The organism is Pseudoalteromonas sp. SR41-1, assembly GCF_014164015.1.
GTDB classification, from domain to species: Bacteria; Pseudomonadota; Gammaproteobacteria; order Enterobacterales; family Alteromonadaceae; genus Pseudoalteromonas; species Pseudoalteromonas distincta.
Genome location: NZ_JACJEK010000010.1, coordinates 115,343 through 173,013, shown reverse-complemented (window position 1 = coordinate 173,013; position 57,671 = coordinate 115,343). Strand labels below are relative to the sequence as shown.

Below are 57,671 nucleotides of genomic sequence, written 5' to 3'. Positions count from 1 at the left end.
CGGCGTACGCAGTACATCAAGCACATTCATTGGGCTGATTTCTGGCGTGTTTGAGTATACGTACTGAGTTTCACCTGGGCTTGATAAAATACCGCCGCCGTAAATACGCAGGCCGTCTTCGGTTTGCATTAAACCAAATTCAACTGTAAACCAGTATATACGCGCAAGGTATACACGGTCCTTTTTCTGCGCTGCGTAACCTAATTGTCCGTACTTGTGCGTAAACTCGGCAAAGTCAGGGTTAGTTAGCATGGCGCAATGGCCAAATATTTCATGAAAAATATCTGGCTCTTGTAGGTAGTCAAATTCTTCGCGGCTACGAATAAATGTAGCTACCGGAAACTGCTTGTTTGCCAATAATCTAAAAAACTCATCAAAGTCGATAAGCGCAGGTACTGGTGCAACTTGCCAACCGGTAGTGGCCAGTAACACTTCGTTTAGTTCGCTTAACTGCGGAATACGGTCGTGCGGCAGGTTAATCTTTTTTAACCCTTGCATGTACTCGTTGCAGGCTTTGCCTTCAATGCATGCAAGTTGGCGCGCTACAAGCTCAGACCAAATTTTATTTTCTTCATCACTCCAGTGTATAACACTATTTTCGTCTGGTGTTTTGGATGTGTATTTACTTGCTTTAGCCATAAGTACCTTCTTGGGTGTGAGCCCTAAATCGGTGTCAGTGTGATACTCAAACCTAATGAATATCGAATGACCCCATACTATGCAAAAGTGAAGAAAAGTTTAATAGATAGGCTAATATCAGTATTTAGCGCGATCACTTACATTGTAAAGTTAAAATTACAGCTATGGCACATTAAAAATACAGCCTTTTAAATAAAGGTCTGTAGCTTGTTTTTATGTGTATACAATTAAATACACCTAACCAATTTTAGTAAAAGCTTGGTCTAAATCACTAATAATGTCGTTAACATCTTCAAGCCCAACCGAGAGCCTGATCAGCCCATCACTTATTCCAGCGGCGGCTCGCTCCTCTGGCGTATAAGGCGAGTGAGTCATAGATGCAGGATGCTGAATTAGTGTTTCAGCGTCGCCGAGGCTTACTGCAAGTGTACAAAGTTTCATACTATCAATAAATTGAGCGCCATCTTGTAGCGTGCCTTTTATTTCAAACGCAATAACACCACCAGCGGCTTTCATTTGATTACCAATAAACTTATAACCTGGGTGCGATTTAAGCCCCGGGTAATATACGGTGCTTACTTGTGGGTGAGCCTCTAGATATTGCGCTATTGTTTGTGCGCTTTGACAATGGCGCTCTATTCTAATAGCGAGTGTTTTTAGGCCTCGATTAATTAGCCATGCATCGTGTGGGCTTATGGTTGCACCAATATCTTTTAGTACGGTCATTTTAATGTGTGTTATGTGCTCAAACGATCCACATACAATACCGGCAACTACATCTCCGTGGCCGTTTAAGTACTTGGTCGCACTGTGCATTATAATGTCGATACCGTATTTTTTAGGCGATTGCAGTAGCGGCGTTAAAAAGGTGTTGTCGACCACACTAATTAAGTTGTGCTCTTTAGCAACTGCGCCAATAAGTGCCAAATCAATAACCGCCATAGTGGGATTAATTGGCGTTTCTACAAATATCATTTTTGAATTAGGTTTGATGGCAGCGCGTAGTTCGTCCTCGTTGGTCATATCAACAAAAGTGACTTCGATTCCCCAGCGCGGCAACATATGCGAGAAAAACGCAAAGGTACAACCATACAAAGCACTTGAGGCAACAAGGTGATCTCCTTGCGACAAAAAGCTCAGTACTGAGGCAGATACAGCCCCCATACCTGTTGCGGTTGCAGCTGCTGCTTCACAACTCTCTAGTTGAGCAACTTTTTGTTCAAGCTCTGTGGTTGTGGGGTTTCCTAAACGCGTATAAATATAGCCAGGTTCGTCGCCTGCAAAACGCGCAGCACCTTGTGCGGCATTTTCAAAATGAAAGGTCGAGGTTTGATACAAAGGAGAAGTAAGTGCGCCGTGCGGGTCATTTGCTTTTTGTGGTCCGTGAATACACTGGGTGTTTATATGATGCTTGCTCATTGTAGGCTCATTTTTTTGATTATTATGTTTTTGCGATTCAACAATCAAAACGTATGCGCTTACAAACAGCAAGCATGCCGGATGCTCAGATGGCTATTTGTGTAAAAACCGTGCAGCGCACGTTTGTACACAAATATTGCCACTGCTAATCTAGTGTGTTGGTTCCGCCTTTTTACGGCTCATAATTTTACCTGCGATGCTTTGCACAGTGCCTTTTAACAAGCTGCGCTTGTTTTCAAGCCGTGGTAATGGGCGACTAAGCTCCATTGCTTTGTAACCAATACGCGCTGTAAAAATACCGGCGCTGACCCCTTGCGCTGCCCGCCCCGAAAGCTTACCTAAAAGCTCAGCACTTAGTGCAGTTGCAGCAAGGTCAGATACAAGCTCAGCACTGCCTACAAACATAACTTGTTTTATCAACATACGGTAAAGCTTAATGCGGCTCGCGTAGCCAAAACCAATGCCGTAAATTTTACCAATTTGTTCTATTAACTTAGTACCGCGCCAAAGCACAGCCATCATATCCACCAGCGCAAGTGGGCTTAGGGCAACTAGCAGTGCAGATTCAGTCGCAAAACGATTTATAAGCTTTTTAGCTTTGGTGTCTTGGGTTATTAATAAACTGTTGGCGTACAGCGTCATTATTTCTTTGTCGCTGTGATGCATCGCTACTTGGTTTTTAAAGGTTTCAAAGTTATCAAGCTCTTGGTGTTTGTTAAGCTTTTCGAGCCAAGGTAATGCACCGCCTACTTGCTCGCTGTTTAAAAGCCTATCGGCTTCAACTCGGTGCAGTTGGTTACGCTTTAAACTGCGCAGCATTCGGTACTCTCGCCACAATAAGCGCCCTATTAGCAGCACGCCACTTATAACCGCAGTTAAATAAACGCTGCCTAAAATAATTGACTGCTCGAAAGCAAATACTAACGAGTACGCAAATTCTAAAAGCACCAGCACTATAAAACTAATAGCAAAAACACCTTTAAGTGTTTGCCACTTTGACTTTTTGTATACAGGTTCTAGAGCTATTTCTGGCTCTAGTGCTTCATCTTCAAGTTCTTCGTAATCACTTTGTCCGTGCTGAATAATTTTTGCAGGTTCTAAAACGGGTTCGTTTTGCTCAATGCTTTGCGTATCTATACGACGCCCTGCTTGAAATGGTTGGTTTGACTCACTCATGTTAATTTGTCTCCTAGCAGGTACTGCATGACATGATCTAATCGAATATGTTTTAGTTGTTTATCGGGGCTCGGCATTGGAGAGAACGATAAAAACTCAAATCCCTGTGCTGGCCACTCATTTTTATTAAGCATCCGCGAGGGTGGTTGCGGCGGTAGATACGTAAGCCAATCAGGCTCGTGTAATGGTTTACCGTAAATGCAGTCAAGCGTTTGGCCTTTGTCGGTAATTTGGCGCGGTTGCGTTGCTGTAATTGACGACATGGCCATGGTTTCTATTTTTACACCATCAAACTTTAAATGATTGCTTTGCTCATGCACGAGCGAATCAAGTAGCAGTGCTAAATCTTTATGGTGCTTAGCACTTATGTGATCTGATTTATTAGCTGCAAATAATATTTTGTCTATGTTGGGCTTAAATAAACGTTTAAAAAAGCCCGACTCGCCATAGTTAAAATGTGCGAGTAATTGGTTTATTACACTGCTTTGCTCTTGGAGTGTTTCGTGCCCTTCGTTTAACGCACTAAGTACATCTACAAGTACGATTTGGCGATCAAAGTGCCTAAAATGCTCATTATAAAATGGTTTTACGACTTCTTTTATATAGGCGTTAAAACGCTTAATTAAATGCGCTAAATTAGAACCCGCAACGACATCGTCACTATTTACTTCGCCCGATACCGGAAAAAACAATAACAATGGCGCGCCTTGTAGGTCGCCAGGCATAAGCATGCGCCCAGGTTGCAACATGGCAAGTTTGGTGTCTTTTTTAAGCCCGACTAACATGCTTTGATAAAGCTGAGCAATATGAGCAAGTGCGTTTTCATCAACGGGAGCGTTTAAGTCAAGTTGCTCAACGGCCATTAAAAAATCACTTGATGTGTTTACGCGCGAAGGCTGAGTTAATAACGGATATTGCTGCTCGCACCATTGAGAATAGCTTTGCTCAAGCATAGGTAAATCAAGGAGCCATTCACCCGGGTAGTCAATAATATCTAAATAAAGCGTTGATTGCGGCGAAAAGTGGCCGCGCAGCCCTGCGTTGCTTTGATACTTTATTGCCAAGCGCAGCGTATTAATCCGCTCAGTTGATGCAGGCCATGTAGGCACCCCATCGCTGGGTAATAAAGCATTGAGTGCTCGAGGGTAATTAAACGTAGGGACTTTTAACGCCTCTTGCGGCACAACTTTAGTGGCCACATGGCGGTGCTCGCGCATTACATCAAAAAAAGGTAAGCTTTTATCGTCCGCTTGGGTTGTTAAGTGTTTAACAAGCGCGGTAATAAAGGCAGTTTTACCACTACCACTTAGGCCAGTTACGGCAAGTTTTACGTGTTGGTCTAAACTGCGATGAAGGGCTTTTTGTGCTTTGCCTTTAATACTTTTAAAGGTCTTTTTTGCAAATGATTGGCTCATAAAGTGTCTTGCACCTAATTTGCCGTAATTTATCACGTTGCAAATAAGGTGCTATTAAATCCTTTAAAGTTTGTTAATTTCACGGCTCACCGTAAACTCGCTTGAAGTTACATGGCGCTCCATATCTTGAAGGCGAGTATCTACACGCGTTAAACGCTCTTTTAAATCTTGCAATGCGCGGCGCGGCGGCTCGCCTTTTTGCCATACTTTAAATTTTACTTCTAGCGGATCATCAGTTTTAGTTGAGCTTTTTGTTTGCGCTGTTGCGGGCTCTTTTTTATCTAAAATGAACCAGGCTGCAATATACGCTACCACAAATAATGGGCCACCCGTTAGCAGTACCGCACTAACAAATATAATGCGAACTAACCATAACTCCATATTAAAGTAGTCACTTAATCCCGCACACACACCGGCTATTTTACCGCGTTGTGGGTCTCTTAATAATTCGCGTTTGGCACTCATACTTTGCGTCTCCATTGTGGTGACTCTTGATCAAGCAATGCTTCAAGTGTTTCTAATCGATCAGCCATTTTTTCAGCTTTGTGTGCAAGCTCAAGTAATTGGCGATGTTCGTGCTCACTTAAACCTTGGCTTACTTGTTTCTTGCTACGGTAGTGCAAAATTAGCCACAGCGGAGCAACAAAAATCATAAACAAGATAAATGGTGCAACTAATATCTCTGGATCAAACATAATCCTCTCCTGACAATCCGTTTTGATGTTTTTAAGCTGGGGCACATGGGCCCCATATATTTTTATATGTAATTATTTATCAGCTAACTTCTTTTTAAGTTCGGCTAGCTCATCATCTATCTTTTCATTTTTTTGTAGATTAGCAATTTCATCCGCTAACGTCTTTTTACCTAAATCGTACGACTCAATTTGAGATTCTAGTCCATCAATTTTGGTTTCGTAACGTTCAAAGCGGTTAAGTGCTTCTTCTACTTTTGAGCTATCAAATGTCTTTTTCACTTCAAGGCGCGACTCAGCCGAACGTTGGCGAAGTATAATCGCTTTTTGACGAGATTTAGCATCTGCTAGCTTTTCTTGTAGCGTCGTTACTTCTTGCTGTAATTTCTCAATATGAGACTCTACATGTTCAAGCTCACTCGCTACTGAAGCAACTGCATCTGCCGACTTTTGCTTTTCAAGTAAGGCTGAACGCGCTAAATCGTCGCGGTCTTTACTTAAAGCCAGTTCGGCTTTATCTTGCCAATCACTTACCTGCGCTTTAAGTGTATCTAAGCGGCGTACAATTTCTTTTTTCTCAGCCAATGTTTTAGCTGATGTAGAACGTACTTCAACAAGCGTATCTTCCATTTCTTGAATAATCAGACGAACCATTTTTTCTGGGTCTTCTGCTTTATCTAAAATGGCGTTGATATTAGAATTAACAATATCTGCAAAACGTGAAAAAATTCCCATAACATTTACCTCTGTAATTAAAACTTAGTTAGTCTGCTATAACTAGTATCAATATGCTTGCCAACTTTTTAAAAGTTAAAATACACTTTATTTTCATTACGTTAAACTAAATATACAAATTTCTTTAGTTATCCCTAATTATGAAATACACTAACTGTTAGTAAAAATGACCAAGAGTTAGGAAATATGAGCCAATATCGCCAACAGGATAATTTACTCGGCCAATCAGATAGCTTTCTGTCTGTATTAGATCAGGTATCGCAACTGGCTAATTTAGATAAACCGGTACTTATTATTGGTGAACGCGGCACAGGTAAAGAGCTAATAGCAGCACGCTTACACTTTTTATCAAAACGCTGGGATCAAAACTACGTAAAGCTTAACTGTGCAGCGCTTAACGAAAACCTACTCGAAAGTGAGTTATTTGGCCACGAAAGCGGTGCTTTTACGGGGGCAAGTAAACGTCACGAAGGTCGTTTTGAACGCGCTAACAGCGGCACACTGTTTTTAGATGAATTAGCTAATACCTCAGCTATGGTACAAGAAAAACTGCTGCGCGTTATAGAATACGGTGAGTTTGAACGTGTTGGCGGCAAACAAACTGTAAAAGTAGATACCCGCTTAGTGTGTGCGACAAACGAAGATCTTCCTTATTTGGCCGAGCAAGGTGAATTTAGAAGTGATTTACTCGATCGCCTTGCCTTTGATGTAATTACCCTACCACCACTGCGCGAACGCCAAGACGACATTATGCTTCTTGCTGAGCAGTTTGCGATGAATATGGCGCGCGATTTAGAGTGGGAACTGTTCAGCGGCTTTACCCGAAGCGCAACAGAAACACTGCTTAGTTATGACTGGCCTGGTAATATTCGTGAACTTAAAAATGTGGTTGAACGCAGTTTGTATCGCCACGGTAGTGAACATATTCCCGTTCACCAGATTATTTTAGACCCATTCGATAGCCCATTTAGACCAAAAGCGCGTATTAAAGCACCTATAGCAGCTCAAACGGTTAATGCAGAGCCTATTGTTGTTGCGCCGCCGATTACTCAAACAAGCAATGATTCAGCCGTTAATATTCAATTTCCGTGCAGCTTAAAAGAGCGTTCAAACGACTTTGAAATAAACATGATTAATAAAGCACTCGAACATAGCCAATTTAATCAAAAGAAAACTGCAGAAGTACTTGGTTTAACGTATCATCAATTACGTGGTTATCTTAAAAAATACAACTTATTGGATCAACAATAGTCAGAGGTTATGCGGGTGCATAAATTATTACTTGTTTTGCTTACCACCACTTTAGTTGGTTGCCTTGATAGCAAAGAAGAAATCATAGAAGAAAAAAACCAAGGCTTAGTTTATTGCGCTGAAGCTAACCCTGTGTCGTTTAATCCGCAAGTCACGACCACCGGTTCAACTATTGATATAATTGCTAACCAATTATACGACCGCTTAATTAGCATTGACCCTGTTACGGCAGAGTTTCAAAGTGAGCTGGCGACCGATTGGAAAATTAGCAAAGATGGTAAATCGATTACCTTTACCTTGCGTAAAGATGTAAAATTTCATACAACTTCTTATTTTACCCCATCGCGAGACTTTAACGCCGACGACGTTATATTCACCTTTAGCCGATTATTCGATGTCTATAATCCATATCACTTTGTGGGCGATGCTGATTACCCGTATTTTCAAAGTGTAGGAATTGATCAACTTATTCGCAAAATTGTGCGCGTGTCTGACTACCAAGTCCGTTTTGAATTGTTTAATCCTGAAAGTAGTTTTTTAGCTAATATGGCTACCGACTTTGCCGTAGTGCTTTCAGAAGAATACTCCATGAAACTTAAGAAAAATAATCAAAAAAACTTATTTGATCAGTACCCTATTGGCACCGGCCCGTATATTTATAAAGAATACCGCCGAGATCATCTTGTGCGCTTTTACCGTAACCCACTTTATTGGAAGCATGACGTTGCACTTGAGCAATTGGTTTACGATATAACCCCTAACGGCACTACGCGCATAGCAAAAATGCTGACTAAAGAGTGCGATGTAACGGCTCATCCAAGTAGTGCACAATTGAGCATTTTAGCGCAACGTGATGATATAAACGTCGAAAAAGAAACAAACTTAAACATAGGTTATTGGGCATTTAATACAGAGCGTGCTCCGTTTGACGACTTACGCGTACGCCAAGCGCTTGCGCACGCAATAGATGTAGATAAAATAATGCAGGCGGTTTATTACGGTAACGGTACTCGCGCACAATCTATTTTGCCGCCAACCTCTTGGGCATTTGAGCCACAAGAAGATATACCTACGTTTGATCCAGAACTTGCTAAAAAATTACTTATTGAAGCAGGGTTGCCTAATGGCTTTGATATGACGATATGGGCTATGCCTGTGAGTCGTATTTATAATCCCAACGCACGTAAAATGGCTGAGCTTATGCAAAGTGATTTACGCAAAGTAGGCGTTAACGTCAGTATTGTAGAATATGAGTGGAATACGTTTATTCAACGTATTGGCGAGCATAGGCACGACAGTGTATTACTTGGTTGGGCCGCAGATACACCCGACCCTGATAACTTTTTTAGCCCGCTGCTGAGTTGCACCGCTACTTTTAGTGGCAAAAACCCTGCAAACTGGTGTAATCCCCAATTTGATTTATTGCTTACTAAAGCACTAGACACCACTGATTTAAACAAACGTAAAAAATACTACGAAGATGCACAAAGCTTAATTATTAAAGAGTTGCCGTTATTACCAATTGCTCATGGCTTGCGCTTTCAAGCAAGTAGCGCTGATGTGGAAGGCATAACACTTGGCCCGTTTGGTGCTATTTCGCTTGCTAATGCGAGGAAAAAATAATGATCTTAGATTATATTTTACGTCGCCTTGGTTTGTTCTTTTTTATGATACTAATGCTCAGCGTATTTACGTTTTCACTGGCGTATTTATTTCCCGGTGATCCGCTAAGTAATTTAAGTGGCATACCAAGTGGTAACTTTGCACAGCATAGTGAGCTTGAGGATAAATATTTATACAACAGCAATTACTTTATGCAATACATTGCCTTTTTAGGGAGAATATTTCAAGGCGATTGGGGGCTTTCATTTGCCTCTGGTAACAGCGTGTTTAGCCATATTATTGACTTACTACCGGCTACTTTAGAGCTAAGCGTATATGCATTAATTGTATCGGTTGTTATTGGTGTACCTACTGGCATTTTAGGCTCTGGCTATCATAAACGCTGGCCCGACAAACTTATAAACTCTGTCACTATGGTAGGTTATTCAATGCCTGTGTTTTGGCTCGCATTGTTGTTAATAATGGTTTTTTCATTAAAGCTTGGCTGGTTTCCTATGTCGGGCAGAATGGGCCTCCTTTACGAAATACCCGCCAGTACAGGGTTTATATTAATTGATATTGCTCTAGCTGGATTTCCATATAAAGGGATGGCCTTTGTTGATGCGCTGCGTCATTTAACACTCCCTACTATTGTATTGGCCATGTATCCAACCACGGTATTAGTGCGCTTTACTCGCGAGTCTATGCTTAAGGTAATGGATCAAAACTTTATTAAAACAGCTAGGGCAAAAGGCCTTAACCGCCGTCAACTTATCATGCACCATGCACTGCGTAATGCTCTACTACCGGTAATTAAGCAAATTGGTTTGCAATTTAGTACGCTAATAACACTTGCGATGATTACTGAAGTTATTTTTTCTTGGCCGGGTATTGGCCGATGGTTAATCGATAGTATTTATCAGCGCGACTTTCCTGCAATTCAAGGCGGATTAATGGCGGTGTCTTTATTTGTTATTTTAGCCTCTATTACAGCTGAGCTTACTTACACTTTATTCGATCCACTCTCGCGGAATCAGGCCCATGGCAAAGTTTAATTTATTTTCTGAAGAGTCGAATAAATCGCCACTTGCGCGATTTTGGCGCAAATTTAAAAACAATCACCCAGCTTTGGTTGGTTTATGGATATTTATGGCGTTTGCATTATTGGCCGCCACTGCTCCTTTTTTAGCGCCCTATGGCGTAAACCAACAGCATAGTGATGCATTACTCATACCGCCCTCATGGCGAGAAATGGGCGATGTACGCTTTATTTTAGGCACCGATGATTTAGGCCGTGATGTACTCTCGCGCTTAATGAATGGTGCAACATATACGTTTGGACTTTCTGTTGTAGCTGCCCTAATCACGACCCTGTTTGGTGTATTAGTGGGGACTTTTGCAGGGATTAGTAAAGGGTTGCGTTCAAGCTTTTTAAATCATTTACTTGATATAACACTTTCTATTCCTTCTTTGTTATTGGCCATAATAATAATCGCCATACTCGGTCCTGGTTTAATGAATACCGTATGGGCAATTATTTTAGCGTTACTACCGCAATTTATTCACTCGGTGCGCAACCTAATTGTTGATGAATTAAGTAAAGATTACATTACTGCGTTTAGACTCGATGGCGCATCTAATTGGCATATAATATCGCGCGGTATTTTCCCTAATATTTATGAGCATATTGTGGTTATATTCACGATGGCGCTTTCTACTGCGATATTAGATATTTCAGCACTGGGATTTTTAAAATTAGGGGCTCAGCCACCAACGACCGAATGGGGCGCAATATTAGCCGAAAATCTAGGCCTTATTTATTTAGCGCCGTGGACTGTAGCGCTACCTGGTGTACTGTTATTTTTAGCCGTGTTATCTACTAATTTAGTAGGCGATGGCCTGCGACAAGTGCTAAAAGCACGTAAGGCTGATTAAATGCAATTACTCGATGTTCGTAACTTAACAATTGAACTACGTACCTCTGAAACTGTAATTAGAGCTGTAGACAGAGTGAGCTTTAGCTTAAAAGAAGGTGAAGTACATGCGCTTGTGGGCGAGTCTGGCTCTGGCAAAAGCTTAATAGCAAAAGCGATTATTGGTGTATTAAACGAGCGCTGGGATATTACTGCCGACCGTATTCATTGGCGCGGCGTAGACTTAATGCGTTTAAGCCCAGAGAAACGCCGTAAAATAGTAAGCCAAGATATAGCGATGATCTATCAAGACCCAAGTCGCTGCCTTGACCCAACCGCTAAAATATTTGACCAAATTGCCGAAACACTCCCAGAGGTCGCAACTAAAGGTTTCTTTTTAAAACGCAACCGAGAGAGAAAAGACAGAGTAAAAGCGCTTATTCATAAGGTGGGTATTAAAAACCACGAAGCGGTACTAAGTAGTTACCCTCATGAGCTCTCTGAAGGCGTATGTCAAAAAGTAATGATTGCGATGGCCATTGCTCGCACGCCTAAACTTTTAATCGCTGATGAGCCCACTACAGCGCTTGAGAGCACAACTCGCGCACAAGTATTTAGGTTACTAAAAAGCTTAAATCAACTTAAAAACATGTCTATTTTGATGATCTCTCATGAACTGGAAGAGATTGCACATTGGTCACATGGCATTCATGTTTTATATTGCGGGCAAATGGTTGAAGCAGGCCCAACCCATGAAATATTTAAACAGCCTCGCCATCCATACACGCAAGCATTACTAAAAAGCTTGCCAGACTACGAGCAAGGCTTAGCACATAAAGAACCTTTTTATGCGCTTAAAGGGACTATCCCTACCCTGCAACATTTGCCCATTGGCTGTCGCCTTGGACCGCGTTGCCCACAAGCACAAAAAGCCTGTGTGGTTACACCAGCCCTAACTAAGCATCATGGTCATAGTTATGCGTGTCACTTCCCGTTAATTAAGGACATGAAGTAATGCAACCACTGTTAAAAGTACAAGCACTTTGTAAAACCTTTAATGTGCGAGCTGGGCTTTTTTCACGTAAAAAGTTTGAAGTCCTTAAAAACATTTCATTTTGCGTAGGTAAAGGTGAAAGCATTGCCATAATAGGCGAAACAGGCGCAGGTAAAAGTACGTTGGCAAAACTACTTTCAGGAGCTGATAGCGCTGATAGCGGGCAAATTTTGCTCGAGAATAATATTATCGAAGATAATGGCGTACGCGATAATCAATGTCGCCATATTCGTATGATTTTTCAAGATTCAGCTGCATCGCTCAACCCGGGCTTAACCATTGGCGAAATGCTTGATGATTGCCTGCAATATAATACTGAACTTGATGCTAGTGAACGCACTGAAAAGATTGATGCAACGCTTTCTAAGGTGGGTTTGTTAATTGATCATAAACACTACTACCCGCATATGTTTAGTGTGGGGCAGCTACAGCGTGTAGCGTTTTCTCGTGCATTAATTTTAGATCCTAAGGTGATTGTACTTGATGAAGCTGTTTCATCTTTAGATCCCTCCATACGGGCGCAAATAGTAAACTTGTTACTTAAGCTGCAGCGCGATACAGGCCTTACGTATGTGATGATCACTCATCATTTAAGTTTAGTACGTCACATTAGTGATTTTGTAGTTGTACTTGATAAAGGCGAAGTGGTTGAATACGGTCCTACTGAAGATGTTTTTCAAAACCCTCAATCAAAAGTAACGCAGCGTTTATTAAGCTGCTAAAGCAGATTATAAATACCTAACTTTTTTGTAAGGTAACCGTATTTAACTAGGTCTTCTTGTTAATTGTATTTAATTAACAAGAGATCTCATGCTTAAACAAAAGTTACTACTTAGCCTTTCCCCATTACTCCTTCTATCAGCCTCAGCTATTGCTGATACAAATTGGGTTGGTGGCGTTGATCATTTAGGTTTAACCGTATCAAACTTAGATGCATCCAAAGCATTTTTTTACTGATGTACTTGGCTTTAAAACGCTAGGGAATGACCCAGCCTATCCTGCTTATTTTTTATCAAACAATAAAATAACCATTACATTATGGCGCGTGAAAAACGATGCAAAACGTGTGGAGTTTAATCGAGCAGAAAATGTGGGCTTACACCATTTAGCACTCAGTGTTGAAAGTATCAAAAAGTTAAGCGAGCTACATGAACACTTAAAAATGCAAAATAATATTATTATAGAGTTTGCACCCGAAAACTTAGGTAGCGGCCCAACCCAACATATGATGATAAGAGAGCCTAGCGGCAATCGGATTGAGTTTATTGCCAGAGGTAATTAAAAGACAATAAAAAAGGCGCTTTAAAAGCGCCATTCTTTATGAGCTAAAATTAATTACTCAACAGTTTGTGTAGCCGTTGGTAAGTTAAGCTCAGCATTGGCTTTAAGCGCTTCAATAAATACCATGTAGTTTTTATTAGCTTGCGCCATAGTAATGCTTTGTTTTGCTTGAGGGTCAATATTAGCTGCAACTTGTGCATCTGTTACCGACTTAAGCGCAACAATTGCTGCATCACCATTATTTAAATTAACAAGCTCAACTATCGCAGAGTCTGCTGGGTGAGCCATTTTGAATGCTTGAGTCACAATAGCAGGTGAAACAGTATAGCTTTGACGTGTTAACTGCGCTTCTTGACGAACAGTTAAGCTTTGCTCACTCGCTACATCATTTAAGCTCTTACCTGCTTGTACTTCTGCAAATAAGCTACGTGCCTTTTCTTTAGCAAGCTCTGATGATTTTTCATTAACTAAACGCGCTTTAATTTGCTCGCTTACTTCATCCAGCGGTTTAGTAGCAGCAGCTTTATGCTCGTTAATACGAACAATGATTGCATGCTCATCGCCAAGCTCAATAACTTCAGAATTTACTTTATCTTCAAGTAAATCAACTGATGTTAATGCTGTAACAACTGCAGGGCTGTTTAACGGCTCTGGTAGAGCATTAAGTGCTAAAAGAGGTGTAGATTTAACTTCCACTTCAGCAACTTCTGCAGCATCATCTAAGCGGTCTGAAATTTCAAATGCAAGTGCACCCATTTCAGTTTGCTTTTCGTAAAATGCATCTATTTTTTCAGCTTGTTCTAATTCAGCACGTAAGTCAGCTTTAACATCGTCATACGCTTTAACTTGTTGTGGTTGAATGTCAGTAAGTTTAATTATGTGATAACCAAACTCAGAAGTAACAACGTCAGAAATATCACCTTTATTTTCAAGCGCGAAAGCCGCGTCTTCAAATGCAGGGTCCATTACATCACGCTCAATCCACTCAAGATCGCCGCCCATTTCGCCACTAACGATATCGTCAGACGATGATTGTGCTAACTCAGCAAAGTCTGCACCTTGCTCTAGCTGTGCATGAAGAGCATTGGCTTTTTCTTTTGCTGCATCATCGTCTTCACTGTTATCAATTAAGATATGTGATACGCGACGCTTTTCTGGCTCAACGTATTGTGCTTTGTTTTGCTCATAATACGCTTTAACGTCATCCTCGGTTACCGATTCAACATTGATATCTGCTGCTTTAAGCTCAATGTAACTTACTGAGATAAGCTCTGGAGATAAAAATTGAGATGCGTTTAAGTCGTAGTAATCAGATACTTCTTGATCTGATACTTCAACATTCGCGGCAAGTGCCTCTTTGTTTACAACTACGTAATCAATACTACGAGTTTGCTGCTGAAGAGCAATTGCGCTTTTCAGCTCGCTCTCTAGAGCAAAGTCTGTACCTGCAACAGCAGATACTACCTGGCTGCGTGTCATATCTTTACGTAAATATTCACGAAAAGCATCTGGTTGAAAATTCATTTGACGAATTACTTGTAGGTAACGGTCGTTATTAAATTTTTCACCAATTTGAAAGTACGGTAATTCTAAAATTGTTTTACGTACACTTTCGTCGCTTACGCGAAGGCCTAAATCAGCCGCTAGCTGTGATTGCAATTCTTGTTGTACTAAGCGGTCAACTACACCTTGACGAATTTGTGCCATGTAATTTGGATCAGCTGCAATTTGTGTAAAGTATTCACCAAATTGTTGCTCTAAACGGCTACGTTCATTTTGGTAAGCACGGTTAAAATCGGTTTGACTAATTTTAATTCCATTTACTTCAGCAACGGGTTGTTCTGTGGTTTGACCTAAGTAACTACCGATCCCTGCTAAGGCAAAAGATAAAATCACCGCGCCTAAAATTATTTTGGCTACAGGTCCTTGCGAACCTTCTCTGATTTTCTCAAGCATTTGTTTATCTCTTTTTGATCAAGGTATTTTACCTTGTCACATGTAAAAAAAGCGTATCTTACCAGATACGCTTTTTCACTTGAAGTAACTGGCGGAAAAGTTACTTAACTCATCTGTTGTGGTGAATCAGTAACTTTACACTCGCCATAACTAATGTGTTTAAAACAGTGATTAGTTTACTGCGTCTTTAAGCGCTTTACCGGCTTTGAAAGCTGGAATAGTTGCAGCAGCAATTTGGATAGTTTCACCAGTTTGCGGGTTACGGCCTGAACGTGCAGCACGTTCACGTACTGAGAAAGTACCAAAACCTACAAGTGCAACTGAGTCGCCATCTTTTAGCGCGCCAGATACAGATTCGATGAATGAATCTAGTGCACGACCTGCAGCCGCTTTAGAAATGTCAGCATCAGCTGCGATTTGATCGATTAATTGAGATTTATTCACAATATCATCCTCTTTCATTGTTATTATCAAGAGCGATGGTTTTTTAAACTAACATCACTTTTTTGAAAATTTTAGAGCAAACTTTTAATGCCCACATGATTATATTTTTCTTAAGCCTAGGCCCCGTAAGGGCTAGGCTTGAAAACCAGTGCTTAACTTATCATACCGTTTAGATTTGAAAAGCCCTAAAAAGCACTTTTTTTATGTTTTTTCTTGGTTTTTAGGTGTTTCGACCGAAAAACTCTCAACAGGATGCACTAAAGCAAGCTTTAACACCTCGTCAATCCAAGTAACTGGGTGAATATCAAGACCTGCCAGCACGTTGTCTGGTATCTCTTTTAAGTCACGTTCGTTAATTTTTGGAATGATCACTGTTTTAATTCCACCACGATGCGCCGCTAATAACTTCTCTTTTAAACCACCAATAGGAAGTACTTCACCGCGTAGCGTAATTTCACCAGTCATAGCAACATCTGCTCGTACAGGATTACCCGTTAAGCTAGATACAAGACCCGTTACCATTGCTGCGCCCGCACTAGGACCATCTTTTGGTGTTGCGCCTTCAGGTACGTGTACGTGAATATCACGCTTTTCGTAAAAATCGCTGTTAATACGGAAAGTATCTGCTCGATTACGCACAACCGTCATTGCCGCTTGAATCGACTCTTGCATTACATCGCCAAGAGAACCGGTGTAACTTAACTTGCCTTTACCTGGCACTGCCGCACATTCAATTGTTAGCAAATCACCGCCAACTTCTGTCCATGCTAAGCCTGTAACTTGACCAATACGGTCGCCATCTTCAGCTTTGCCATAGTCAAAGCGCTGCACACCTAAAAACTCTTCTAGGTTATCTTGATTGATGGTCACTATTTTAGTGTCTTTTTCAAGTAAGATATTTTTAACGGCTTTACGGCATAGTTTCGAAATTTCGCGCTCTAAGTTACGTACACCCGCTTCACGTGTGTAATAACGAATAATGCCAATAATTGCGCTGTCTTCGATAACTATTTCAGACTCTTTTAAACCGTTACGTTTAACTTGTTTAGTAATTAAGTGCTCTTTTGCAATGTTTAGCTTTTCATCTTCGGTGTAACCCGACAAGCGAATAACTTCCATACGATCTAATAATGGACCAGGAATGTTAAAGCTGTTTGATGTTGCTACAAACATAACGTCAGATAAATCGTAATCGACTTCAAGATAGTGATCGGCAAAATGACTGTTTTGTTCCGGATCAAGCACCTCTAACAATGCTGATGCTGGGTCGCCGCGCATGTCCGATGACATTTTATCGATTTCATCTAATAAGAATAATGGGTTTTTAACGCCCACTTTTGTCATGTTTTGAATTAGCTTACCTGGCATTGAACCTATGTATGTACGACGATGACCGCGAATCTCAGCTTCATCACGTACGCCGCCAAGCGCCATACGAACATACTTACGACCAGTCGAACGTGCAATAGATTGCCCAAGTGATGTTTTACCAACACCTGGTGGTCCAACTAAACATAAAATTGGCCCTTTGAGCTTATTAGTACGCTGTTGTACTGCGAGGTACTCAATAATGCGTTCTTTTACTTTATCTAAGCCGTGGTGATCGCTATCAAGAATTTTTTGTGCGCCTGCTAAGTCTTTTTTCACTTTAGAGCGTTTTTTCCATGGCACATTAATTAATGTATCTATGTATGAACGCACTACAGTCGCTTCTGCAGACATTGGCGACATCATTTTAAGCTTATTGAGCTCTGTAGTTGCCTTTTCTTTAGCTTCATCAGGCATGCCAGAATCCTCAATACGCTTTTTAAGCGCTTCAAATTCATCAGGCACATCATCAAGCTCACCAAGTTCTTTTTGAATGGCTTTCATTTGCTCATTGAGGTAATACTCGCGCTGAGATTTTTCCATCTGCTTTTTAACGCGGGTACGAATTTTCTTCTCAACTTGCAATAAGTCTATTTCGCCTTCCATTAGTGCCATTAAATATTCAAGACGTTCTGTGACACTTGAAATTTCGAGCACTTTTTGTTTTTCAGGTACTTTAAGCGGCATATGCGCTGCCATTGTGTCGGCAAGACGTGCTGGCTCATCAATACCTGAAACCGAAGTTAGTACTTCAGGTGGAATTTTTTTATTTAGCTTTACATAGCCTTCAAACTGGCTAATTGCGCTTCGGATAAAAATATCTTGCTCTTGTTCATCTACAGAATCAGATTCAATAAATTGAGCATTAGCGACAAAAAAGTCATCGTTATCTACAAATTCTTCAATTTGTGCGCGCTGTGTACCTTCGACTAAAACTTTAACTGTACCGTCTGGTAATTTTAATAACTGAAGTACAGTGGCAATAGTACCGATACGATAAATATCATCTTGCTCTGGTTCATCTACAGTTGCATCTTTTTGTGCAACCAAGAAAATTTGTTTGTCTTTGTCCATTGCCGCTTCTAGGCATTTTATTGATTTTTCACGGCCAACAAAAAGCGGGATCACCATGTGCGGGTATACCACAACATCGCGCAGTGCAAGGACTGGGATTTCGACTCGGTCGGTTCTCTCAAGCGTCATTATAGTTTCTCTTCGCACTTCATTTATTTTAAAGATTACTCAAGTATATGGGGATAACCTAATTAAAGTTCAACAATTTTCCCTTACTCGATTAAATTAATTATAAAAAAAGGAGCCTAAGGCTCCTTTTTCCATTCAAATAGCTTAAAAACTATTCTGATGCAGCTTTATCTTGTTTATTATTTTCATAAATCAAGATTGGATCTGACTCACCTTTAATAACGGTTTCATCAATAACCACTTTGCTTACATCATCCATTGAAGGAAGTTCGTACATAGTATCAAGTAATACACCTTCAACAATTGAACGAAGACCACGTGCGCCTGTTTTACGCTCCATTGCTTTGTGGGCAATTGCAGCTAAGGCATCATCGCGAAACTCAAGTTCAACATCTTCCATACCAAACAATACTGAAAACTGTTTAGTAATCGCGTTTTTAGGTTCACTCAATATTTGTACAAGAGCTGCTTCATCAAGTTCTGTTAACGTAGCCACTACCGGCAAACGACCTATAAACTCAGGAATTAAGCCATATTTAACTAAATCTTCTGGCTCTACATCTTTAAATGTTTCACTTAAAGAACGACTCGCCGCAGACTCTTTTACGCTAACGCCAAAACCGATACCGGTGTTTTTATGGCTACGTTGCTCAATTACTTTATCTAGGCCTGAAAATGCACCACCACAAATAAACAAGATTTTAGATGTATCTACTTGTAAAAACTCTTGCTGTGGATGTTTACGACCACCTTGCGGTGGAACAGAAGCAACGGTACCTTCAATCAGTTTAAGTAGCGCCTGTTGAACGCCCTCGCCTGATACGTCACGCGTAATTGAAGGATTATCTGATTTACGAGAAATCTTGTCAATTTCATCGATGTAGACAATACCGCGCTGTGCTTTTTCAACATCGTAATCGCACTTTTGTAAAAGCTTTTGAATGATGTTTTCAACATCTTCACCTACATAACCTGCTTCGGTTAATGTAGTGGCATCAGCCATAGTAAACGGCACGTCAAGTAGGCGCGCTAATGTTTCTGCAAGTAATGTTTTACCACTACCTGTTGGGCCGATAAGCAAAATATTACTTTTACTTAATTCAATGTCTTGCTTAGTCGATTGGTTACGTAGGCGTTTATAATGGTTATAAACGGCAACAGACAATACTTTTTTAGCATGGTCTTGACCAATAACATAATCATCTAAGTGTTTACGAATTTCTTTTGGTACAGGTAGTTTGTCAGACGTATCATGCTTAGGAGCAATGTCTTTGATCTCTTCCCTGATAATATCGTTACACAACTCTACACATTCATCACAAACGTATACTGAAGGGCCTGCAATTAATTTACGCACTTCATGTTGGCTTTTGCCACAAAAAGAGCAGTATAACAATTTATTACTTTTGTCGCCGTCTGTAGGAGTGTCAGACATTCAGCTACCTCATTTTATTACGTTGGCCACCAAAACTATTGGCGGCTATTTCAATACGCTTTAACTATACCAAAATTTATTGGTTTTCGCATAGTAACTCAAAGTGGCAAACAGGCAGTCCTGCTTACCAGCGCTTACTTTTTGTCGCGATTTGTAAATACAGAGTCTACCAAGCCGTAATCTACAGCTTGCGAAGCACTCATGAAGTTATCACGATCAGTGTCTTTAGAGATAATATCCAATGGTTGGCCTGTATGCTCAGCCATTAAGCGGTTAAGCTTATCTTTAATAGACAGAATTTCTTTAGCGTGTATTTCAAAGTCAGATGCTTGACCTTGGAAACCACCTAATGGTTGGTGAATCATCACACGTGAGTTTGGTAGGCAAAAACGCTTACCTTTAGCACCAGCAGTAAGTAAAAAAGCACCCATGCTTGCAGCTTGACCTACACATATTGTACTTACATCTGGTTTGATGAAGTTCATTGTGTCGTAAATAGCCATACCCGCAGTTACTGAACCACCTGGTGAGTTAATGTATAAAAAGATATCTTTATCAGGGTTCTCTGATTCTAAAAATAGCATTTGCGCTAAGATCAGATTTGCCATGTTGTCTTCAACTTGACCTGTTAAAAAGATAATACGCTCTTTTAATAATCTCGAATAAATATCATACGAGCGCTCGCCTTTTGGTGTTTGTTCAACAACCATTGGGACCAATGCATTTAGGGGATCTGTAATACCAGTATTCATACTTATTTAATTCCTTATGCGCTTATACTTATCCTTATTATAAGGAAGCATAGTTATCGTTTTTCGCAAATTTAGAGCCAAAAACTAAAATGGCCCGGGCACGCTGTATAAACAGAGTAACACGAGCCATTTAATCGTTAGCGAGAGCTTAAGTCAATGACTTATTAAGCACCTTGCTGTGGATTCATGATGTCATCAAATGCTTTTTCAACATCAGTAACAACTGCTTTAGCTAAAATAGCTTCAACAGCTTGCTCTTCCATTGCTACATTACGCATTTGCTGCATAAGTTGATCATTACCTTTGTAGTATTCTACTACTTCAGTTGGATCTTCGTATGCAGAAGCTACTGTTGCGATTAATGCTTCAACTTTAGCATCATCAACTTTGATGTCGTTAGCTTTAATAACTTCACCTAATAAAAGGCCAGTTTTTACACGTGTTACAGCTTGCTCGTGGAACAATTCAGCTGGAAGCTCTGGCATGTTTTGAGAGTCGCCGCCAAAACGTTGAGCTGCTTGCTGACGTAGAGCATCAACTTCTTGATCAACAAGTGCTTTAGGCACTTCGATTTCGTTGTTAGCTAAAAGACCTTTGATTGCTTGGTCTTTAACGCTTGCTTTAACCGCTTGGTCTAGCTCACGTGTCATGTTCTTTTTAACTTCTTCTTTAAGCGCGTCTACGCCGCCTTCGGTAACACCGAATTTAGTTGCAAACTCTTCGCTTAATTCTGGTAATTCTTGCGCTTCAACTTTTTTCACTGTGATAGTGAATTGAGCCGCTTTACCTTTTAAGTTTTCAGCGTGGTAATCATCAGGGAAAGTTACATCAGCAACTACTTCTTCGCCTGCTTTTTTACCTACGATGTTATCTTCAAAACCTGGGATCATACGACCTTGGCCAAGTTCTAATGGGAAGTCTTCAGCTTTGCCGCCTTCAAATACTTCACCGTCGATAGTACCTACGAAATCAACTGTTACACGGTCGTTTTCGCCAGCAGCTGCATCAACATCAGCCCACGCTGCGTGTTGCTTACGAAGTGTTTCTAGCATGTTAGCTAAATCTTCGTCAGTTACTGTTACTGCTGGTTTTTCAACAGTAATTTTATCTAGACCTTGAACTTCAACTTCAGGGTAAACTTCAAACGTTGCTGAGAATTCTAAATCTTTACCTGCTTCAAGTGATTTAGGAGCGAATGTAGGCGCGCCAGCTGGGTTGATTTTTTCAGAAACGATTGCTTCGATGTAATTACGTTGCATTACTTCGCCAGCAACTTCTTGACGAACTGCAGGGCCAAAACGCTTGTTAATTACAGATACTGGAACTTTACCAGCACGGAAACCATCTATACGCTGTGTTTTTGACAGTTGTTGTAGGCGTTTTTTTACTTCGGTCTCAACGTTCTCTGAAGGAACGGTGATAGTTATACGGCGCTCAAGGCCTTGGGTCGTCTCAACAGAAACTTGCATGATTTACCTCAATATTCAATTTTGGCGACTGTTCGCCTTCCTTTACAAACAAAGTGTTCTGCATGAGTCTTGATAAAGTTTAAGCGGTTTTTCACACTTAAAAGCATCCGTCGCTACCATGAGACACCATTGCTGCTTTGCCCTTCGGGCACTATGTTAAACAATAGACGCGGCATTATAACCTAATATTTATGATAGTCGAGTATAGGGGGCAATTATTTGGACTAGATAAGGGACTATAAAGACTAACTGAATAAAAAACAGGCTAACTACGGACTAAATAGAATAAAATAGAAATTATTTAATAGAATTATAGGCTAACAGATTTAGATTTATAACTTAGAGGAGTTTACTTATTGTTCTTATTGGATAAGAAAATGGTCGGCGATGCAGGATTTGAACCTGCGACCCCTTGGACCCAAACCAAGTGCGCTACCAAACTGCGCTAATCGCCGACATTGAAGAGTTAACTTCTTTTTTCATACTGAACACTTAAACTGAGAGTTTAAGACCATTTTAAGAAAATGGTCGGCGATGCAGGATTTGAACCTGCGACCCCTTGGACCCAAACCAAGTGCGCTACCAAACTGCGCTAATCGCCGATATTCGTTGTAAATGGGGTGACTGATGGGGCTCGAACCCACGACAACCGGAATCACAATCCGGGGCTCTACCAACTGAGCTACAATCACCGCTATATTTACATGTTTTCAAATGGTGCACCCAGAAGGATTCGAACCTTCGACCGACGCCTTAGAAGGGCGTTGCTCTATCCAGCTGAGCTATGGGCGCATCGAAAACTTCATAGTTTACCAATAAGCTATTCGATTATAAAAAATTATAAAAAAATGGTCGGCGATGCAGGATTTGAACCTGCGACCCCTTGGACCCAAACCAAGTGCGCTACCAAACTGCGCTAATCGCCGAAACTTATTATTGCTAGCGAGTGACCTCGTTGACAACGGGGTGCATAATAGTGATTTGACGGGGTTAGGTCAAACGTTTTTTTAAGAAAACCAATCAAGTGCTCATTTTTAGTGCACAATGGTTAAATATTACAATAGTCGGCTGAATTTTAAACTATTTAACAGCTCAAACGTTATATACCTTAAAAGCAACTTGGCGCTGCTATGCTTTTCTGCGAAAATAGTAAGCACATTATAAAACGAGTTAAATAAAGAGCGTATTTTTCTTTATTAGCATTTTTGCCCCTATTTTATTATGCATTCGTTTTTAGAGTATCGGTATCTAGTTAATTAACCCCAATTAAAGGTCACCCATGACGGCAAACATCATTGATGGTAAGGCAATCGCAAAACAAGTACGTAGCGCTGTAGCAGAACGCGTAAGTGAACGTGTAGCAAATGGTTTACGTGCACCAGGACTTGCAGTAGTACTTGTAGGACTTGATCCAGCAAGCCAAGTTTATGTTGGTTCAAAACGTAAAGCCTGTGAAGAAGTAGGTTTTATCTCTAAATCATTTGATTTACCAGCAGACACACAAGAGCAAACTCTTTTAGATTTAATTGACGAGCTAAATAATGATGCCGAAGTTGATGGAATTTTAGTGCAGTTACCACTGCCAAAAGGTCTTAATGCTGAAAAGATTTTAGAACGTATTACCCCACATAAAGATGTTGATGGATTTCATCCATATAACATTGGTCGATTAGCACAGCGTATGCCTGCCCTTCGCCCATGTACCCCTAAAGGTATTATTACATTACTTGATTCAACGGGTGTACGTTATAAAGGGATGCATGCAGTTGTCGTTGGCGCGTCAAATATTGTTGGTCGTCCAATGTCGTTAGAGCTTTTATTAGCAGGTTGTACTACCACTGTGTGCCATAAATTTACTCAAGACTTAGAAACACATGTTCGCCGCGCTGACTTATTAGTTGTGGCTGTCGGTAAACCTGAATTTATACCGGGAGATTGGATAAAAGAAGGCGCTATTGTTATCGATGTGGGCATTAACCGCTTAGATACGGGTAAATTAGTCGGTGATGTTCAATACAGTGTGGCCGAACAAAAAGCGCATTTTATTACACCTGTACCAGGTGGCGTTGGCCCGATGACTGTCGCAAGCTTAATTGAAAACACACTTGAAGCGTGTGAAAAGTATCACAGCTAAGCTGTTAAAAAATCAAAAAAGGGTTGCCATTTGGCAACCCTTTTTTAGTTTGACCTGAATTACTTTAAACGCTTACGCTTTACGCCACGTTGTTTTACCAGCTGAATCTTCAAGTATTACACCTAAAGCATTAAGCGCATCACGTGCTTCATCAGCAGCAGCCCAGTCCTTACTAGCACGTGCTTCGTTCCGTTTTACAATTAATGCTTCAATTGTCGCAACTTCGTCGTCATCTTGCCCACCTTGTAAAAAAGCTTCCGGTGCTTGTTGAGCAACACCTAACACTTCACCGAGGCTACGCAGTATAAACGCTAACTTGCCAGCTTGACCTGCGTCACTTTCTTTTACGCGGTTTAATTCTTTAGCAAGTTCGAACAACACAGGTAGTGCTTCTGGTGTATTAAAGTCGTCATTCATTGCTTTTCTAAACTTAGCAACAAACTCATTGCCTTCTAAGTCGCACTCTACCGGTACGACATCACGAAGCGCTGTATAAATGCGTTCAAGTGATGAACGCGCTTGGTCTAAATTTTCTTGTGAGTAATTTAATTGGCTGCGGTAATGCCCTGAAATTAAAAAGTAACGAACAGATTCGGCATCGTATGCTTTTAAAACTTCACGCACAGTAAAAAAGTTATCTAACGACTTAGACATTTTTTCTTTATTTACTTGCACCATGCCAGTATGTATCCATGTATTTACATACTTGCCGTTGTTTGCACAGCACGACTGGGCAATTTCGTTTTCATGATGTGGAAACTGTAAATCAGACCCCCCACCGTGAATATCAAAATGCTCACCTAAGTGTTTTGAGCTCATTGCCGAACATTCAATATGCCAACCAGGACGCCCTTCACCCCACGGTGATGACCATGATGGCTCACCTGCTTTGGCTTTTTTCCATAACACAAAATCAAGCGGATCGTCTTTATCTTGAGCCACTTCTACGCGAGAGCCCGATTGCAACATAGTTAAATCTTGCTGAGAAAGCGCACCATATTGCTCAAACGTTGATACATCAAACAAAACATCGCCATCAGCTGCAACATAGGCATGGCCTTTTTCAATCAAGCGCTTAACCATAACGATAATTTCATCCATATGGCTTGTAACTGTTGGTTCAACATCTGGGCGTAGCATATTTAGGCTATCAAAATCTTCATGCATCGCTTTAGTCATGCGCACAGTTAAGTCGTTTATTGACTCACCATTTTCATTTGCACGTTTAATTATTTTATCGTCGATATCTGTAATGTTACGTACATATTTTAAATCGTAACCAATATGACGTAAGTAGCGCACAATAACGTCAAAACCAACAAAAGTACGAGCGTGTCCAATATGGCAGTAATCATAAATGGTGATACCACACACATACATGTCGATTTTGCCTTCGACCATAGGTTTAAATTGCTCTTTTTGTCGCGTGAGTGTGTTGTATATATTTACCATTTACTTTGAGTCCTTGACTATTTACTTGAACAGTTATGTTACCACTTGAAAAGCCCCTGCTCTAGCGCTTTATAACAAACCAAACATCTACTTTGTTAATCTTAGCCAACTACGATAAAATAGCGCCAATATTTAAACCAGATATAGGAAAACACATGGTTGTTCTACACACCAATTTTGGTGACATCACCATTAAAATGTTTGAGCAAGAAGCTCCAAACACTGTTAAAAACTTTTTAGAGTATGCAAATGCTGATTTTTTCAACGGCACTATCTTTCATCGTGTAATCGATGGTTTTATGGTTCAAGGCGGTGGTTTTGTACCAGGTATGGAACAAAAAGAAGTTAACGACCCAATTAAAAATGAAGCTAATAATGGCCTATCTAACAAGATAGGTACTTTAGCAATGGCACGTACACCTGATCCTCATTCAGCTACAGCGCAGTTTTTCATTAACGTGAATAACAACGACTTTTTAAACCACAGTAGCGAAACATCGCAAGGCTGGGGTTACTGTGTTTTTGCTGAAGTAGTAGAAGGCATGGACGTAGTAAATAAAATAAAAGGCGTAGCAACAGGTAGTACTGGTTTTCACCAAGACGTGCCTCTTGAAGATGTGATCATCGAAAGCGTTACTGTTAGCTAATAGTAAGTTTACCCACGTAATGTGGAGTATCAGCGGGCATTTACCAATGTGTATACGCCCGCTTTATTTATATCGAAAAGACTGACCTATGACTCGCCAAACTTACTTTATTGCAGATTTACACCTAAGCGAAAACCGCCCCGACATTAGCGCTGCATTTTTTGACTTTTTAAATACGCATATACTAAATAAAGATGTAGATGCACTTTATATTTTGGGTGATTTTTTTGAAGTATGGGTTGGAGATGACTACATTACAGCGCTGAGTGCCGATGTAGCAAAGCATTTAAGCGCCGTTAATGATGGTGGGACACCTGTTTATTTTATACATGGCAACCGTGATTTCATCATGCGCAAGCAATATGCAGACATGGCCGCAATGACTTTACTCGATGAACAAACAGTCATTGATTTATATGGTACGCCTACCGTTATTTTACATGGCGACGAAATGTGTACTCAAGATACTGAGTATCAAAAATTTCGTAAAAAAAGCCGTGGTTGGTGGTGGCCAAAATTAATGCTTGCAATGCCACTTTGGTATCGTAAAAAAATAGCGCGTAATGCCCGTGAAAAAAGTAAGTTGAGCCAAGCTGATAAACCTATCGAAATTTTAGACGTTGTAGATGAAGCCGTGCTTGCCACCTTTGCCAAACATAACGTTACTAATATGATTCATGGTCATACTCACCGTCCTAATGTTCATACCTATAAAGTTAATGAACAAACGCTTACTCGTACAGTGCTAGGTGACTGGTATACCCAAGGCTCTTATTTAGTCGTTACCCCTCAATCACAAGAATTAATTAGCACGCCTTTCGCATAATTTAAAATCCTGACTATTATTTAACTATATATTTGAATAATAGTGAGAGGTTTAATGATTAAGCTGTTAATTTTCATCGTAGTAATTGCCATTCCTACCAAAGTATTTAGCGAGCAAACATGGCAAATTGTTACTGAAAACTACCCTCCCTATTTTAGCGAAAACCTTCCTGATAACGGTTGGTTATATGAAATCACTCAATCAGCCCTTAAAACTCAAGGCATTAATAGCGAAGCCGAGTTTACGACATGGGACCGCGCCCTAAAGCTATTAGAAAAAAAGAGAAAAACAGCTATTTTAGGCGCTTTTTATTCATTAAAAAGAAATGAAGTTTTTTACTACTCTCGCCCACTTGCAGTTGCTCATTCAGGAATTTTTAAACGCAAAGAGAGTGCTATTAACTTCGATGGTACAGTTAAATCATTAATACCTTATAGTATTGGTACAGAAGACAATGCCTTTGTAAGCCAAGAGTTTACAAGAAATACTGAGCTGGCAATAACATCCACTAAAAGCCTTCCTACAAGTTTATACCTGCTACAACAAGGACGTATTGATTTGGTCGCAGGCACTAAAGAAGTAGGGAAGTATTGGCTTGAGCACAATAACGAAGTTGATTTAGATAAGAATAAAATTGAGTACTTATTGCCAGATATTGCTTCTCATAAACTATATTTAGTTGTCTCTAAATCAAATTACAGGGCAAAAGAGTACTTACAAAAGTTTAATAGAGGGATTGATATAATAATTGAAAACGGAAGCATTGCTGAAATCATGAAGAAACACAATTTCAGCAATCAAAAAACAGCTGAATACATTAATTTTTTAAAAGAAAATTAGCTTTCTGCTATTGGCAGGCCACTATGAAACTTAAAATCTTCATCCTGTGATGAAATTAATTCGGCTTCAATCTCGCCAAATTCTTTAACTCGTTCGGTAATATCAAAATCAGCAATTTCTTGCGCTAAAGTTAGATAATCTTGGTAATGACGGGCTTCAGAGCGCAGCAGCGAAATATAAAAATCACCTAAACGTTTGTCAACATGCGGCGCAAGCTTTGCAAAACGCTCACATGAACGCGCCTCAATGTAAGCGCCTACAATTAATTTATCAACAAGGGCGTTTGGCTCAAACGTTTTAACATGACGAAGCATGCCTTTTGCATAACGACATGGTGTAATGCTTTGGTACTCTACACCGTACTCGTCCATAATTTCGAGCACTTGGTAAAAATGATGCAACTCTTCTTTTATCAACAATACCATTTTATCAATTAAATCTTGTCCATATGGCGAATTAGATTTAGGAATTATTGATTTAGTTAGCTTATTTTTAGCGGCGAGATCACGCCAATTTCCTTCACGCTTATAAATAAGCGTTTCAAATGGCTTTAGCCACTCGAGTAAGGCATCACTGCCCTCTTTATCAACAGCGTATTTACGTATTAAAAACATCGCACTTTGAGCCGCTTTTAACTCACAAATTAAGTGATCGATTAAGATTACTGATAAGTTCTCTTTTTTAATTGCCTGCTCCACCCACTGCTGTGGGGTTGTACACACTAAAAAGTTATTGATCGGCTCTAAAAGTTGGCTATGTGGCACGTTGACTGCTCATTACTAAATAAATTTGATATGCCATTATTTTAACACGAAATTTTGTTTGGGATAAATCAAAGCCCTAACCTGTGCAAAAATGTTAATAGTGAGTTAACTTGACTTTGCAAAATAAGTGAACCATAACTGTACGTAGACTGTATAAAAATAAACCAACCAAAACAGTAATACGTTCCTTTTATGGAGTAAGCACTATGATACTAAATCACCTCTGGGGCATTTATGCTCACCCACTTGAAGAATGGCAAACAATAGATAATCGCCATGAAAGTCTAACCTATAGTTTGTCGCATATTTTACTGATTGCTTTGTTTCCTTCAATAATGGGTTATTACTCATCTGTTTATTTAGGATGGAGTATAGGCGCAGGCGATCCTGTATTTTTAACGCACGATAGTGCGCTATTAATTGCAGTTGCAATGTATTTTGCTTTAATAGCTGGTGTTTTTGCATTGGCGTATTTGGCTCATTGGATGGCCGTTACATTTGGCTCTAAGCCTACATTTACACAAACACTTGAACTTGCAGCTTATACTGCAACACCTGTGTTTATGTCGGCGCTTGCCGCCTTTTGGCCTGTACTTTGGTTTGTAGTGTGTATTGGAATTATTGCACTAGCTTACTCGGTCTACTTACTTTATACCGGCGTACCAATACTTATGCATATTCCAGAAGAGCGTGGTTTTATTTATGCCAGCTCGGTTGTAACGTGCGGATTAATATTATTAGTTATTATTTTAGCTGTAACAGCTATGCTTTGGACAAATGGGATTGTTAGTCCAATGTTTACTTAATAAAGTTTAGCTAAAAAAGAGTCGTGTTTGATAGAAATGTTCCCTTTCTTTCCTTCGCAAAAAAGGAGCTAATTAGCTCCTTTTTTTATGTAACGACTTTTTATTAACTAATTATTAATCAGCTTCGTTTTCGTCTTGGTTGTGAATCTCTAAACTTGAAGACATCGCACTTTCGCGGGTGCTTTTTGCTGAATCGTTACGTAGCTCATCAATACGATTTAAATAGTTTTGATCAATGTCGCCTGTAATATATTGCCCATCAAATACTGAGGTTTCAAACTTAGTAATTTCAGGATTTTCTTGGCTAACCGCAGCTATTAAATCTTTTAACGATTGAAAGATTAAACCGTCAGAACCAATACTTGCATTAATATCTTCAACTTCACGTCCGTGAGCAATAAGCTCAGCTGCTGAAGGCATATCAATACCGTACACATTAGGGAAGCGTATTTCAGGCGCTGCGGATGCAAAGTAAACATTTTTAGCACCAGACTCTCGAGCCATTTCAACAATTTGTGCTGATGTTGTACCACGAACAATTGAGTCATCAACCAATAATACGTTTTTACCTTTAAACTCGCGATCAATTGCGTTTAGCTTTTGACGCACTGATTTTTTACGCATCTCTTGGCCAGGCATGATAAATGTACGACCGATATAACGGTTTTTAACAAAACCTTGGCGATACGGTAAATCAAGTACACGTGCAATTTCCAGTGCTACATCGCATGAAGTTTCTGGGATTGGGATAACTACATCAATGTCTTTATCAGCCCATTCGCGTGCAATTTTTTCACCTAGTTTTGTGCCCATGTTTACGCGTGTTGCGTACACAGACATACGGTCAATTGTTGAATCAGGTCGAGCAAAATAAACAAATTCAAAAATACACGGCGAGTAAGATGCTTTATCTGCACAACTAAGTGAATGAAATTCACCTTCTTCTGTAACATATATAGCTTCACCAGGGGCAACGTCACGTACAAACTCAAAACCATCCGGTTTTAACGCAACGCTTTCTGAGGCGAACATGTACTCAGTGCCTTTTGCAGTCTCACGTTTGCCAAATACAAGTGGGCGGATACCATTAGGGTCGCGAAAAGCAACAATACCGTGACCAATGATCATAGCAATTGTTGCATAACCACCGCTTACTTTATTATTGACCTCGGTTACCGCAGTAAATATATCTTCAGGGTCTAAATGCAACTTATCAGATTTACTTAGTTCATGTGCCATGATGTTGAGTAAGATTTCTGAATCAGATGTTGTATTTACATGACGACGTGCTTCTGAGAATAACTGCTCTTTTAAAGCTTCTGCATTAGTAAGGTTACCATTATGGGCAAGCGCTATACCAAACGGTGAGTTAACATAAAAAGGCTGTGCTTCAGATGAGCTTGAAGACCCTGCTGTAGGATAGCGCACATGGCCAAGACCAATCGTACCTTGTAGTCGTTTCATATGACGAGTGTGAAAGGCATCTTTCACTAAGCCATTTGCTTTGCGTAAGCTGAACGTATTATTCTCAATGGTAATGATACCCGCGGCATCTTGACCACGGTGCTGCAAAACAGTTAAGCCATCATAAATCGCCTGATTGACAGGGGATGTTCCGACTATTCCAACGATACCACACATGTAATTTATCCTCGCCGATTAACGGTTTACTGAATTTAAAAAGCTCGAGTTGTTTTCTAGGTACGAAAAGAACCATTCAACAACAAAGCCAAATTCTGGAATCAAAATAGAATTGCCCCACCAGTGCGTATTGGGTGCACCAGTAAAAGCATCAAGAAAGAAGAGTAACGCGCTCACGACCAACACGCCTCGTAGAGCACCAAACACTATGCCAAAGACACGGTCGGTACCCGATAAACCAGTACGATGTACAAGTTCACCTAAAATGTAGTTTAGTAAACCGCCTAACAGTAGCGTCACAAAGAATAATATGGCTATGGCCGCCGCATTTCTTAAAAGGGGTTCAGAAATGGTTGTTAGGAAGGAAGCTAAATATTGGTAAAATAAGCTAGAGATGATAAAGGCGCCAGCCCATACCGCTAATGACATTGCTTCTTTTACAAAGCCGCGTATTAAACCGATGATGGTAGACAATACAATGATGCCAATAATGGCGTAATCAACCCAGATCATAAGAACCAATTAGTCGCTAATTTGGGGCGCATTCTATACCCAAACATCGTTAGTATGCAAGTTTAAACGGGAGATTACTGGGTTGTAGTTAATACAAAAAATTAACATTCTAGTCTAGGTATTGTGAGATAAAGATAATGATAAAAAAATATAAATAAATAAAAAAAGGCTTGTTATACAAGCCTTTTTTAAATTATTTTGTTACTTCGTACTGCGTAACTTTACCATTTAATTTAGTAAGCTCTTTGAGCTGGGGGAGCTGCTTTTGTAATTCACTTTTATCAAGCGAAGGACCAACAAATACTTTGGTTAATGTCCCATTTGGGGTTTTAATCGGTTTAGTAAATGTTTTAAACCCTTCAGCCTTTAATTTAGCCTGTAATGCTTTAACGTTTGCAACATGTGAAAAACTACCTAATTGAATAACATAGGCCATACTCGTTAGGTTTTCATCACTTTTACGTGGTGCAATTGGCTCTGGCTTAGCTTGAACAGGCGCTTTTGTAATTGGTGTAGCTTTGGGTTCTATAGTTGCTTCAACAACTTTATCTTCCACAGCGTAATCACTCTCATCCATCGCGCTTTGCTGCTCAAAAGCTTCATCGTCAGCTTGAATGTCTTCAATTTCATCTTGCTTTAGTGGCTCAGCATTAGCCATATTTTCATCAATTGACTCTTGAAGATCGATTGTTTTGAACTCAGGGCGGTCTGGGATCGCTTTAAAGCCTTCTTTATAATGCACTTTTTCGCCATCGAGTATATTAGGGATAAACACAATTGCTGCGATCACCACTATACTTGTTCCGACTAAGCGATTAATAAAACTTGAGTTCACCGACATCCTCTCTATTTTTTAAAGTAATTAATAGCGCCAGCAACTGTAAAAAATGAACCAAATATAATCAACATAGTATCACTTTGTTGTTCTGGTAAAATTACATTCAGTGCTTGTGCCACACTATCATAGCTATTAATAGTATTATGATGAGACAATTCGTGCAGTGCATTTTGTAAATTACTTGCAGTGTCGCCTCGCGGGCCACTTAAGCTCGCTAATGACCACTCATCGACCAAGTGACTTACTTCTTTAAATACACCCGCTTTATCTTTATCAGCAAGCATAGCGGCTAATGCATGAATTTTAAAGCCTTTATCTTTATAGCTTGATAACTTATTGGCTAAATAACGCGCCGACTCAGGGTTGTGTGCTACGTCGGTAAAGACTAAAGGCTCAACACTTAACTGTTGAAAGCGCCCTTCGACAACTAAATTAGCTAAACAACTTCGTATAATTGATTCACTTGGTAATAAGTTTAAAACACTGAGCGTGGTTAATGCGGTAGCTGCATTTTGACACGGTATTGCAGGCTTATCTATTTCAAGATTATGTTCTTTATATTGCCAATTAAAGCTCTCAGCATTTTCTTTAAAAATAAAGTCACTGCCCGACAGCGTCATGTTGGCATTAATTTCTTTGCCGTAATCAGTCATTGTGTGAGGAATATTTAAATCCCCTATAATAGCGGGCGTATTTTCACGAAAAATACCGGCTTTATCATAAGCCACTAACTCACGGGTATCACCTAAGTACTCTTTATGGTCTAAGTCTATAGTGGTGATCACGCTTGCAAAGGGAGTGACTATATTTGTGGCGTCAAAGCGTCCACCTAAACCAACCTCTAGTAATACATAATCGACGTTACAGCGTTTAAAAATTGCCAACGCCCCCAAAGTACCATATTCAAAATAAGTCAGAGCAGTGTCTTTACGGCCTTGCTCAAGCTGGTGAAAAGCATCTATATGAAATTGGTCTGCCAATTCTTCCCCATTAACTCGTACACGCTCGTTATAACGAATTAAATGTGGAGATGCGTAAGTACCCACACTGAAACCTTGCGCTAGCAATAGCGACTCTAAGCACCGTGCTGTGGTGCCCTTACCGTTTGTACCGGCAATAAGAATAATTTTACTTGGAGTGTTTAACAGGCCAATATTGTTAGCAACATTAGCAACTCGTTCTAAGCCCATAGCAATGTTAGCTGGGTGAACACTTTCTAAATAAAAAAGCCAATCATCAAGGCTTGATGATTGGCTAGGAATTTTTTTTGTCATAGCGTGTAATCAGTAAAGCTGAAATTTACGCTACTCTATGCTCTTGTTCCGTAGAAGGCAAGTTCATAAATTTAGCTAAAATGCGTGCAAGGGTATCGCGCATTTCACGGCGGTCAATAATCATGTCAATTGCACCGTGTTCAAGCAAAAATTCACTACGCTGAAAGCCTTCAGGTAATGTTTCGCGAACTGTTTGCTCAATAACACGAGGACCTGCAAAACCAATTAACGCTTTAGGTTCTGCAACGTTAATATCGCCCAGCATAGCAAGCGATGCAGATACACCACCCATAGTTGGGTCAGTCATGACTGAAATAAACGGAAGACCTTTTTCAGTCATTTTTGCAAGTGCAGCACTTGTTTTAGCCATTTGCATAAGCGACATAAGCGCTTCTTGCATGCGTGCACCGCCTGATGCAGAAAAACAAATAAGCGGCATGTTATGCTCTAAACATTGATCAACAGCATCAACAAAGCGAGCGCCAACAACAGAAGCCATTGAGCCACCCATAAATGAGAACTCAAATGCTACTGCTGCAACTGGAATGCCTTTTAATCGGCCTTTCATAGCTACAAGTGCATCTTTTTCACCACTTGCTTTTTGGGCTGCACTGATACGATCAGAGTATTTTTTAGAATCTTTAAACTTAAGAATGTCTTTAGGCTCATGTTGTGTGCCAAGCTCTTGACGGTCACCTTCATCTAAAAAGTGCTCCAGGCGCTTACGGCCACTAACACGCATGTGGTGGTCACACTTAGGACATACGTTTAATGACTTTTCTAATTCAGCTTTATATAAAATTGAATCACACGATGTGCACTTAGCCCAAACACCTTCTGGGATTTCTTTACGACCTGATGATTTTGTCGTTTTAGGTAAGATTTTTTCTAGCCAACTCATTTGCAACTCTCTTAATGCTGTTCTGTGTCGCGAGCCTGCCAATAGCAATTAGCAGACAAATTTTTTCAATTAAAACATGAATTACACTAACGCGGTATAAAAAACTGGTCTTAGTAGTTAAAAGTGTTCATAAATAACACTAACGGCAACCATAACTAAATTTCAGCGTCAGGTAAAAACAATGGACCTAAAGGCATTTTAGGAATATTAAACTCTTCAGGATAATCGACATCAACCAAGTATAAACCTGCAGCTTTAGCTGTAGCACTTGCTTTAGCACGCTCTTTACAATCAAGTAATTCTTTCAACCAAATGGGCTGTTGCTTATGTATGCCAATATCCATCAAGCTCCCCGTTATATTACGTACCATGTGATGCAAGAACGCATTCGCCTTAATATCAATAATAACGTAACACCCTTGGCGCTGTACCGATAAATGATGAATAGTGCGAGTCGGTGTATTTGCTTGACAATGGATCGCTCGAAAAGATGTAAAATCGTGTGTCCCGATCAAATACTGACAGGCTTCCTGCATTTTAACTTCATCTAATGGGTGATGAAAATGCGTAACCCCTTCGTTTAACACTGCTCCTCGAAAAGGAGAGTTATAAATAATATAGCGGTATCGGCGAGCGGTTGCACTAAAACGAGCATGAAAATCGACAGCAACTGGTTGTGCAAAGCGAATAGCAATATCTTTAGGCAATAAGGTATTCATACCCATTGTAAATGCGACCATGTCACGCGAAGCTTCAGTTTCAAAATGTATTATTTGACCTGTACCGTGCACACCCGCATCAGTTCGCCCCGCACATACTACTTCAACTGGGTGATTACAAATACGCGACAATGCCTTTTCTACTTCTTGTTGTACGCTATTTACATGTGATTGACGTTGCCACCCACTATAGCGTACGCCGTTGTATTCAACTCCAAGTGCTACTCGCATAATTACTGCTTTACCTACTGTGCTAATGAACACGGCATTTTATGCTATCTCTCGACGCAATAAAAGGAGGTGTGCGGTAATACCCTTTTTATTAAAAACATGATCATTTCAATGAATCAAATAACTTAATAATTACGATGTAAATTATTCTTTTATAACAATTACATACTATAAAATTCACTTCGTTAATGCGTTGCTTTTCCTTGTTATAATTAAACTAACATCCATAAAAAAACCCTTAATTAGAATAACCAATTAAGGGTTTTTTTAACAATTTGTTATTTTAGTTTCGCTTTTAAACTAAGTGCCTCTTCTTGAACTTCTTCTGGGCCTTTGTTGATGACATCCTCAATGACCTTGAGCGCAGAATCAAAATCATCAATTTCAATATAAGCACGCGCTAAATCTAGTTTAGCTGAATAACCACCACTTTCAGCATCAACATCGGTTGGGTTATCACCAGCAAGTAATGCATCAAACTCACTCAAACCGACATCCATATTAACGTCGGTGTAAGGTTCGTGCTCAAGTTCAGCCTCTTCACTTTCTTCTAATAATGAATCTATATCTACAAATTCATCATTATCAAGTTGCTCAATATCACTACTTTCAACAAGTGGCTCTTTTGTAGTTAATGAGTCATCTTCCTCTAAGTCTTCTTTTAGCAAGCTGTCAAAGTCGACATCAAATTCACTGCTATCCTCAGCACTTAATTCTTCAGGCTCCGCTAACTCACTAAGTAATGAATCAAAATCAGTTTGCGTCAAATTTGACATAAACTCTTCATCAAGTTCATCGTCAGAGCTAATATTAGTGCTACCTGCTTCATCTGAGTTTGTTAACTGTGCTTCGCGCTCTGCATTTGTTTGCTCTTGCTGCTCGTCTGATAACTCATCAGTTAGCGCTTGCTCTAAAATATCTTCGTCAAACTCAACATCTAAGTCAGAAAAATCGTCTTCAATTAAAATTTCATCATCAAAATCGTCTTCTAAACTATCTAAATCATTATTTTCAGAAAGCGCATTTGATAAGTCCTGCTCAGCTTGGCTGGAAGCGACTCCCTGCGCCTCACCGTCTAAATCATCACCTTGTAATTCTTCGGGGGTAAATGGCAACTCACTTTCTAGTGTTTCTTGAACTTCATCAAGGTTAAGAGGTTTGGTATCCTCTTCTATACTAACTGGTTCAACAGAATCAATTCCGTCATTAATTTCTTGCAGTAAATCATCATCAAACGACTCGTCTTCAACCTTAGCTTCTGATTCAGAGAAGTCATTATCAATTAATAGTTCATCATCAAAATCATCTTCTAAGCTATCTAAGTTAGCATTTTCAGAAAGCGCATTTGCGAGATCTTTCTCTGTTTGACTAAGTGCTACTGCATTTTCTTCACTCGGTGCATTTTCTTTAGGTTCTTGCGGCTCAAACGAAGGTTCATTCTCCAATAATGAATGATCATCGTCTAATTCAAGTTCAGGATATTCATCTAACTCTTCACTTGGCGTTATAAGATCGCTATCAAGCTGCTCTTCAATTTTTGTAAGATCTGAGTCATCGTCGCCCGCTAACGGATCGTCACCAAGATCTACTTCTATTTCTTCAAGATCGTCTTCAAGCTCATCTAAAGACCAATCTGGTGTTTCTATATAGTCATCATCCGTCGCTTGTTGTAGCTCATTTAAAAGCTCATCAACGCTCTTTAAAGTATCATCTGTATATTCTTCAAGCGCATCTTCAGGATCAAGAAGCGACTCTGATGTATCTGAAAAATCATCAACCGTTACATCTATAAGTTCAGGTTCTTCTTTAAGCTCAGGTTCTTCTGCAAGTTCAGGCTCATCGTCAAGCTCGGGCTCTTCTTCAAGCTCAGGTTCTTCTATAAGCTCGGGCTCTTCATTTAATGATGAAGCAAGCGACTCAATATCATCAACATTTAATTCTTCTTGAGCATCTGCTAAATCCTCAACTGAGTCTGCCAATGCATTATCAATTTCTGAATCTCTTACATCTGAATTTTTTACTTCATCATCAATTAGGTTATCTATGTCGTCTAAATCAAAGTCATCGCTTTGTTCAACTAATGAATCATTTGCAGTATCAACCGCAGTCTCATCAATTAAGCTATCTATGTCGTCTAAATCAAAGTCGTCACTTTCCTCAACTAATGAATCATTTGCAGTATCAACTGCTGCCTCATCAATTAAGCTATCTATGTCGTCTAAATCAAAGTCGTCACTTTCCTCAACTAATGAATCATTTGCAGTATCAACTGCTGCTTCATCAATTAAGCTATCTATGTCGTCTAAATCAAAGTCGTCACTTTCCTCAACTAATGAGTCATCTGCAGTATCAACTGCTGCTTCATCAATTAAGCTATCTATGTCGTCTAAATCAAAGTCTTCGCTTTCCTCAACTAATGAGTCATCTGCAGTATCGACTGCAGCCTCATCAATTAAGCTATCTATGTCGTCTAAATCAAAGTCGTCGCTTTCTTCTAGAAGTTCATCTTCGTCGAGTAACTTTGCATCAAGTGAGTCATCTACCACATCACTTTTTGGGTCATTCGCCTCATCAATTAAGCTATCTATATCGTCTAAATCAAAATCGTCGCTTGTATCAAGTTCAGCTGAAGTGTTATTTGAGGTATCTAATTCTGTTGATGTTTGATCTAATAATTCATCTATATCAAAATTATCTTCATCTGCAAGCTCTTCACTTAAAGCCGCCATTTCATCATGAGATTCTAAGCTGTCATCCTCTAAAGCTTCGCTTGTTTGCGGTGCATCAAACTCAGGTAGACTATCGTCTTCATCAAACAAGCTATCTAAATCGTCATTAGTTAGGATTTCATCATTGTTAATTGAGTCATCAGATAAGTCTAAATCTATATCTTCAGCGTTTTCATCTGAAGGTTGATCAAACCCTTGCTGCATAAAAATATCGAGCTCATCATCGTCATCGGTATTTTCATCATCAAAAACAATGTCATCGCTTAGCAAGCTTTCGAGCTCATCCTGATCAAGTAAATTTTCGTCGCCAGAAAAATCATCTAAGCCGTCGTCTAAATCATCATTAGGCAACATATCACTTTCGAGACTATCATCTAATTGAACACTCAAGTCATCTAAAGGGTCAGGTACAATTGGATCGTCATTTAAGCTTGTGCCTAAATCATCATCGCCAGTATAAGTTGGGGTTTGTGGTAAAAAGTCATCATCGTTTTGCGGCTCTTCTTGATTACTTGCTCGTTTGCGTAAAAACATAACGATTGCAAAAATAATCAGTAACCCAGGAATAAACATTAACAAGCCCAGTACTATGGGGTTTGAAAATAATGAGCCAAAATCAAATGACTCTTTTGGTATTACTTCTTGTTTTTTTTGTTGGGCAATAATCTCGTTTTGTTTAACGATGAGTTCTTTTAACTGATTTTGAATTTCGCTGTCTTGTCCTAATTGCAAACGTAAGTTTTCGAGCTCTTTAGATATTCCTGATAACTGTTTTTTAAGATTATTATTTTCAACTAAAATCTCTTCTACATTACTAACTGAGCTTTTAAACTGTTGTTGTAACTCAACAAGCTTAGTACCTTGCTCTGTTTTTATTTCATTTAATTCTTTCTGTATCTCTTTTTTAGCATCGTCTACATCAATTTTACGCGCTTGAGTTACTTTTGTTTGCGCTGAGTTAATTTCGCTTTGTGTAAGCGTGCCATTTTTTTTCTTTTCCCATAATGCATCATCTTGCTCAGAGCGTTGCTTTGCGAGCTGCGTATTTACAGCTTTTATTTCGGCTAAGGTAGGGATTTTTAAATAGGCACCATTTTGAATGTGGTTAAGATTTTGTTCTAAAAATGAATCGGGATTTTTGTTATACAAAGCCTGCATAACTTGATAAATACTGACAGAATTGTCTGGGCGCACTTTAGCTGCTATACGCCAAAGCGTATCAGTTGGTTTAATTGGCCCAATTGATCGCCCTTGCGCACCATAGTCAACGCCTTTAGGCCCCTTTAATTGGGTACTGTCCTGAGAGTAAACTGGCGTTACTATCAATGCAGACGCTAATATAATAAGTGTAGCTAAACCGCGCATGCTGATCCTTTAATATTTAAATATTAATAAAACACCTAAAACTTAAGTGCATAAATATTGTTTATTATTGCTATTATCAGCCAAATGACTGACTCGCATTTATTATTACAATCTATTTTTATTGCAAGCTCTATTCCAATTACAAACTATAAACCAGTTAGAGCGTAATATCCATCGCAACACCTTGAAAATAAATGCCTTAAAACATCTTTATAAATATTAATTTATTGAGTGTTATCAATCAGTTTTTGTATTTTTAAAATTAAACGGCAAAAATTTGACAAGCCATATAAACAAAAAGCGGCAAACAACTACTGTTTACCGCTTCAAAAGCATGTTTAGCGCGATTAACTATTACATGTAATTGGCAATAAGCTCTTCTGCAATTTGAATGCTATTAGTTGCAGCACCTTTACGAGTGTTGTCACTTACAACCCACATGTTTAATCCATGAGGATGAGAAATATCAGCACGTAATCGACCTATATACACAGTATCGTTACCACTAGCGTCAGACACTGCTGTTGGGTAGTCACCTTCATCATCAATTAGCTCGACACCAGGCGCGTCTTTTAAAAGTTGTTTAACGTGTTCAAAGTCATAAGGCATGCGCGTTTCAATATTAATTGATTCTGAGTGCCCAAAAAATACGGGAACACGTACACACGTTGGGTTCACTGCAATAGTGGTATCACCCAAAATTTTATGAGTTTCGTTTACCATTTTCATTTCTTCGCGCGTATAGCCATTATCTTCAAAGCTATCAATTTGAGGAATAACGTTAAATGCAATTTGCTTTGGAAATACTTTATTATCCATAGGGCGTGCATTCATCAAATTAGCTGTTTGCTTTGCAAGTTCATCAACCGCGTCTTTACCTGCACCCGATACAGCTTGGTAAGTAGATACATTAATACGGTCTATTCCGTAAGCATCATAAATTGGTTTAAGTGCTAACATCATCTGAATAGTTGAACAGTTAGGGTTAGCAATAATATTACGATTTCTAAAATCAGCTAGGCTTGAAGCATTAACTTCTGGCACCACGAGTGGTATTTCAAAATCATTTCTAAAGTGCGATGTATTATCGATTACAATACAGCCGGCTTCAGCAGCAATAGGAGCATATTTTTCAGATACACTGCCACCAGCAGAAAACAAACCTATATGCGCTTGGCTAAAGTCAAAGCCTTCAACGTCAAGTACTTCAATGGTCTCACCACGAAACTTTATATCTTCACCTGCGCTGCGGCTGCTAGCAAGTAAAAAAAGCTGATCAACAGGAAACTTACGATCTGCTAGCGTTTCAATGATTTGACGGCCTACTAAACCAGTAGCGCCAAGTACGGCAACGTTATATTTTTGCGACATATTTCTTCCTCTATAAACGACATTAAAACAACATCGTTAGTTAAATAATTATTCAGCTATACTAAAGCCAAGCTGGCTAAGTGCTGCTAGTTGTGGGCTATCACCTTGTAGAAATAAGGTGCTAAATTCTCGCCTTATAGGATAGTTTTTACGTAAACTATCGAAGCCGTCGCTCTCTAGGCGACGAAGTAAAATTCCGTCATCGCGGCGAACGTCATAAATTAAATGCACTAAACGAGCAATATCTTGCTCATTAAGGCTTTGCGTAACAGTTGCATTTGTAACGGCTGGTGTTGGTAAAAAATCATCCAACGATTTAATCGCCTCAACACCTTTGAGCTGACACAGTTTTTGATACAACATTTGTGTACCACGAGCTTTCCCCTCAAGTGTATGCCCTGCAATGTGCACACTAGCGTAACGAACATGCTCTAGTAATTCAGTTAAAATATTGGGTTCTTTCTCCCATACATCAAGTACTAAATCTAAATCAGCCCCAGCTTCCATTACCTCAAGCAATGCTTGGTTATCAATTACATCGCCACGGCTTGCATTAATTAGCGTGGTTCCTGGCTTAAGTGATTTTAAACGCTCTTTACCCATCATGTGCAGTGTTTTATGCTCGCCACTTTTAACAAGGGGAACGTGAAAAGTAACAACATCTGACTGCGCTAATAACTCGTCAAGCGCTACATGTTCTTGTAGTAAGCCTTGTTCGTGCTTAATCGGATCGCACAGCAGTACAACTACGTTGAATGCTTTTAATTTTTGCGCCAAGCATGTACCAATGTTGCCCATCCCTACAATACCAATTGTTTGACCACACAATGGACGCGCATTTTCTTGGCTTAATGCAAATAAGCTACTAATTACATATTCAGCTACAGCAACCGCATTACAACCAGGTGCACTTGTAAAAGCAATATTTCTGTCATGTAGTAATTGCGTATCAATATGGTCAATGCCGATTGTGGCAGTACCTACAAAGCTCAACTTGTTAGCTTGTACCAAAAGTTCATGATTAACATTTGTCACCGAACGAGTAAGAAGAACATCTACATCTATTAATTGTTCAGGCGTTAATTTACGACCATCAAAACGCTCAACCTCACCAAAGTCTGCAAAGTACTGCTCAACTAAAGGCATATTTTGATCGGCAAGAATTTTCATTACAGAGTCCGTTTGGCAATTAAGAGGCGCCATTGTAGCGAACAACCTAACCTTTACACAAACTAAAAAGGTGCATTATAGTTAATACAAACACTCAAAAATGGAGATGTGGATTGTTTTAAATCAGCAATTAAAATTAGGAATTTAAACGATGCAAATAATAACCTTACTATTGAATACACAAAGGCCGAATCACAGCATGATTCGGCCTTTATTATGCAAAATAAACTTCAATTACATTATATTTTATTTACTTGATTTTAGTTTATAGCTCAAAATCTTTTTTGAATTTCAAACCAAATTCACTTCGATCATTACTACGCATTACGCCAACAAAACCTGATTGTTGTAGACGACCAACATCGTAAACTTCGTTTAGAACGTTTTCACCATACAGTGTAATTTCCATATCGCCATATGAATTAGTGTAGGAAATATTAAAACCAACTACTTCACGAGAATCAATGGTCTCACTTTGGTTATAAACTGATTGCCCTTGCATTTCGCTTCGGTACGAATAGTTAGCATTAAATGCAAGTGTTGCGCCGCTCTCTAAATCCATAAAGTAAGAAGGTGCAACCATAACAGTCCAGCGTGGTGTAAGTGCAGGTGAATCGCCTTTACCTATACCTTGTACACCCTCAGCCACTTCTGTGATTTCAGAATCTAAATAACCAACTGCACTGCGAATAGTAAAGTCATCAGTAATAGCGACAGTTGTTTCAAGCTCAATACCTTGTGCTTTAGACTGGCCCGCATTTTCTACAATTGTTACAAAACCGCCACCTGCTGTTGGGTCTGAAAATGGTAATGCTAAATCAGTGTAATCAGTCACAAATACCGCAAGCATCATAGATACATTTTCGTGTACTTGGCCTTTTAGACCCATTTCGTAGTTAACCGCTTTCGTTTCGTCAAATGATACAAACTGGTCTGGTCCACCAAATGGGCGCGGTGGAAAACCACCTGTTTGGTAGCCTTTTTGAATCTGGCCATACACATTCATATTATTGCTAAGCTGATAAGATGCATTTACATCCCACGTAACTGCATCAAAATCTGCACTTACATACTTACGAGTAGGAAATGATGGGAATATAGCATTTGCATCTTTTTCATCTTTTGAATAACGAAGACCACCACCTACCGTTAAATCGTCAGTTAAATCGTAGCTTGCATTAAAGTAGGCTGCGTAAGAATTAGTTTCTTGGTTAATTTCAAAATCGCCGTAACCACCAAATGATTCTGTTACTCCGTCATTCAATAAGCCATTGGGTGTATTAAATGGGCTGAATACAAATGGGCCTGAACGTGTAAAGCCATCTTCATTAAAAAAGTAAAGGCCTGACACAAAGTCCATATTATCAAATGTTGCATTTAGTTGAATTTCAAACGAGTACTGATCAGCTCCGCCCTCTTCTGGAAACTCAGATAAGTTTAAAGGTGATGCATCGTCATCTAGGCCACCTTCATACTCAGATGTACGGTAGCTTGAGATAAACTTAGTAGTATAAGTATCGTTAATTGCCCAATCAGCCGAGAACGATGTGCCCCAACCTGAGTAAGAAGTTGATTCAATACCTGCAACGGTTGTACCTAAATCATCAGGGTCTGATGGAATTAAATCTTGAGTCAATAATGGGAAGTCGCCATTAAACACATCGTTTGCATCTAGCGGGTCAGTTAATTCAATTGTGTAAGGCGATTGACCTGACTCGTTATCAACTCCATCTAAAGCAAAAGTGAATGCTAAATCGCTGTTCGCTTGCCATTTAAGGGCTACACGACCACTGAATTCCTCTTCCTCACCAATTTCTTTCTCTGGATTTGCTAAATTAACAGCTTCACCAACACCATCACGTGTTTTGTAAGATGCACTCGCAGACATGCTTAGTTCATCGTTTAGTGAGTTATTAAAATAAACATCACCAGCAATACGTCCACGACTTCCCAGCTTAGCTGAAGTAGTTACAATACCTTCATCACCAGGTTGCTTTGTAATTACATTTACAGCGCCACCTAATGTATTACGACCATATAAAGTACCTTGTGGACCACGAAGCACTTCAACACGCTCAACATTAGGTAATGATAAATTAGAACCCATTTGACGACCTAAATAAACGCCATCTAAGTATACGCCTACACCTGGATCAGTAGTTATTATGTGATCTTGCAGACCAATACCACGAATGAACACAGACGCATGTGCTGCATTACCAACACCGTAACGGGTGATGTTTAAGTTTGGAACATATTTACCAATATCTTCAAGATTACTCATATTGGCTTTATCAATTAGGTTCGCCCCAATTGATGTGATAGCGGTTGGAGATTCAAATAAGCTCTCTGTACGTTTACGAGCTGTGACTTCGATTTTTTCAAACGCGTCTTGTTTTGCGGTTGTTTTAGCTTCTTCAGCATTTACTGAAGTAGATAGTGCAGCGACAATTGCTAGGCTTAACTGTGAGAGTGTGCGTAGTTTCAAAATATTCTCCAAAGGATACCGTGTGATTTTTGTTATGCTTTTATATTGATAATATAAATTTTAGGCATAAAAAAAGACGCTAAATAGCATCTTTCCTCTGGACAGGTATTATATGACATTATTGTGAATAAATGTATAAATTATTTAAATAAATTCATAGAAAATGACAGTAATTTAAGCATTGTTAGCTTTAGATGAATTATCATAAATAAACCCCTCTAATATTTGCCCCACTAATGAACTGTTTTAAAACAAAAAATCTCATAAATACTACTTTAAAGAGCGCATAAAACATACTTATACATGTACTTTCGTGTATAAAAAAAGAGCTAAAACACATTCAGGTATCATTGAAATTAACTAAAAATAAGAATATAGTGCTAAAATGTAGTCTATGGATAGAATATTATGAATATTGAAAATACAGCCAATAAAAGCCCCACATGCTTCACCAGCCCAAATTACACATCACTTTTTTGTGTCGCAGCTGACTTCAACGTCCTACTTGTCAATTATCTAGCTTTAAATGTTATTACAAACCATGAACTTATAAATCAGTTTATGCTAAAAAACGGTCACCAAGGACTCGTTATTTTTGACGTGCCCCAAGACGGTGATGTTTTGGCATTAAAAGAGTGGCCTAATTTGAAAGGTTTGTTTTATGAAGGCACTGACGAAGTACTACTGCAGCAAGGATTACAAGCAATAGAACAAGGAAAACTTTGGTTTCCACGTGCGGTAACTGATGGTTGGATGAGACAAATGCTAGCGAGTGAACAACAAACTACGCTGCAATCAAATAACTTAACCTGCAAAGAAATGAAAGTATTAAACTTATTATTTTCTGGCTTACATTCAAGCGCAATTGCAGACACTTTATTTATCAGTGAAGCTACAGTTCGTGTACATTTACACAAGGTGTATCAAAAAATCGCTGTAAAAAACAAGCAACAAGCATTGCTTTGGTGTCAAAAAAACTTAAATAAGATCAATAGTTAAAACCGATTAAGCAAACTTGATAATAGCTATTGTAATTACCAGCAACATTCGTTCTAACTCCTTAACCAAAGAACGTAAAAAGAAAATTTAGTTATAATATTCCCGCCATTTTAAAAAGCCTTATTAACTAGATTTAAAGTTTATTCTAATAAAATCATACTATTCTGCTTTTAATACATACATAAAATATATATGTTACAAAATTAAAAAGCAGTTACTAAATTTATTTTTATTAACTTCCTAAATTTATTAGATAAAAAACACTATCACTTCTATAATCCTATTGAAATCAACATCTAAATAACAAATAGGAAATACATATGAAAAAGCTATCTGTAGCAGTAGCTGTATGTGCTGTACTTGCATCTAGCTATGCAAGCGCTGAAGTACGTATTAATGGTTTTGCATCTATAGTGGGTGGTAAAAGCCTAGACAGTGATCAAACCTTATACGGATATGACGATGATATCTCATTTAAAAATGAGAGTAAGTTCGCTTTACAACTATCTGCTGATCTTCAAGAGAAGCTAACGGCTACGGCTCAAATTATTGCGCGTGGAGAGGACGACTTTGACGCCACATTCGAATGGGCATATGTTACTTATGAATACAGCGATGAACTGCAATTTAGCGCTGGTAAAATGCGTGTTCCTTTCTATAAATACTCAGATTTCTTGGATGTTGGCTATGCTTATCGCTGGGTACGTCCACCTCGCTCAGTATACGGTATCCCATTTTCGACTTATGAAGGCTTGAGTGTTGTTTACAACAATCAATTAGGAGATTGGGACTCTACTTTGCAAGGGTTTTATGGCGCTTTTGATGGCGATATAGATGTATTTGGAGATAGCTTACCTGCTGAGTTAAATAATTTAGGCGGTATAAACTGGAGCCTATCATACGACTGGTTCAGTGCACGAGCTGCATATATTGTGGCCGACACAAGCATTTCATCTAATGACAGCGGTTTAATTGGACTTGTTGAAGTACTTAATACTAACGGTTTAACGAGCACAGCAAATGATCTGATTACTGACGAAGATGAAACAACTTTTGTTGGTATTGGCTTCTCTATTGACTATGATAACTTCTTATTTGATGCTGAATATACACAGTTTGAAGTAGAGGGAAGTATTTTGGCTGAACAATCACAATACTATGCCTCTGCCGGTTATCGTATAGACGATGTTATTGTTCACTTCACCTATGAAAAAAATGATGATAAACATGATTCATCACGTTTTAATACTCTTGAATCAATTCCTTTATTAAATACTACAGTGAACTTTGCCCTAGAGAGCATGCGTGCAGAGAGTAACGTATACACAATTGGCGCACGTTATGACTTCCATCCTTCTGCTGCATTTAAAATTGACTTCAGTCGATTTGATGATGACATCACTGACACTGAAACGGATGTAGTAGCCGTTGGTGTTGATTTAGTATTTTAATTGGAGCGGAATATGAAAAAATTAATCCTCGCTAGTGCGCTTTCATTATGTTCTTTCGGTGCTTTGGCTGAAGTTGCAGTAATTGTAAATCCTGGTAATGCAAATGCACTTGATGCAGAGACTATTAAGAAAATTTACTTAGGAAAGGCCAAGTCGTTTGATAACGGCAATAAGGTCAACCCAGCAACTCAAAACGGTACCGCTATTGCTGATGAATTCAATTCTAAAGTGGTAGGTAAATCGAGCAGCCAATTAAATGCCTATTGGTCAAAACTTGTTTTTACAGGTAAAGGAACACCGCCTGAAAAGTTTGATTCAGATCAAGCTGTCATTGACTTTGTTGCCGCTAATGGTGATTCAATCGGCTATATAGATAGCAGTAAAGCAACTGACAAAGTTAAAGTGATAGCTACCTTTTAATTGCTATTATTAAATTAAAAAAACCACCTAATCGGTGGTTTTTTATAACTAAACTTTAATAACAATTCGCTCAATTAAGTAAGATATTTTGAGGGAGAAAAACTGTTCAATAGAAATTTTAACACAGCTAGCGTCTGATCTGCCCTCTCAAATTGAATAAGCATTACTTCGAATTGATTTAGCTACGTTACTCAATTTTAAATTTAGCCGTGGCATCTAATAGGTTATCTGAAAGGTAATGAAGGTTTTTAGCTACATCCCTCACAGCCGTTAGCGAGTCCATTGTATCTTCAAATGATACGTGCATATTTGTCACGTTTTCTACAACCATAGCAGCAACTGATGTTTGCTCTTCTGTGGCAGCAGCAATTTGTGAGTTCATTCCATTTATTTCTAACATTTGCTCTGCAATTTTCTCTATAGAAATACCCGTTTTTTCTGCTGCAGTTGCATTATCTGTAGCCATATCTCTTGCAGTCGTCATTGCAGTAACTGATTCGTTAGCCGCTTCAGTTAAAGTAGTCAACAGCTCTCGAATCTCATTTGTAGAGTGAGCAGTTCGCGATGCAAGCTCTCTAACTTCATCAGCAACAACAGCAAAGCCTCGGCCATGCTCACCAGCACGGGCAGCCTCAATGGCAGCATTAAGTGCAAGTAAATTTGTTTGCTCCGCTATTGATGTAATAACATTTAATATTTGCGACACATTTTTTGTATCGTCTGCTAATTTATTGATAGTTGTAGCAGCGTGATTAATCTCATCACTTAACGTACGAGAAGCGGTTACTGATGTTTGTACTTGAGTTCTACTTTGCTCAACTTCTTTCTCTGCCGTTTGCGCTGCATGAGAAGCACTTGCAGCTGATTGAGAGATATCTCCTACACTCTGTTTCATCTCTTCCATTGATTGCTTTACAATCTCAGCATCAGTGGTTTGTTTAGTCGTTGCACGCTCCGCTTGTTCCATCCCCTGCACTAAACGAGTAGAGTTTTCCATTAACGGTTCGCAAACCGCGATAATTTCTAACACCGTTTTTTTCAATATGCCAATAAAAGAGTTGAAGTTTATAGATACTTGACCTATTTCATCTTCAGAGTTAACTGTCAATTTAGTGCTTAGCGAGCCTTTACCGCTTGCTAATAAGCTTAAATTATTTGCCGCATCACTTGCCGAAGAAGCAATTCGCTTAGCTATCCAAATAGCCATAAAGAGCAATAAAATAAGCGATACAATAGAAACAACTAACATTAACGTAAGGGCGTAATCAGAGCGGTCCTTTGTGCTTGCAACAAGTTCAAAAAAACGATCGTCAGCTTTGACTTGTGCTGCCTTAAACTTTTCTAGGACATCGTTATAAAGCGCTGTTTTCCTCTGTGCTTGTTGTTGAATTTTACTAAAATCTGCTGTTCCATTTACCATGCCATTTGCGATAGTCGCTGATATTTTTTCGTAATTTGCGAGCTGCTCTTTAGTGTCACTGTGAATGTAAGAGGCATTTATTTTTTCTATCGCAATAATATTCAACTCAAGTTGCTTGTATGTGTCAGATGCTTTCTCGACTAAATCTTGCTCACCAAATGTTACGGCTTGGGTGTAAAGTTCGTCCAGCTTCTCTAAAATGCCAACATTAGCAGATGTTAACTTAACAACTTTGTAGGATGATTTTTCCATTTCATCAAGTGCAATTCTATTATCATTCATAGCAAAATAGTTGATCAGAACAATCACTAAAAATGCAACGACAGCAATACTCGTAATCGCATGTATTTTTTTACTTATGCTGAGATTTTGAAAAGTGAAGCCTGAAGCCATTGTGAATACCTTATTTTATTGTCTAAATCTATTATCGGCTTATTACTCATAAGTGTTAACTAAATTTGTAAAATTTCTAGTTTTTTTTACAAACAATTCAAAATTCTACATAACTAATTGCCCTTTAAAAAAAGAAAGTACAAATAACATTCAATTTAAATCGCAGGCACAAAAAAACCAGTAACATTTCTGTTACTGGTTTCTAAATTTGGTGCGGATGGGGGGACTTGAACCCCCACGCCCGAAAGCACCACCCCCTCAAGGTGGCGTGTCTACCAATTCCACCACATCCGCATTTTTAAGCTTTCGCTTATTTGTTAAACATATGATTTATTTGAGGAGTATAAATCGTTTAACGATAGCATTACGCTAAATTAGTTCGGTACGTCAGAGCTTTGCTCTTTCGTAGATGTTACCGGAACATCTTCTTCAACAGGAACTGCAGTTTCTACTGCAGGAGCTGCTTCTAGGTTTTCCCACTCGTCAGTCTTTTTAATTTGACCTGCAGTTAGGTTACCTAGCACAATGCTTAAAACAAAAAATACTGTTGCTAAGCTTGTGGTTGTTTTTGTCATAAAGTTACCAGCACCAGACGAACCAAAAACCGTGCCTGAAGCACCAGCACCAAATGAAGAACCCATATCTGCGCCTTTACCTTGTTGAATTAAAACCATTCCAACTAGAGCTAAAGCCACAACTAAATAAACTACTAATAAAATTTCGTACATCTTATACAGTCCCTTTTGCACTGTTACAGATTGCAGAAAAAGATTCTGCTTTTAGACTTGCGCCGCCAATTAAGCCGCCATCTATATCTGTTTGTGCAAATAATAATTCGCTATTTTTTTCATTAACGCTACCACCATATAAGATGGAAAGCCCTTGTGCTAAAGTGCTATCAAGTGCAGCAATTTTATCACGGATAAATTTATGAACAGTTTGTGCCTGCTCTGGCGATGCAGTCTTACCTGTGCCTATGGCCCAAACGGGCTCGTATGCTATCACAGAATCTTTCAGTGCTGCTACACCTAATTTTTCAATTACTGCATCAATTTGTGCAGCAACTACTTGTTCGGTTTGACCGTTTTCTTGCTCACTTTCACTTTCGCCAACACATAAAATTGGTGTTAACCCAACTTCTTGTGCTCTAGCAAACTTTTCAGCGACAGTTTCATTACTTTCGTTATAAATACTGCGGCGTTCAGAGTGACCAACGAGTACGTAAGTTGCACCTAAGTCTTTTAGAAGCTGTCCGTCTACTTCACCGGTAAACGCACCAGGTGTATTTTCAGAAACAGTTTGAGCACCTGTAGAAACACCACTAGCTATCATCGCAGGTACAAGTGGGAATGGAGGAAATAAAACAATGTCCATCTCTTGTGATTTTACATCGTTAATAGCATCAGACATTTGTTTAACTAGCTCTAACGAACCATTCATTTTCCAGTTGCCTGCGACCATCGCCTTGCGTATTGCCATTTTCCACTCCACATTAGAAAGCGGGCGAGATATTAACTTTTCTCGCCCAAAGTTACAAGAGGTTATTGTTATTAATCAGTCTGTTTGCTCATAGATTCTACAACAGCTGCAATTTTTTGAGCGCTGTCTATTACAATTTTTTCTTGCTCGGCTTCAACCATAACACGAACAACAGGTTCTGTGCCTGATTTGCGCAGTAAAACTCGGCCTTTGTCCCCTAAAGCAAGCTCAACTTCTGCTACAGCTGAAAGTACCTCTTGCGCTTTTGTCGGATCTGTTCCAGCGGTATAACGCACGTTAATCATTTTCATTGGATATTTAGTAAAACCAGCACCCAAATCTTGTAGTGTACGGTTTTGTGCAACCATAGCTGCAAGTACTTGCAAACTTGATATAATGCCATCACCCGTGCTAATTAAATCTAAATTTAATACATGGCCTGAGCTTTCACCGCCAATTTTCCAGCCTTTTTGCTGTAGTAATTCCATTACATAGCGGTCACCCACTTTACTGCGAGCAAACTCGATACCTTTTGCTTTTAAAGCATTTTCAAGACCCATGTTAGACATTACAGTGCCAACTACACCTCCACCCAACATATCATCTTCGGCAGCTTGGCAAGCAATAATATAAACTAAATCGTCACCATCAAATACACGACCATTATGATCAACCATCATTACACGATCGCCATCCCCATCGTATGCAATACCTACGTCAGCTTTAAATTCAAGCACTTTGCGTTTAAGGGTATCTACATGAGTAGCGCCACATTCATGATTTATATTAACGCCATTAGGCTCGCATGCATGTGTTATAACTTCAGCGCCAAGTTCGCGCATGACAGAAGGAGCTATATGGTATGTAGCGCCATTTGCGCAATCGACAACAATTTTAAGCCCTTCTAAAGATAACCCTTGGGGGAACTGGCTCTTACAAAACTCTATATAACGGCCGTCTGCACTAACTAAACGCGAAGCTTTACCTAGTTTATCTGAAGCAACACATGTCATTTGCTCATCAAGCATCGCTTCAATTTGAAGCTCTACTTCATCGTCAAGCTTTAGACCCTGCCCATTGAAAAACTTAATACCGTTATCGTAATAAGGGTTATGTGAGGCACTAATTACTATACCTGCCTCTGCACGAAATGTTTGCGCTAAATACGCAACTGCAGGTGTCGGCATTGGACCCAGTAATACAACATCAATACCAGCGGCAATTAAACCAGCCTCAAGTGCAGTTTCAAGCATGTAGCCAGAAATACGCGTATCTTTACCTATAATGACTTTTTTAGTACCATTTTGAGATAATACGCGCCCTGCAGCCCAACCCAACTTCATTGCAAACTCAGGGTTAATAGGTGGCGTTCCTACTAGACCACGTACGCCATCAGTACCAAAATATTTTCTTTCTTTCATTATGCAATTCCTTTCTCGCAGGCTTGATATACACCAAGTACGTCTGCGGTTTCTTTAACGTCATGTACACGAATAATTTTTGCGCCATTTTGCGCCGCGATTAACGCACCCGCTAAGCTGCCCGCTAATCGCTCATTTGTTTCTCTATTTAATAGATTACCTATCATCGACTTACGAGATAATCCGGCCAATAATGGCAAACCTAACTTGTTAAAATCATCAAACTTAGCCAATATTTGATAGTTATGGCTAAGTGTTTTTCCAAATCCAAAACCAGGGTCTAGAATAAGTCGCTCAAACTTAATCCCTGCTGTTTCACATGCTTTAATACGTTCACTAAAAAACATATTTATATCTGCAAACAGATTGTCGTAATGAGGTGCGCACTGCATGCTGCGGGGTTGCCCTTGCATATGCATTAAACAAATTGCTACATCTTCATACTGCGCAACCGTTTCTAAGGCGTTTATTTCTTGTAGAGCTCTTACATCATTGACTATATCTGCCCCAGCGAGTATTGCTTGCTCCATTACTTGTGCTTTACTGGTATCAATTGAAATAACGCAATCACTGTACTCACGTATCGCTTTAATAGCAGGAATTACTCGGGCTAGTTCATCTTTCAAACTCACATCTGGCGCGCCTGGGCGGGTAGACTCTCCCCCAATGTCTAAAATTTGCGCACCATCCCCTAACAATTGCATTGCGCGCTTTAGCACTATTTTGGGGTCTAAAAACTGCCCGCCGTCAGAAAATGAGTCTGGCGTTACATTCAATATTCCCATAATAACAGGCTTTTCAATATTGAGCGTACGTCCTCTGGGAAGCTTTAATATATTAGTCATTGCCAACCTTTATTCTTTTTCTAAATAGCTGATACAAAAAAGCCCCGAAATTCGGGGCTTTCACTAACTATTTTAACGATTATTCAGCTTTATCATCAAGGTTTGTTTCATCTTTTTTCGATGAATCATCCGCTTTTTGACTTTCATCAAGCACTGGCTCTTGAGGTTCTTGCTCTTTTACCGGCTTAGCTTCATGGCGGTCATGAGCATCGCGCGGCTCACGCACTGGTTGGCGCGCCATTAAATCATCAATTTGCTTAGCGTCGATTGTTTCGTATTTCATTAACGCGTCTTTCATTGAGTGAAGAATATCAATATTTTCTTTTAATATTTCTTCTGCTCTTTGGTAGTTACGATCTGAAAACAAGCGTACTTCAGCATCAATTATTTTAGCAGTATCATCCGACATACTAGATGCACGGCTTCCGCCACCACCCATATACATTTCGTTTTGATCTTCAGCGTAAAGCAATGGACCTAGCTTTTCACTTAAACCCCAATGTGTAACCATTTTACGTGCAATATCAGTTGCGCGCTCAATATCGTTACTTGCACCCGTTGTTACTTTGTCAGCACCATAAATAAGCGCTTCAGCAATACGGCCACCATAAAGGCTTGAAATCATTGATTCTAAAAGTTCTTTTGAATGACTAACACGGTCTTGTTCAGGCAAGTACATTGTTACACCTAGCGCACGGCCACGTGGAATAATAGATACTTTGTAAACTGGATCATGTTCAGGAACCATACGGCCCACAATTGCGTGGCCTGCTTCGTGATATGCTGTCATTTCTTTTTCTTGCTCGCTCATCACCATGGTTTTGCGCTCTGCGCCCATCATGATTTTATCTTTAGCAGCGTCAAATTCAGCCATACTTACAACACGTTTATTACCACGTGCAGCATAAAGTGCAGCTTCGTTTACTAAGTTCGCTAAATCAGCGCCAGAAAAACCAGGTGTTCCACGTGCTATAAGAGCCGCTTCTACGTTATCGCCTAATGGCACTTTACGCATGTGTACTTTAAGTATTTGCTCACGACCACGTATATCAGGTAAACCTACTTCTACTTGACGGTCAAAACGACCTGGACGAAGTAATGCAGGGTCTAGAACATCTGGTCGGTTAGTTGCCGCAATAACGATAATACCTTCGTTACCACCAAAACCATCCATTTCTACTAGCATTTGGTTGAGTGTTTGCTCACGTTCATCGTTACCGCCGCCCATACCTGCGCCACGTTTACGACCAACCGCATCAATCTCATCTATAAAGATAATACAAGGTGCCGCTTTTTTAGCTTGTTCAAACATATCACGTACACGTGACGCACCAACACCGACAAACATTTCAACAAAATCTGAACCAGAAATTGTAAAAAACGGTACTTTCGCTTCACCCGCAACAGCCTTTGCAAGTAACGTTTTACCAGTACCAGGAGGACCAACCATTAGTACGCCCTTAGGAATACTACCGCCAAGCTTTTGAAACTTAGAAGGGTCACGTAAAAAGTCTACCAATTCGGTAACATCTTCTTTCGCTTCATCACAACCAGCAACATCTGCAAACGTGGTTTTAATTTGATCTTCGCTCATTAAACGGGCTTTACTCTTACCAAATGACATAGCGCCTTTACCGCCACCGCCTTGCATTTGACGCATGAAGAATATCCATACACCTATAAGCAGTATCATCGGGAACCAAGAAATAAATATACTTGCTAAGAATGATTGTTCTTCAGGTTGTACACCCTTCACATTTACATCATTTTTAAGTAAATCATTTATTAAGTCTTCATCGTACATTGGCATCGTTGTTTGAAAACGCTCACCACTGCTCTTAGTACCAGTAATATTTCCTGTACCGCGGTCGATAATAACTTCTTGTAAAGAGCCACTGCGGACATCTTTAACAAATTGAGTGTAACTTGTTTGACGATCAACTTGCTCGCCACCATTAAAGCTCTGAAAGACTGACATCAGCACAACTGCAATCACCAGCCATAGTATTAAATTTTTCGCCATATCGCTCAAGGGGTTAACCTCTTGTATCCAATTAATTTAAATTCAACTAAACGCCAAGCAACTGTACTACAGTTTGTATCCAGTCGCTACTATATATACTTCCCGAGAACGGGCACGTGAGGCATCAGGTTTGCGTATTTTCACTGCTTTAAAACTATTACGTACATCTTGCAAGTATTGATCAAAGCCTTCACCTTGGAAAACCTTAACAATAAATGCGCCATTTTTCTTTAGTACTTGACTACACATATCCAGCGCAAGTTCTACCAAATACATACTACCCGCTTGATCTACTGAGTTATTACCACTCATATTTGGTGCCATGTCAGAGAGTACCACATCAACATTTTTACCATCAATACGTTTTAGCAACGCATTTAACACAGCTTCTTCACGAAAGTCACCTTGTAAAAAGTCAACACCCGCAAGTGAGTCCATAGGTAATATGTCACAGGCAATTACTTGACCTTTGTCACCTACTTTTTCTGCCAAATACTGTGACCAGCTTCCTGGAGCTGCTCCTAAATCAACAACGGTCATACCAGGGCGAAGTAACTTATCTCTATTTTGTACTTCATCTAATTTAAAAACCGCTCGTGAACGCCAGCCTTTTTTTTGCGCTTCTTGAACATATTTATCATCAAAATGTTCTTTCAGCCATCGCTGTGAACTGGCTGACTGTTTTTTATTTGTCATAAATTAACACGCAACTAATTAGTAATATTCTCTAGATGGCGTTAGAATACCCTTAATTCAAGCCATATTCAGCAAAATTTGTATAAACATGACATTATCAAACAAACAAAAGCAGTTTTTAAAAGGTCAGGCACATAGCCTCAAGCCTGTAGTTTTACTAGGTTCTAACGGTTTAACCGAAGGCGTAGTAGTCGAAATTCAAAGTGCATTAGAAATTCACGAATTAATCAAAGTTAAAGTTCCAACTGATGATCGTGAAACAAAAGCACTTATTTTTGAAGCAATCGTACGTGAAACTGGTGCAACTAAGCTACAAACGATAGGTCACACTATTGTGCTTTATCGTCAAAGTGTTGAGAAAAAAATACATTTACCACGTAACTAATTAATCCTATTTAAAGGATTTAGTACGTTTAAATTAAAAAACCAGCTTGATGCTGGTTTTTTGTTATATAACACTTTTTAATTTAAAAACTCATTGTATGGTGCGTTACATCATAATCAGTGCCATTACTTCTGGGCTTATTATGCAATATAAAATACTGAGTAAATTGTGTCTCACTCATAGCTGGCACTTTTTCATTGGAGAGTAGTTCAGCCAGTTGCGGCGTCGTATTACTGTGCCCAATAACAACAACTACACCCTTTAGTTTGAGTAACTCATTTTTTAAATCACCTAGCTCACCTGCGTTATACACATTTAATTTGGTATTAAAATGTGCCTGCAAAGGTGCGGCTGTCTGCAACGTGCGTTTATAGTTGCTGCTAAAAAGATGTATATTTTGATGTTCTTTAAACAAAGTAACTAAATTATTTGCACGTGCCTTCCCCTCTTCTGAGAGCGCTGGGTTTTTCCCCGTTAACTTTTCGCTATGACGAAACAAATATACCTCGTCAGGTGCGGCAAATGCCAAACTACAATTAAATGACAAGGCTAAAAAAGTGATTGCTAATATTATTTTATTCATATTTTTTTACCTCGTTTGTATTCTAATAGCCTGTCGATAAATTCAGTTGTTAATTCATTTATTACGCCGGTTTCAGCATTAACGATTAAACTAAAACCAACATTTAAGTGGGGAAACACAACCACATCGCTTCTATATCCTTGCACCCAGCCACTATGATAGTAAAGCGTTTCATCAGCATAATTATAAACCCGCCAACCTAGTCCGTAATAAGCCTCATTAAGGTGTTTTTTCCACACCCTGCGATGCATTTCTTTTTTTGTATGTGTATAAGGACGCGTTTGCTTTGCTAGAGTATCCAATGACAAAACATCTGGGTATTGCCCTAGCTGGGCTTTTAACCAAATGGCCATGTCATTTGCGCTTGCGTTTACACCCGCTGCAGGTCCCACTTTATAATAATTTTTTTTAAGCTTAGCGCTATACCAACGTTTTGTACCGCGCACGTGTGGTAATGCGTAATTTTCATCCTGAACCATAGATTCAAAACCTAAGCTGGCATCACTCATTTTTAAAGGCGCAAAAATAGTTTCCCGTAACCATTGCGCGTAACTTTTACCACTGCTTTGTAATATCACATTACCTATAAGGCTAAACATAACATTTTGATAACCGTAACATTCGCCTGGTTTGCAAATAGGTTTAACACTAAGTAATTTTTCAACAATACTGGGGTAATCCATACGAGACTCTATCAAATTATCGTACGCATTAGGCACTAACCCACTTGCATGACTTAGAAGGTGAAATACCTTTAAATCATCTTGATAAACAGTCCCTTTGAACTCAGTTATGTAATCGCTAACAGCTTTATCTAATTTAAGTAAACCCTCATTGGCTAATTTAGCTGATAACGAGCCTGCAAATGTTTTAGAAACAGACGCGAGCCTAAACCGGGTATGCTTATTTACTTTTTGTCCATTTCGGGTTTTAGTTACACCCATGGTGTGGATGTAGTCTGAGTTGTTTGTACTTACAATCGAAAGTGCAGCGCCTGGTATACCTTTATTTTTCAGTTTTTTTTGCGCATAACGGCCGTACTT

49 protein-coding genes, 6 tRNA genes and 1 pseudogene (2 of these 56 running past the window's edge) are annotated in these 57,671 nt (G+C 39.4%); 16 read left to right on the top strand and 40 right to left on the bottom strand.

All coding sequences use genetic code 11. The features are described from left to right. The 7 genes from phhA to pspA form a co-directional block, all read right to left on the bottom strand. A protein-coding gene (gene phhA, locus H5118_RS11000) for a phenylalanine 4-monooxygenase (protein WP_182748810.1) crosses the window boundary here: on the bottom strand, positions 1–639 show its 5' portion. Its footprint begins 159 nt before the window's first position; the window shows 639 of its 798 coding nt (coding positions 1–639); it begins with the start codon at positions 637–639; its stop codon lies beyond the left edge, outside the window. A 237-nt stretch (positions 640–876) separates the two neighbouring features. After that, complete coding sequence (gene megL / locus H5118_RS10995; RefSeq protein ID WP_024596502.1) at positions 877–2,058, bottom strand: methionine gamma-lyase; 1,182 nt, start codon at positions 2,056–2,058, stop codon at positions 877–879. 150 nt (positions 2,059–2,208) lie between these two features. Then, a complete protein-coding gene (locus tag H5118_RS10990; protein WP_182748808.1) occupies positions 2,209–3,234 on the bottom strand; it encodes a TIGR01620 family protein in 1,026 nt (341 codons plus the stop codon). Continuing rightward, a complete protein-coding gene (locus H5118_RS10985) occupies positions 3,231–4,649 on the bottom strand; it encodes a YcjX family protein (RefSeq protein ID WP_182748806.1) in 1,419 nt (472 codons plus the stop codon). Before H5118_RS10985 ends, H5118_RS10990 begins: the two co-directional genes overlap by 4 nt. 63 nt (positions 4,650–4,712) lie before the next feature. Beyond that, positions 4,713–5,114: an envelope stress response membrane protein PspC gene (pspC, locus tag H5118_RS10980; RefSeq protein ID WP_024596503.1), complete on the bottom strand. Its 402-nt coding sequence runs from the start codon at positions 5,112–5,114 to the stop codon at positions 4,713–4,715. After that, positions 5,111–5,344: an envelope stress response membrane protein PspB gene (gene pspB, locus H5118_RS10975; protein ID WP_024596504.1), complete on the bottom strand. Its 234-nt coding sequence runs from the start codon at positions 5,342–5,344 to the stop codon at positions 5,111–5,113. The genes pspC and pspB overlap by 4 nt, the downstream gene beginning before the upstream one ends. Before the next feature lie 72 nt (positions 5,345–5,416). Further along, a complete protein-coding gene (gene pspA, locus H5118_RS10970) occupies positions 5,417–6,076 on the bottom strand; it encodes a phage shock protein PspA (protein ID WP_182748804.1) in 660 nt (219 codons plus the stop codon). A 186-nt stretch (positions 6,077–6,262) separates the two neighbouring features. Between pspA and pspF the strand changes: the two genes are divergently transcribed. From pspF to H5118_RS10935, 7 genes and pseudogenes are all read left to right on the top strand, one after another. Next, positions 6,263–7,327 (top strand): phage shock protein operon transcriptional activator, encoded by a 1,065-nt coding sequence (gene pspF, locus H5118_RS10965; protein ID WP_149602327.1) that lies wholly within the window; start codon positions 6,263–6,265, stop codon positions 7,325–7,327. A 15-nt stretch (positions 7,328–7,342) separates the two neighbouring features. Further along, positions 7,343–8,950 carry an ABC transporter substrate-binding protein gene (locus H5118_RS10960; RefSeq protein ID WP_182748803.1) on the top strand — a complete coding sequence of 536 codons (1,608 nt, stop codon included), beginning with the start codon at positions 7,343–7,345 and terminating at the stop codon, positions 8,948–8,950. Then, positions 8,950–9,984 carry an ABC transporter permease subunit gene (locus H5118_RS10955; RefSeq protein ID WP_002958336.1) on the top strand — a complete coding sequence of 345 codons (1,035 nt, stop codon included), beginning with the start codon at positions 8,950–8,952 and terminating at the stop codon, positions 9,982–9,984. The genes H5118_RS10960 and H5118_RS10955 overlap by 1 nt, the downstream gene beginning before the upstream one ends. Continuing rightward, entirely contained in the window at positions 9,971–10,864 is an 894-nt protein-coding gene (locus H5118_RS10950; protein WP_002958337.1) for an ABC transporter permease subunit, read from the top strand. Before H5118_RS10955 ends, H5118_RS10950 begins: the two co-directional genes overlap by 14 nt. Beyond that, positions 10,865–11,857, top strand: a complete 993-nt coding sequence (locus H5118_RS10945; protein ID WP_002958338.1) for an oligopeptide/dipeptide ABC transporter ATP-binding protein — start codon at positions 10,865–10,867, stop codon at positions 11,855–11,857. Next, positions 11,857–12,618: an ATP-binding cassette domain-containing protein gene (locus H5118_RS10940; RefSeq protein ID WP_002958339.1), complete on the top strand. Its 762-nt coding sequence runs from the start codon at positions 11,857–11,859 to the stop codon at positions 12,616–12,618. Before H5118_RS10945 ends, H5118_RS10940 begins: the two co-directional genes overlap by 1 nt. Positions 12,619–12,706: 88 nt before the next feature. Continuing rightward, a pseudogene (locus H5118_RS10935) lies at positions 12,707–13,178 on the top strand (VOC family protein). A gap of 53 nt (positions 13,179–13,231) precedes the next feature. Here H5118_RS10935 and H5118_RS10930 read toward each other — a convergent pair. From H5118_RS10930 to H5118_RS10880, 11 genes are all read right to left on the bottom strand, one after another. Then, complete coding sequence (locus H5118_RS10930; protein ID WP_154903578.1) at positions 13,232–15,133, bottom strand: SurA N-terminal domain-containing protein; 1,902 nt, start codon at positions 15,131–15,133, stop codon at positions 13,232–13,234. A 171-nt stretch (positions 15,134–15,304) separates the two neighbouring features. Beyond that, a complete protein-coding gene (locus tag H5118_RS10925; RefSeq protein WP_158000827.1) occupies positions 15,305–15,595 on the bottom strand; it encodes an HU family DNA-binding protein in 291 nt (96 codons plus the stop codon). 183 nt (positions 15,596–15,778) lie between these two features. After that, positions 15,779–18,148, bottom strand: a complete 2,370-nt coding sequence (gene lon, locus H5118_RS10920) for an endopeptidase La (RefSeq protein WP_182694190.1) — start codon at positions 18,146–18,148, stop codon at positions 15,779–15,781. 151 nt (positions 18,149–18,299) lie between these two features. Then, on the bottom strand, positions 18,300–19,583 hold the full coding sequence (clpX, locus tag H5118_RS10915) for an ATP-dependent protease ATP-binding subunit ClpX (RefSeq protein WP_002958344.1): 1,284 nt from the start codon (positions 19,581–19,583) through the stop codon (positions 18,300–18,302). Positions 19,584–19,717: 134 nt separating this feature from the next. Next, positions 19,718–20,335, bottom strand: coding sequence for an ATP-dependent Clp endopeptidase proteolytic subunit ClpP (clpP, locus tag H5118_RS10910; protein ID WP_002958346.1), 618 nt, complete (start codon positions 20,333–20,335; stop codon positions 19,718–19,720). A gap of 164 nt (positions 20,336–20,499) precedes the next feature. Next, positions 20,500–21,804: a trigger factor gene (gene tig / locus H5118_RS10905; RefSeq protein ID WP_182748801.1), complete on the bottom strand. Its 1,305-nt coding sequence runs from the start codon at positions 21,802–21,804 to the stop codon at positions 20,500–20,502. A gap of 378 nt (positions 21,805–22,182) precedes the next feature. Further along, positions 22,183–22,259, bottom strand: a tRNA-Pro gene (locus H5118_RS10900). 70 nt (positions 22,260–22,329) lie between these two features. Then, positions 22,330–22,406: transfer RNA gene (locus tag H5118_RS10895), tRNA-Pro, on the bottom strand. Between the two features lie 14 nt (positions 22,407–22,420). Further along, positions 22,421–22,496 (bottom strand) — tRNA-His (locus H5118_RS10890). Between the two features lie 23 nt (positions 22,497–22,519). Beyond that, a tRNA-Arg gene (locus H5118_RS10885) sits at positions 22,520–22,596 on the bottom strand. A gap of 57 nt (positions 22,597–22,653) precedes the next feature. Continuing rightward, positions 22,654–22,730, bottom strand: a tRNA-Pro gene (locus H5118_RS10880). 353 nt (positions 22,731–23,083) lie between these two features. Between H5118_RS10880 and folD the strand changes: the two genes are divergently transcribed. After that, a complete protein-coding gene (gene folD, locus H5118_RS10875; RefSeq protein ID WP_182748799.1) occupies positions 23,084–23,938 on the top strand; it encodes a bifunctional methylenetetrahydrofolate dehydrogenase/methenyltetrahydrofolate cyclohydrolase FolD in 855 nt (284 codons plus the stop codon). Positions 23,939–24,010: 72 nt separating this feature from the next. Here the strand turns inward: folD and cysS are convergent, their stop codons facing one another. Then, positions 24,011–25,390: a cysteine--tRNA ligase gene (gene cysS, locus H5118_RS10870; protein WP_024596371.1), complete on the bottom strand. Its 1,380-nt coding sequence runs from the start codon at positions 25,388–25,390 to the stop codon at positions 24,011–24,013. A 155-nt stretch (positions 25,391–25,545) separates the two neighbouring features. On the opposite strand from cysS, the gene H5118_RS10865 reads away from it, so the two are divergent. The 3 genes from H5118_RS10865 to H5118_RS10855 all read left to right on the top strand — a co-directional run bounded on the left by H5118_RS10865 (position 25,546) and on the right by H5118_RS10855 (position 27,703). Next, positions 25,546–26,037 carry a peptidylprolyl isomerase gene (locus H5118_RS10865; RefSeq protein WP_002958350.1) on the top strand — a complete coding sequence of 164 codons (492 nt, stop codon included), beginning with the start codon at positions 25,546–25,548 and terminating at the stop codon, positions 26,035–26,037. Between the two features lie 88 nt (positions 26,038–26,125). Next, positions 26,126–26,863, top strand: a complete 738-nt coding sequence (locus tag H5118_RS10860; RefSeq protein ID WP_002958351.1) for a UDP-2,3-diacylglucosamine diphosphatase — start codon at positions 26,126–26,128, stop codon at positions 26,861–26,863. A gap of 54 nt (positions 26,864–26,917) precedes the next feature. Continuing rightward, complete coding sequence (locus tag H5118_RS10855) at positions 26,918–27,703, top strand: transporter substrate-binding domain-containing protein (protein ID WP_182748798.1); 786 nt, start codon at positions 26,918–26,920, stop codon at positions 27,701–27,703. On the opposite strand, the gene miaE is transcribed toward H5118_RS10855, so the two are convergent. Next, positions 27,700–28,467 (bottom strand): tRNA isopentenyl-2-thiomethyl-A-37 hydroxylase MiaE, encoded by a 768-nt coding sequence (gene miaE, locus H5118_RS10850; protein WP_182696375.1) that lies wholly within the window; start codon positions 28,465–28,467, stop codon positions 27,700–27,702. The two genes, H5118_RS10855 and miaE, sit on opposite strands and share 4 nt — an antisense overlap. Positions 28,468–28,673: 206 nt before the next feature. On the opposite strand from miaE, the gene H5118_RS10845 reads away from it, so the two are divergent. Beyond that, positions 28,674–29,273, top strand: a complete 600-nt coding sequence (locus tag H5118_RS10845) for a Yip1 family protein (RefSeq protein WP_024596370.1) — start codon at positions 28,674–28,676, stop codon at positions 29,271–29,273. Between the two features lie 114 nt (positions 29,274–29,387). Here the strand turns inward: H5118_RS10845 and purF are convergent, their stop codons facing one another. The 10 genes from purF to H5118_RS10795 form a co-directional block, all read right to left on the bottom strand. Beyond that, entirely contained in the window at positions 29,388–30,914 is a 1,527-nt protein-coding gene (purF, locus tag H5118_RS10840; RefSeq protein WP_024596369.1) for an amidophosphoribosyltransferase, read from the bottom strand. Positions 30,915–30,932: 18 nt separating this feature from the next. Continuing rightward, complete coding sequence (locus H5118_RS10835) at positions 30,933–31,427, bottom strand: CvpA family protein (protein WP_182672060.1); 495 nt, start codon at positions 31,425–31,427, stop codon at positions 30,933–30,935. A gap of 193 nt (positions 31,428–31,620) precedes the next feature. Beyond that, positions 31,621–32,262: an SPOR domain-containing protein gene (locus H5118_RS10830; protein ID WP_002958357.1), complete on the bottom strand. Its 642-nt coding sequence runs from the start codon at positions 32,260–32,262 to the stop codon at positions 31,621–31,623. 11 nt (positions 32,263–32,273) lie between these two features. Then, positions 32,274–33,539: a bifunctional tetrahydrofolate synthase/dihydrofolate synthase gene (gene folC, locus H5118_RS10825; protein WP_002958358.1), complete on the bottom strand. Its 1,266-nt coding sequence runs from the start codon at positions 33,537–33,539 to the stop codon at positions 32,274–32,276. Between the two features lie 25 nt (positions 33,540–33,564). After that, positions 33,565–34,440: an acetyl-CoA carboxylase, carboxyltransferase subunit beta gene (gene accD / locus H5118_RS10820; RefSeq protein ID WP_007376856.1), complete on the bottom strand. Its 876-nt coding sequence runs from the start codon at positions 34,438–34,440 to the stop codon at positions 33,565–33,567. 155 nt (positions 34,441–34,595) lie between these two features. Beyond that, a complete protein-coding gene (gene truA / locus H5118_RS10815; protein ID WP_165724236.1) occupies positions 34,596–35,390 on the bottom strand; it encodes a tRNA pseudouridine(38-40) synthase TruA in 795 nt (264 codons plus the stop codon). A gap of 278 nt (positions 35,391–35,668) precedes the next feature. After that, complete coding sequence (locus H5118_RS10810) at positions 35,669–39,484, bottom strand: FimV/HubP family polar landmark protein (protein WP_182748797.1); 3,816 nt, start codon at positions 39,482–39,484, stop codon at positions 35,669–35,671. Between the two features lie 354 nt (positions 39,485–39,838). Then, the gene (locus tag H5118_RS10805) at positions 39,839–40,855 is read right to left on the bottom strand and encodes an aspartate-semialdehyde dehydrogenase (protein WP_024594855.1); all 1,017 of its coding nucleotides are present in this window, start codon (positions 40,853–40,855) and stop codon (positions 39,839–39,841) included. 48 nt (positions 40,856–40,903) lie between these two features. Next, positions 40,904–42,025, bottom strand: coding sequence for a 4-phosphoerythronate dehydrogenase (locus H5118_RS10800; protein WP_182748796.1), 1,122 nt, complete (start codon positions 42,023–42,025; stop codon positions 40,904–40,906). Positions 42,026–42,290: 265 nt separating this feature from the next. After that, positions 42,291–44,513, bottom strand: a complete 2,223-nt coding sequence (locus H5118_RS10795) for a TonB-dependent receptor (RefSeq protein ID WP_182748795.1) — start codon at positions 44,511–44,513, stop codon at positions 42,291–42,293. A gap of 408 nt (positions 44,514–44,921) precedes the next feature. Between H5118_RS10795 and H5118_RS10790 the strand changes: the two genes are divergently transcribed. From H5118_RS10790 to H5118_RS10780, 3 genes are all read left to right on the top strand, one after another. Further along, on the top strand, positions 44,922–45,512 hold the full coding sequence (locus H5118_RS10790) for a LuxR C-terminal-related transcriptional regulator (RefSeq protein ID WP_182748794.1): 591 nt from the start codon (positions 44,922–44,924) through the stop codon (positions 45,510–45,512). Between the two features lie 320 nt (positions 45,513–45,832). Beyond that, the gene (locus H5118_RS10785) at positions 45,833–46,963 is read left to right on the top strand and encodes a porin (RefSeq protein ID WP_182675050.1); all 1,131 of its coding nucleotides are present in this window, start codon (positions 45,833–45,835) and stop codon (positions 46,961–46,963) included. A 12-nt stretch (positions 46,964–46,975) separates the two neighbouring features. Continuing rightward, positions 46,976–47,383 (top strand): hypothetical protein, encoded by a 408-nt coding sequence (locus H5118_RS10780; protein WP_002962772.1) that lies wholly within the window; start codon positions 46,976–46,978, stop codon positions 47,381–47,383. Between the two features lie 187 nt (positions 47,384–47,570). Here H5118_RS10780 and H5118_RS10775 read toward each other — a convergent pair whose 3' ends face one another. The 8 genes from H5118_RS10775 to rlmE form a co-directional block, all read right to left on the bottom strand. Continuing rightward, a complete protein-coding gene (locus tag H5118_RS10775) occupies positions 47,571–49,196 on the bottom strand; it encodes a methyl-accepting chemotaxis protein (RefSeq protein ID WP_024594860.1) in 1,626 nt (541 codons plus the stop codon). A gap of 209 nt (positions 49,197–49,405) precedes the next feature. Then, a tRNA-Leu gene (locus tag H5118_RS10770) sits at positions 49,406–49,490 on the bottom strand. A gap of 80 nt (positions 49,491–49,570) precedes the next feature. Beyond that, positions 49,571–49,924 (bottom strand): preprotein translocase subunit SecG, encoded by a 354-nt coding sequence (gene secG / locus H5118_RS10765; protein ID WP_182748793.1) that lies wholly within the window; start codon positions 49,922–49,924, stop codon positions 49,571–49,573. A 1-nt stretch (position 49,925) separates the two neighbouring features. Further along, positions 49,926–50,675 (bottom strand): triose-phosphate isomerase, encoded by a 750-nt coding sequence (tpiA, locus tag H5118_RS10760; protein WP_002962767.1) that lies wholly within the window; start codon positions 50,673–50,675, stop codon positions 49,926–49,928. 71 nt (positions 50,676–50,746) lie between these two features. Beyond that, positions 50,747–52,096, bottom strand: coding sequence for a phosphoglucosamine mutase (glmM, locus tag H5118_RS10755; RefSeq protein ID WP_182748792.1), 1,350 nt, complete (start codon positions 52,094–52,096; stop codon positions 50,747–50,749). Next, entirely contained in the window at positions 52,096–52,941 is an 846-nt protein-coding gene (gene folP / locus H5118_RS10750; RefSeq protein WP_182748791.1) for a dihydropteroate synthase, read from the bottom strand. The genes glmM and folP overlap by 1 nt, the downstream gene beginning before the upstream one ends. 79 nt (positions 52,942–53,020) lie before the next feature. Continuing rightward, positions 53,021–54,964, bottom strand: coding sequence for an ATP-dependent zinc metalloprotease FtsH (gene ftsH, locus H5118_RS10745; RefSeq protein WP_033013425.1), 1,944 nt, complete (start codon positions 54,962–54,964; stop codon positions 53,021–53,023). A 66-nt stretch (positions 54,965–55,030) separates the two neighbouring features. Next, a complete protein-coding gene (rlmE, locus tag H5118_RS10740; protein WP_002963155.1) occupies positions 55,031–55,660 on the bottom strand; it encodes a 23S rRNA (uridine(2552)-2'-O)-methyltransferase RlmE in 630 nt (209 codons plus the stop codon). Between the two features lie 88 nt (positions 55,661–55,748). Between rlmE and yhbY the strand changes: the two genes are divergently transcribed. After that, on the top strand, positions 55,749–56,045 hold the full coding sequence (yhbY, locus tag H5118_RS10735) for a ribosome assembly RNA-binding protein YhbY (protein WP_002963153.1): 297 nt from the start codon (positions 55,749–55,751) through the stop codon (positions 56,043–56,045). Positions 56,046–56,127: 82 nt separating this feature from the next. Here yhbY and H5118_RS10730 read toward each other — a convergent pair whose 3' ends face one another. Both H5118_RS10730 and H5118_RS10725 read right to left on the bottom strand, forming a co-directional pair. Beyond that, on the bottom strand, positions 56,128–56,628 hold the full coding sequence (locus H5118_RS10730; protein ID WP_002963152.1) for a histidine phosphatase family protein: 501 nt from the start codon (positions 56,626–56,628) through the stop codon (positions 56,128–56,130). Beyond that, positions 56,625–57,671: the 3' portion of a serine hydrolase gene (locus H5118_RS10725; protein ID WP_024597089.1), read on the bottom strand. It continues 108 nt past the right edge of the window; only the last 1,047 of its 1,155 coding nucleotides appear in the window; the start codon falls outside the window, past its right edge; it ends in the stop codon at positions 56,625–56,627. Before H5118_RS10725 ends, H5118_RS10730 begins: the two co-directional genes overlap by 4 nt.

Bases quoted from the DNA above. Each gene is read 5' to 3' on its own strand.
- megL (WP_024596502.1), bottom strand. From the start codon at position 2,058: ATGAGCAAGCATCATATAAACACCCAGTGTATTCACGGACCACAAAAA.
- H5118_RS10990 (WP_182748808.1), bottom strand. From the start codon at position 3,234: ATGAGTGAGTCAAACCAACCATTTCAAGCAGGGCGTCGTATAGATACG.
- H5118_RS10985 (WP_182748806.1), bottom strand. From the start codon at position 4,649: ATGAGCCAATCATTTGCAAAAAAGACCTTTAAAAGTATTAAAGGCAAA.
- pspC (WP_024596503.1), bottom strand. From the start codon at position 5,114: ATGAGTGCCAAACGCGAATTATTAAGAGACCCACAACGCGGTAAAATA.
- pspB (WP_024596504.1), bottom strand. From the start codon at position 5,344: ATGTTTGATCCAGAGATATTAGTTGCACCATTTATCTTGTTTATGATT.
- pspA (WP_182748804.1), bottom strand. From the start codon at position 6,076: ATGGGAATTTTTTCACGTTTTGCAGATATTGTTAATTCTAATATCAAC.
- pspF (WP_149602327.1), top strand. From the start codon at position 6,263: ATGAGCCAATATCGCCAACAGGATAATTTACTCGGCCAATCAGATAGC.
- H5118_RS10955 (WP_002958336.1), top strand. From the start codon at position 8,950: ATGATCTTAGATTATATTTTACGTCGCCTTGGTTTGTTCTTTTTTATG.
- H5118_RS10950 (WP_002958337.1), top strand. From the start codon at position 9,971: ATGGCAAAGTTTAATTTATTTTCTGAAGAGTCGAATAAATCGCCACTT.
- H5118_RS10945 (WP_002958338.1), top strand. From the start codon at position 10,865: ATGCAATTACTCGATGTTCGTAACTTAACAATTGAACTACGTACCTCT.
- H5118_RS10940 (WP_002958339.1), top strand. From the start codon at position 11,857: ATGCAACCACTGTTAAAAGTACAAGCACTTTGTAAAACCTTTAATGTG.
- H5118_RS10930 (WP_154903578.1), bottom strand. From the start codon at position 15,133: ATGCTTGAGAAAATCAGAGAAGGTTCGCAAGGACCTGTAGCCAAAATA.
- H5118_RS10925 (WP_158000827.1), bottom strand. From the start codon at position 15,595: ATGAAAGAGGATGATATTGTGAATAAATCTCAATTAATCGATCAAATC.
- lon (WP_182694190.1), bottom strand. From the start codon at position 18,148: ATGACGCTTGAGAGAACCGACCGAGTCGAAATCCCAGTCCTTGCACTG.
- clpX (WP_002958344.1), bottom strand. From the start codon at position 19,583: ATGTCTGACACTCCTACAGACGGCGACAAAAGTAATAAATTGTTATAC.
- clpP (WP_002958346.1), bottom strand. From the start codon at position 20,335: ATGAATACTGGTATTACAGATCCCCTAAATGCATTGGTCCCAATGGTT.
- tig (WP_182748801.1), bottom strand. From the start codon at position 21,804: ATGCAAGTTTCTGTTGAGACGACCCAAGGCCTTGAGCGCCGTATAACT.
- folD (WP_182748799.1), top strand. From the start codon at position 23,084: ATGACGGCAAACATCATTGATGGTAAGGCAATCGCAAAACAAGTACGT.
- cysS (WP_024596371.1), bottom strand. From the start codon at position 25,390: ATGGTAAATATATACAACACACTCACGCGACAAAAAGAGCAATTTAAA.
- H5118_RS10865 (WP_002958350.1), top strand. From the start codon at position 25,546: ATGGTTGTTCTACACACCAATTTTGGTGACATCACCATTAAAATGTTT.
- H5118_RS10860 (WP_002958351.1), top strand. From the start codon at position 26,126: ATGACTCGCCAAACTTACTTTATTGCAGATTTACACCTAAGCGAAAAC.
- H5118_RS10855 (WP_182748798.1), top strand. From the start codon at position 26,918: ATGATTAAGCTGTTAATTTTCATCGTAGTAATTGCCATTCCTACCAAA.
- H5118_RS10845 (WP_024596370.1), top strand. From the start codon at position 28,674: ATGATACTAAATCACCTCTGGGGCATTTATGCTCACCCACTTGAAGAA.
- purF (WP_024596369.1), bottom strand. From the start codon at position 30,914: ATGTGTGGTATCGTTGGAATAGTCGGAACATCCCCTGTCAATCAGGCG.
- H5118_RS10835 (WP_182672060.1), bottom strand. From the start codon at position 31,427: ATGATCTGGGTTGATTACGCCATTATTGGCATCATTGTATTGTCTACC.
- folC (WP_002958358.1), bottom strand. From the start codon at position 33,539: ATGACAAAAAAAATTCCTAGCCAATCATCAAGCCTTGATGATTGGCTT.
- accD (WP_007376856.1), bottom strand. From the start codon at position 34,440: ATGAGTTGGCTAGAAAAAATCTTACCTAAAACGACAAAATCATCAGGT.
- truA (WP_165724236.1), bottom strand. From the start codon at position 35,390: ATGCGAGTAGCACTTGGAGTTGAATACAACGGCGTACGCTATAGTGGG.
- H5118_RS10810 (WP_182748797.1), bottom strand. From the start codon at position 39,484: ATGCGCGGTTTAGCTACACTTATTATATTAGCGTCTGCATTGATAGTA.
- H5118_RS10805 (WP_024594855.1), bottom strand. From the start codon at position 40,855: ATGTCGCAAAAATATAACGTTGCCGTACTTGGCGCTACTGGTTTAGTA.
- H5118_RS10800 (WP_182748796.1), bottom strand. From the start codon at position 42,025: ATGAAAATTCTTGCCGATCAAAATATGCCTTTAGTTGAGCAGTACTTT.
- H5118_RS10790 (WP_182748794.1), top strand. From the start codon at position 44,922: ATGAATATTGAAAATACAGCCAATAAAAGCCCCACATGCTTCACCAGC.
- H5118_RS10785 (WP_182675050.1), top strand. From the start codon at position 45,833: ATGAAAAAGCTATCTGTAGCAGTAGCTGTATGTGCTGTACTTGCATCT.
- H5118_RS10780 (WP_002962772.1), top strand. From the start codon at position 46,976: ATGAAAAAATTAATCCTCGCTAGTGCGCTTTCATTATGTTCTTTCGGT.
- H5118_RS10775 (WP_024594860.1), bottom strand. From the start codon at position 49,196: ATGGCTTCAGGCTTCACTTTTCAAAATCTCAGCATAAGTAAAAAAATA.
- secG (WP_182748793.1), bottom strand. From the start codon at position 49,924: ATGTACGAAATTTTATTAGTAGTTTATTTAGTTGTGGCTTTAGCTCTA.
- tpiA (WP_002962767.1), bottom strand. From the start codon at position 50,675: ATGGCAATACGCAAGGCGATGGTCGCAGGCAACTGGAAAATGAATGGT.
- glmM (WP_182748792.1), bottom strand. From the start codon at position 52,096: ATGAAAGAAAGAAAATATTTTGGTACTGATGGCGTACGTGGTCTAGTA.
- folP (WP_182748791.1), bottom strand. From the start codon at position 52,941: ATGACTAATATATTAAAGCTTCCCAGAGGACGTACGCTCAATATTGAA.
- ftsH (WP_033013425.1), bottom strand. From the start codon at position 54,964: ATGGCGAAAAATTTAATACTATGGCTGGTGATTGCAGTTGTGCTGATG.
- rlmE (WP_002963155.1), bottom strand. From the start codon at position 55,660: ATGACAAATAAAAAACAGTCAGCCAGTTCACAGCGATGGCTGAAAGAA.
- yhbY (WP_002963153.1), top strand. From the start codon at position 55,749: ATGACATTATCAAACAAACAAAAGCAGTTTTTAAAAGGTCAGGCACAT.
- H5118_RS10730 (WP_002963152.1), bottom strand. From the start codon at position 56,628: ATGAATAAAATAATATTAGCAATCACTTTTTTAGCCTTGTCATTTAAT.